Source organism: Dyadobacter sp. CY326 (genome assembly GCF_021390515.1).
GTDB lineage: Bacteria > Bacteroidota > Bacteroidia > Cytophagales > Spirosomataceae > Dyadobacter.
In genome coordinates this window covers 1-57,671 of record NZ_JAJUXI010000002.1, presented here as the reverse complement: position 1 = coordinate 57,671, position 57,671 = coordinate 1, and the positions used below count along the sequence as shown (strand labels likewise).

Below are 57,671 nucleotides of genomic sequence, written 5' to 3'. Positions count from 1 at the left end.
CTCGCGGCCGGAGGCCTTGGAATAGTGATCACGAAGCTGGGGCTTCGCGCTAACGTCGCGCTAACGTCGGCTAACGTCGGCTAACTTCGTGCTGACGTTTCGAAGAATCGCGTATTTTTGTGGCATGGTAAAAATGATCCCGGATAATCTAAAAGAAATTATGATTCACAATGCGCAGGAAGTGCAGAACGACCTCGCGAAAGACCATGCGCCTGTGGTGAAACTGCATTCCAAATATGGCAAGGCGATCTGGCTACTTTCGGAGCTGGACGCTGCGAACAACATTGCATTCGGCTTGTGTGATCTGGGGCAGGGCAAACCGGAACTGAGTTACGTTTCCATCACTGACCTCGAAAGCATCAAACACGCCAGACTTAAAGTGCCGATGGTTGAAATGGACCCGACATTTGATGGCAAATACGCAATGAGCGTTTACCTGGCTGCGGCGAAGGCCAACAAACGGATAACCGAGGACGAAGCGCTGCTGAATCAGGCGCTGGGATCTTCCGGCAAAGCCTAAGCAATCCCGCAAATATTTTCCTGCTCCGCTGTTTTCTTGTCCTAGTTCAATGCTTTGGCCTTTGGGGCCATGGTATCTTTGTATCAACAAAAAACAAAGAGAACTAAACATTTAGAAATCATGGAAAATACAATCAACGGAATCCACCACATCACAGCCATTGCAAGCGATCCAAAAAGAAATTATGATTTCTACACCCGCATTCTTGGTCTGAGAATGGTGAAAAAAACCGTCAATTTCGATGATCCTAACACATATCATTTTTATTATGGTGACAAAGAAGGAACGCCAGGCACGATCCTGACATTCTTTCCTTGGGGCAACCAAATTCCTGCAGGGAGAAGAGGAACACGTCAGGTTACCGAGATTGGTTATTCAGTGCCCGAAGGAAGCCTTGATTTTTGGTTAAAAAGATTGGACGACAATCATGTAACATATAATAAGGTTGCTGAAAAATTCGGGGAACAATATCTGACCTTTCTGGATCCGGACGGTTTGAAATTTGAGCTTACTGTTCCAAAAACTGCTGACAACAGAACGCCTTTTGAAACGAATGAAGTCACTGCCCAAAATGCGACGCGTGGTTTCCACAGCATCACCATTACCAGCAATAAAATTGAGGAAACAGCAAAAATCCTAACCGAGATTTTTGGCTATCGTTTGCTGGAACAGCATGTTAACCGGTTCAGATTTGTTACGGATGCAGTTGAAAATGCTGCAATCGTGGACTTGGTTGAAGCTCCTGGCGAAAGAGCGGGACATGTTGCGGGAGGTTCGGTTCACCACGTTGCATTCCGGGTTGCTAATGATGACATTTTAATGCAATTCCGTAAAAAAGTCGTAGAAGCCGGACATCAGATTACAGATAAAATCGACCGGAATTATTTCTATTCGCTTTATTTCCGTGAACCAGGTGGCGTTCTATTTGAAATTGCAAGCGACAACCCTGGATTTGCAACTGATGAAACGGTTGAGGAATTGGGAAGCGGCTTAATGCTTCCTCCTCAATATGAGCCACGCAGAGCACAAATCGAATCCGTGCTGCCGAAATTAAGTTAATAATCGACTAAGGCTGGCTGAAAGGTAAAATCGTTTAAACCAATAAACCTTTCAGCCGCTTTTATTCAAAAATCTACTGTCATGTATACGCATAATAAGCAAGTTATAACAAGCGGAAAGCCGGTTTCGGAAGCGAAAAAGGCCATAATTATGTTGCACGGTCGCGGTGGGTCTGCGGACGACATTGCTTCTCTGAGCCGCGTTCTTAACATCAATGAAATGGCAATTTTCGCGCCGCAGGCGACCAACAGCAGTTGGTATCCTTACAGCTTCATGGCGCCGACTGTCCAGAATCAGCCGGCGTTGGATTCAGCGTTAAATATTGTCGATCAGGTTGTTAAGGACATTGAAGCTGCTGGCATCAGTGCAGAAAACATTTATTTTGCAGGGTTTTCACAGGGCGCCTGCCTTACATTGGAATATACAACCCGAAATGCCAAAAGATATGGCGGCATCATTGCTTTTACAGGCGGGCTGATCGGGCAGGAGCTTGATGAGGCGAACTATGATGGCGACTTTGCAGGCACTCCGGTTTTTATTTCGACCGGCGATCCCGATCCACACGTTCCCGTTTCCCGTGTGAAGGAAAGCATTGCCATTCTAGAAAGATTGAATGCATTTGTAACATTTGCGATTTATCCGGGAAGACAGCACACAATTTCATCTCCGGAAATTCAATTGGCCAATAAAAATATCCTGGGTGCTTAGGCCCAGGTTTTGTTACAATAAAAAATCATGAAAAATAACATCCTACATACGGCAGAGTCGCGTTTCTTGGCAGATCACGGTTGGCTCAAAAGTGCACAAACATTCAGTTTTCACGATCATTATGATCCGCAGCGGCTTCAATTTGGGGCTTTGCGGGTTTTGAATGATGATATTGTGAACGGTGGCAAAGGCTTTGGCCGACATCCGCACGACAATATGGAGATCATTTCGATTCCGCTAGAAGGCACACTTGAACACCAGGACAGCATGGGAAATGTGGCGGTCATCCGTCCGGGCGAAATCCAGGCAATGAGTGCCGGAACTGGGATTTACCACACTGAATTCAACAAAAATGCAGATGAACCGGTCACGTTTTTGCAAATATGGCTTTATCCAAATAAGCTTAATGTAACGCCCCGCTACGACCAACGCGACTACGGAAAGGGCGATATGCACAACAAATTCCTGCAAATCCTTTCTCCAAATGCTGACGATGAAGGCGTCTGGATCAACCAGCAGGCTTGGTTCCACATTGGCAACCTTGACGCGGGTTTTGAAACGGCTTATCAATTAAAAGACGCATCCAACGGATTATATGTTTTTGTAATCAAAGGTGACATTGCTGTTGACGGTCAGCCATTAAGCACCCGGGACGGTTATGGTCTATGGCCCGATAGTGAGGTGAAAATTACAGCAAGCAGTTACGCAGAAGTGTTATTAATGGAAATTCCCGAAAAATGGTAAATGTAAATATTCTGGTTCTGGCAGACCATCAGGAAATTCTGGAAACGATCATTCGGCTCATCAATAAAAATGAGGAATGGAATGGGGTGGGCGTGAGCGACTATCAGGAAGCGGCGCAAGCGTTCGAGAAAAGTAAATTTGATTTAGTACTTTTAGGCGTGGGCGTTGACGATGAAACTGAGTCACGGATTCTGCAATTATGCCATTCCAATGATCCAGGGATTGTTTGCATGCGGCATTTCGGAGGCGGGAGCGGCTTGCTTTACTCGGAAATCAAGCACGCGCTCGCACAGCATTAACTGAACTTAAATTGAAGCATGTTTGAAAAAATCAACAATTATGCATTGCGGTGCATGGCGTTCTCACCCGTAGATCTGGAATTTTTCGATTCATTGCTTCAATTCAAAAAAGTCCCTAAAAAGACCTTCCTGTTGCAGGAAGGAGAAATTTGCCAGTTTGAAGCCTACATTTTAAAAGGCTGCATCCGAACCTATCACATTGACAGTGCGGGCGCAGAGGTCACGCTTCAATTCGCAGTAGAAGATTGGTGGGTCAGCGACATTACAAGTTTTCAGAACCAGACGCCCGGCTTGGTTTATATTGAGACGCTCGAAGATTGCGAGTTGCTCATCCTCACACCAGAAACCAAGGAAGCATTACTGGAAAAAGTGCCTGGCTTTGAACGCATGTTCAGACTGATGGTGCAGCGAAATCTGGCTCAATTGCAGGAAAGGCTGTTTCGAACCATTTCCACCACAGCTGTCGAGAAATATCTGGATTTCCTTAACCGTTACCCAGCCATTCCACAACGCGTCGCGCAGCATTACATCGCCTCTTATCTGGGTTTTTCACCTGAATTTTTGAGTAAAGTAAGAAAGAAACTGAGCGAAAAATAGGGATTCAAAATGGATAGCAATTATCTGGAAAGCGCCCGCAAGCAATTTGAATATTATAAAATGCTGGGCGACAAAACGTTTGATCAGCTCTCGGACGAGCAGCTATTCTGGCAATTTAATGAGGAAAGCAATAGCATTGCCGTCATTGTGAAGCACTTATGGGGCAATATGCTTTCTCGCTGGACTGATTTCCTTAACTCCGATGGCGAAAAAGAATGGCGCGACAGGGATGGAGAATTCGAAAATGACATGAACGATCGCGCAGCACTTTTGACCAAATGGAATGAAGGCTGGAATTGTCTGTTTGAAGCATTGCATGCGCTTGACGAACAGGATCTTGATAAAGTCATTTACATCAGAAACCAGGGACATTCGGTGATGGAGGCCATTAACAGGCAACTTGCGCATTATCCCTATCACGTGGGGCAAATTGTTTTTATTGGAAAAATGGCGCTTAATGTTCAGTGGAAATCATTGTCCATTCCAAGAGGAAATTCAGAGCAATATAATGCTGAAAAGTTTTCAAAACCCAAATCAAATCAGCACTTTACAGATGAATATATCCCGAAAAAAGACTCATGAAAACGCTGATCTACATTTGCATGGCCGTTAATGTGGGTGCGGCTCTCTTTTTGTTCTTTTCACTATTTAGCAGCGGGCAGGACCAGGGAGGAAAAGGAATGATATTTCTTCCAATTCTGCTGCTTTTAGCATGCGTGGCCGCTTCGTACTTTCTGATGGGAAGCGGCCACACGGGCTGGGCATTGGGGATCAGCGGATTTCCAGTGATCATTCTTGCCTATTTATTATTCATATCAGTAACCTGAGCATTACTAGCGCTGTGTTTTTCCAGATAATGAGTCATCATGCTTGCGGCTTGTGGAGTCTGCATTCAGGTTCGACTGATTCGAAGGATAGCCCAGGCTGTCGTCCTGATTATCTTCTCCAATGCCATCGGCCCTGGTGCTTTCTGCGCCGCTGCTGTCGTTAGGCGTTGCCTCCGTTGCGCTTCCCGATCCTTCACTTCCTTTTTCAGTATCATTAGTCTTGCCGCAGGAGGTTATTCCAATGCAAAGTGCCAATCCGGAAGTTGCTAATATTGATTTTAATGCTTTCATGATTGTTTTTGATTTGTTGATTGTTTTTTTGGACTAAAAAATAATACCAGGTTTGTTTAAAGTCGGCTTAACGCAGGCAGCACTTTTTCTCCGAAGACATTGATAAACTGCTCCTGTTCCCGGTTCACATTGTGTAAATAAACGTGCGTTGCACCTGCGTCAAAGTCACGGCTCAACCATTCAATGTGCCTGTCAGTGCTATCAGAAACGCGGACAAAGGGCAAAATTTCGTTGGGTTGGATCATGGCGCCCGCTGCGTCAAACGCCTCAGGCAGTTTGACATCTGATAAAAGTGCGGAGGCAAAAACATTGTTTCGCCATTGCTCATGCGCGCCTTGCAGCGCTTTTTCATAAGTCGTGTCATAAGACAATTGCACTTTGACATAAACAGGTTTTCCCTCGCCACCGCCTTCACGAAATGCATCAATGGTCGCTTTTAATTCGTCGTAAGGTTTGGAAATGGTGATCATTCCATCGGCCCAGCCGCCAATCCAGCGCGCAGTTTTCGGCGTTATGGCAGCACCGATGACAGTCGGAATGTAGTCAGGGCGTGTATAAAGCTTCGCTTCTTCGACTACTACGTGGCCTTTGTGCGAGACCATTTCGCCGCGCCAAAGTGCGCGCATGATGTCCACACATTCTTTTAAGCGCTCGTTGCGGATTTCTTTCGAAGGCCATTTTTCACCGTTAATGTGCTCATTCAGAAACTGCCCGCTTCCCGTTGCGATCCAGAATTTGCCTGGGAACATTTCGCAGAGCGTCGCCACAGCTTGTGCAATAATGGCTGGACTGTAACGCTGAACGGGCGCATTAACAATGCCGAAGTTCATGCTGGTGGCGTGCATAGCCGCACCCAACCAGCTCCACGCAAAGCCACTTTCACCCTGCGACTCGCTCCATGGATAATAATGGTCGGAGCAAAGCGAATGTGTAAAGCCCGCTGCCTCCGCCATTTGCACCCAGGCAAGGAGTTCACTTGGCTTAAATTGTTCGTGCGAGGCGTGAAAACCTGCTGTAAGGTTGGGACTAGTCATGAATTGATTCAGTTTCAGTGATTGTAGAATTGTTGATTACTTCATTGAGAATGAGCTTCGCAATGCGGTCAATGGATTGCAAAACAATGCCTTCCGGTTCACCTTGGAAGGTTTCCCGGACAGCAACAGACTCACCATTAATCAATGCATGGATGAATATCGTCCCCACAGGTTTTTCGGGCGATTCACTGCCGCCCGGTGTTGTAAGTCCGGTTATGCCAACGTGAACATTGGCAGGAATAAAGGTTTGCAGCTTGCTGGCCAATTCCTTCGTGACCTCAGCGCTCTCGGGCGTGAACTCATCAATTATCGCCTTTGAAACCCCCAGAATGTCAATTTTGAGATTGGCGTCGTAGCAAACGAGCCCCCCTTTTAAAACTTGTCCCGAATCAGGACAAAGTGAAAATTCAGCAGCAAGTCGGCCAGAAGTGGCACTTTCTGCAAAAGCAACGGTCATTTTTCGATCTGCAAGCGCTTTGCTGCAATCCAGTACAATTTGTGAAGGCATGGTGTTAAAGTTTAACTTTGAAGGCGGATGAGCAACCCCTCATCACCGCCAAGTGTGATAATATTTTCAATTTGCATCCCGCCTCTTTCAAATTCCGTTCCCAACACAACTGTGCCTTTGTAAGTGGTCGATTTTGGTTTGAAATAGGCGGTTCTGTGGCTGAGGTTGAGAATGATCAGGAAACGGTCGTTTCCCCATTCGCGGATGTAAGCGATCAATTGCTGATCGGCGTAGACTGGCGCGTAACTTCCTATATGCAGCGCCGCGTTTTCTTTTCTGATTTCCAAAAGCGCGCGATAGAATGTGAGTTGTGAATATGCATCGTCCTTTTGCATTTCAACATTGACACGCCCAAAATTCATAGGCAGTCGCAACCAGGGTTTGTTATAGGAGAATCCGCTGTTCGGCTGATTGTTCCATTGCATCGGTGTGCGAGCCGGATCACGGCTTATGTCCAGGTCGGGCATGTTAAGGCCTTGCGGATCAACGATCTCGTCCAAGGGAATGGGGACGTCCCGCATGCCGATTTCGTCACCATAATACATTGTCGGCGTGCCGCGCAAAGTCAGGAGCATTAACGCAGCGACTTTTGCCTGGGCAATGCCCACCCGGCTCGAAATTCTTGGTTTGTCGTGATTGCCAAGCACCCAGTTTGGCCAGCCATCGGGTGGCAGCGCACCCTCATATTCCTCGATGGCCGCTGCAATTTGCAACGCGTCCCACGGAAGCGTAAGCAGTTGAAAATTGAATGGCAAGTGCGATTCATCATTGTCCTTACCATAATAAGTTACAAGTTTGTCGATTGGTAAATAAATTTCCCCAATCAGAACGCGCTCGTCATATTCATTCGTGAGCGCCCGCATCATGCGCACAATGTCATGCACCTCGGGCTGGTCGGTGGAATAAACGGGCATTAAATGATCATACGAAAGTTGCTCTGCTTCACTGGGCGATCCGGGCGCTGGCGGATTATCACGCAACTGCTCATCCTTGATCATGTGCCACATGACATCCACCCGAAAACCGTCCACACCCTTTTCCAGCCAGAAACGCATCATGTCGAGCATGGCTTCCTGCACTTCGGGATGGCGCCAGTTCAGGTCAGGCTGTTGTTTTAAAAATGCGTGGTAATAATATTGTTGCCTTAATTCATCCCATTCCCAAGCATTCCCACCGAACACGCTCAACCAATTATTTGGCAGCGAGCCGCCTTCTTTTCCATCATGCCAGATATACCAATCGCTTTTCGGATTATCTCTCGACGAGCGACTTTCCAAAAACCAGGGATGCTGATCGCTGGTGTGGTTAGGCACAAGGTCAAGCAGGAGTTTCATGTCCCGGTGATGCACTTCGCTCAGCAATTTGTCAAGATCATTCATTGTCCCAAAAAGCGGGTGAATGCATCGGTAATCTGAAATGTCATAACCAAAATCAGCCATGGGAGAGGAGAAGATCGGGGAAAGCCATATGCAGTCAACACCAAGCCATTCCAGGTAATCCAGTTTGCTGATAATGCCTTGAATGTCACCCACTCCATCTCCGTCCGAGTCTTTGAAAGACCTTGGGTAAATTTGATAAATCACCCCCGATTGCCACCAAAGATGCTTTGAAGAAGCGGAGGTTTGCGCCGAAGTCTGCTCCATGATTGTGGTGTATTCCATTTTTTTTTCGCAGTAAAAAATCGCGCCCGAATGTTGCTGGCAAGAAAAAAAGCATGCGAGTATAAGCCTAAAAATCAAGGCCTTTGTATAAAAAATAACGCGAAAAATTATGGAAAAATCGCTTCGGCTGAGAAAGGAAGCATTTATGGCACAGTTTTTAAAAAGCTTCGCCCCAAACAAATGCATTAATCAAAATTGAATATGGAACAAACAGCGAAAGAAGAAGGAGGCCCGGTGGTTGCGCGCACATCGCATTTCCAGGTTGCGGAAGGCATTTGGGGGCTGACAGACATATTTACAAACGTTTATGTGGTCAAAAATAAAAATGACGATTCGTGGGTGCTTGTTGACGCGGGTCTGAAAACGGCTTATCCGAAGATCAAAAGAATGGTTAAGGAGCTGTTCGGAGCTGATTCCCGACCGGCAGCAATTGTGTTGACGCATGGCCACTTCGACCACGTTGGATCATTGAAGCGATTAGCTGAGGAATGGGATGTGCCTGTTTACGCACATTATCTTGAATTGCCATATTTAACCGGCCGGTCAGCATATCCACCACCGGATTCGAGCGTGGGCGGAGGCATGATGGCCTATCTTGCAGACCTTTATAGTGCTTCACCCATTGACATACACGAACGTGTGGAGGCATTCCCAGGCATCACGCCGGAGATTCCGTTCATGCCCGGCTGGACTTACATTCACACGCCTGGTCACGCGCCTGGACATGTCAGTTTTTGGAGAGAAGAAGACAAAGTTCTTATTGCAGGCGACGCTTTCGTGACCACCAAACAGGAATCGGCGCTGTGTGTTCTTTTGCAGACAAAAATCATCAGCGGTCCGCCTAAATATTTCACTTGCAATTGGTTAAAGGCTGAGGATTCGGTTGACCAGCTCGCTTCGCTTATGCCAGAAATTGTCGCAACGGGGCATGGACAGCCCATGTCGGGGCAGGAAATGCAGCAACAATTGTTAGAACTGGCCTATTATTTTGAGGAAAAGGCGGTGCCCAAGCGCGGGCGTTATGTAATGACGCCAGCGATTACGGACAGCGACGGGATCGTTTCGGTTCCGAAAGAAGTCGCTGAACCATACCAAATATTGTTCACGATCGGTGCTGTGGCAGCATTATCGGCTTTGGGCATTGCGCTTTTGTCAAAAAGCAAGACAAAGAAAAGTTTTCGATTAAGTAGGTGAAGATAATATTAAGACTTTCTTTGTTTAAAGGTTCCGTGCGAGCGATCGCATGGAACGGTTTTTTGACATTTGCACTGGTCCTGGCATAACCCGTCTAGAGATTTCAACGATTGAAATGTAACTAAAACACTGCACAAAATGGACTTAAAAGAGATTTACCTCGTAGATGACTCGGCAGATCACAGATTTCTGGTCCGAAGCATTTTCAACAAATTCCTTCCTAATTATCATGTAAGGTTTTTTCAGGGAGGAAGTGAATTATACCAATTCCTGATTCTTCAATCTTCGCCCGAATACACAGGCCGGCGACCCGCGCTGATCATTATGGATGTAAACATGCCTTCGATAAACGGGCTCGCGCTCCTGAAACTTATCAGAAATACGCCGGATAACGCCGTTACACAATGGAGAACGATTCCTGTTGTGCTGTTGAGCAGCAACGATTCCAATGATATCATCAGCAAATGTTACCTGGCAGGAGCGAATTCCTTCTTTGTAAAACCAACTGAATTTGAAGAGTTGCGTTACATGCTGGAAACGATTTGCCATTACTGGCTGGATTACAACAAGCTGCCCGCTGTTGCCTTTGAAAAAACCGAAAATAAGTCATCTACAACAGACGTGGGGCAAAGAACTGCGTAGTATTACGTGATGTGTAACCTAATAATAAGTAAAGAAGCCGTTTGATAACGCGAATGTCGTTTTTAATGGTTAATTGGCTTATTTTGGTTATAACTCAATCACAAATATACCGTGGAAAGCAACAGAGAATTAGGGGCAACCATTATACTAATCGGCATGATACTTTTCTGGGTTGTTAGCACTATCCGGAAAAATCGTCAAGCCAAGCAAAAGCAAAAAATCTTATTGGAAGGCATTGAAGCAAACGCAACGGTTTTGAATATTGAACCAACCGGCGAGTATCTCAATAATCTTCCTGAATATCAAATGAAAGTCAAAGTGCAGGACGATAAAGGTGCTGATTTCGTAGCGGAAGTGAGGGAAATTTTATCTTATTCCAAATATGACGCTATGAAACAAGGCAGTCAGGTGCTCGTGAAATATGACCCGGAATATTATAACAGGGTTATTTTCCTGCAAACCGCCTGATTAACTCAATTATTAAGATAGCTATTCAATCCAAAGCTATCTTTTTCTGTAAGCAGCAATTTTCGCATATAATTCATTCGGCGTAAATGGCTTGCTTACATAATCATTCATTCCAACCCGAAACGCGATATCTTTAATGTCCAGCATGGCCGACGCGGTAAGGGCAATGATTGGAAGATCGGCGTATTTCGAGTCTGGTAAGCATCTGATTCTGGCGGTCGCCTCATAACCGTCCATTTCGGGCATCTGCAAATCCATCAGGATCAGATCATAATCAGTCTCCTGAACCATTTGATAAGCAATAAGTCCGTTCTCCGCAACGTCGTATTCTATTTCCCATTGCTTCATAAAGTTTTTCATCAGAAAGACATTCACTCTATTATCTTCAACAATAAGCAGTTTGGTGCCTTTCAGGCTCTGCCTATTGTCAAAACCATCGCTTTCCTCGTCTTGAACCTGATTCAAGCTAACCTTGAAATCGAGGCTGAAATAAAATGTCGAGCCTTCCCCGGGCTTGCTTTTCAATTGAATGCGGCTGTTTTGCAATTCCAGCAAGCGTTTTGTGATCGTAAGCCCAAGGCCTGAACCGCCGTATTTGCGTGTCGTGTCCGAGGTTGCTTGCGTGAAACTGTCGAAGATATTTTCAAGCTTATCCTCCGGAATGCCAATTCCGGTGTCTTTTACTTCAAATCCAATGGTAACAGCATTTTTGTTGCGTTTTGTAATTGTTGCCGTCACGATTACTTCACCAACTTCTGTGAATTTGACTGCATTGCTGATCAGGTTTGTCAGAATCTGGCCCAAGCGAACGGGATCGCCAACAACGGTCAGATCAAGGTCTTTGTCTGCTTTTACTTTTAGTCCAATTGCCTTTTCGTGCGCGCGCTGAATGTTGCCCGACCGGATGTTTTCCAGCAATGATAAAATATTGAAATCAACTTCCTCAAACTCGATTTTACCCGCCTCGATCTTGCTGAAATCAAGAATGTCATTGATTAAAACCAACAGATTTTCCGCGGAAAATTTCAAAATATTGAGATATTCCATCTGCTCTGGCTTTGGGTCCTGCTGCAACAGCAAATGTGTGAAACCGATCACGGCATTCATCGGCGTGCGGATTTCATGACTCATTGTCGACAGAAACTGGGACTTGGCTACGGCTGCCATTTCTGCTTCTTCCTTCGCTTTGATCAATTCCTGCTCATTCTTTTTCTGCGCGTCAATGTCCATGATCGCGCCGTATAATTTGACAACGCGGCCTGTCTGATCGACAAACGGTTTTCCAATTGCGTGAATAAACTTGATCCTACCGTCGGGAAGCACAATCCGCAGATCGAAACTTGCGGGACTCAGACTGTTAATCGCATCTTTAATGTACGATATATACAAATGCATGTCTTCCGGATGGATCATTTTCGAAAACAGCTCCGTGTTTGGCCCGTCACTGTCCGGTTCAAGTCCAAAAATGCGAAACGCTTCATCCGACCAGAAATTTTGGCCCGTCACCAGGTTCGCTTCCCAGCTTCCGCTGTGTGTAAGTTGCTGTGATTCAGCAAGCATTGCCTCATTTCTGCGAATGACTTCTTCTGCGTGTTTCCTGTGGCTGATGTCATGCCACACTACGAGCAATACTTTTTTATTGTTGATATGGACCGGATTCAGTGTGACCTCAACCGGGAAGTCTTCACCATCAAGCCGTTTGTGTGTCCATTCAAAACGGTTGTAACCTGTTTCGTACGCTATGCGGTCCATTTCCAGGGATTTATCCCCTGATCGTTGCCCATCAGGCTGAAATTCGGGAGAGAAAGTTGCCGGATGAATGGATAGCAGCTCGTTTTTATCCTTGCAGCGCAGCATCTTTACAGCAGCTTTATTGCAATCTATAATCCCTTGATCGTCAATCAATAAATGCGCGTCTGTGGAATGTTGGAACACCACACTCAACTTTTCTTCGGTCAGTTTACTTTCTGTCAAATCCTGTAAAACGCCAAAAAGCTTAACGGGTTTTCCGTCTTGCAGCGTAACCTGTCCAATGGTCCGCACCCAAATGTTTTTCCCCGTCGCGGTTTCCATCCACAGTTCGACATCAAATTGTTTTCCAAAATGAATGGCATCCTCAAACGCCTCGCGAATCAAAGGTTGCGACCAGGGTTTGTAATAACCAAGCGCCGTTTTGAAATCCAGATCCGGCGAATTTTCAACTTCGATAATCTTGAAAATAGTGGGCGACCACGAAGGTTTCATGGTGGGAATATCGAGCTCCCAGGCGCCAATGCGTGCAAGACGGCTCGCAACCTGTAATAAATTTTCGTTTTTGGATAACTGTTCTTTGAGCGAATGACGTTCGTGAATGTCGGTTATAGAGCCAACCATTCTGGCTGGTTTGCCGTCGACGAACCTGGCGTTTCCCATGCACTCGAAAAATCGGTAACCGCTGAACTTCGTTTTGAGCCGGACCTGAACATTATAAGGAATGTTTTGCTCCAATTGCGCCTTAACCGCATCAACGACAATTTTCCGGTCATCCGGATGAACCAGATTTTCTATAAAAGAAGCATAGCCGGGATCAACCTCGCCCGGATCATATTCAAGCAGTTCAAAGAAACGATCCGACCAGATTTGCAGATCTGTGTCGAAGTCCCAATCCCAAATTCCGGCGTTGATTCCGGAAATCACCATCTCCAAAGACTCGTTCGTAAACCTTGAACTCATTTCATAATTTTTTGCAACATTCGACTAAATTAGGTGAATTTACACTCTTTAATAGACATTAAGGCCTCATCGCGTAAAACTACTTTGATACTTATTTTCTGAAACGCGTGCGGTCACGAAATGCGCGTTCAAAATCAGGCGTTTGAATTGTTATAGCGGGATGTCGGATGTAATTTTGGTTTTGGAAACCGATAGCATCATTATAACCGATAAACAATGTCCATTAAAGTAATTGCATTTGACGCTGACGACACACTTTGGGTGAACGAGCCCTATTTCCAGGAAACGGAGCATAAATTCTGCCAGCTGCTTGAAGATTATTTGCCGCAACATTCAGTTTCGCAGGAGTTATTTAAAATACAAATGGAAAACCTATCACTCTATGGTTACGGCGTTAAAGCCTTTGTGCTGAGCATGGTGGAAACTGCTTTGAAAGTGACCGAAAACACGCTCAATGTGACGGTTATTGAGAAAGTGCTAGAAAATGGCAAAGAGCTTTTAGCGAAACCGATTGAGTTATTGGACGGAGTCGAGGACGTGCTGAATGCTCTGAAAGGCAATTTCAGATTGGTGGTCGCCACCAAAGGCGATTTGCTGGATCAGGAGCGGAAGCTGAAAAAGTCAGGATTGGAACATTTCTTCCATCACATTGAAATTATGTCGGATAAAAAGGAAAAGGATTATCTCAAACTGATCCGGCATCTGGACATTCAGCCCGAAGAATTTCTAATGATCGGCAATTCGCTGAAATCCGACGTCTTGCCCGTGCTCGCGATCGGCGGACACGCTGTGCATGTGCCTTATCACATTACATGGGCTCACGAGAAAATTGAGCACAATGTGGAGCACGAGAATTTCCGGAGCATCACGACGATCAACGAAATATTGTCACACGTTGCATTGTAAAATTTGTAAATAAAAAAGCCGCCCAAATCAGATCAATGCTGGTTCGGGCGGCTTTATATTTGGTCAAAATGCAAACTCTGGGCTTTGCTAGAAGATAAACTTGGTGCTTAGAAAGTTGGAAGTGTCTTCATGCACGATCTCGTTGATCAGCTGCTTGTTGGCCTCATTCATTTTAAATGCAACCAACGAGCGGATCGAGAAGGCACGAATCGCGTCGGCAACGGATAATGTTCCTTCCGCGCTGTCCTTGCGACCTGTGAATGGAAAAACATCCGGTCCGCGCTGGCACTGGCTGTTAATGTTGACACGGCTAACCTGGTTAACGAGCGGATCAATCAGCGCTGCAACTTCGTCCGCATCGTTGCTGAAAATGCTAACCTGCTGACCATGTGTTGATTCGATCAGATATTCAATCGTTTCTTCCAGATCATCAAAAGCAACAACAGGCACAATCGGGCCGAATTGCTCTTCATAATAAAGCTTCATTTTGTCATTAACCGGATAAACAACAGCCGGATAAAAGAATGATCCTTCCGATTTTCCGCCATTTTCATTCACAACTTTCGCGCCGTGTTCCAGAGCGTCTGCAATGCAATCGTTAAGATATTCGATTTTATTGGTTTCGGGCAGCGGCGTTAATGAGACGCCTTTTTGCCACGGCATGCCGAATTTCAGTTCAGAAACGGCAGCACTCAATTGTTTCAAAAATTCATCAGCAATGCTCCTGTGCACCCAGACAATTTTCAATGCCGTGCACCGCTGGCCATTGAAGGAAAGGGAACCCATAATGATCTCTTTTACAGCAAGATTAATGTCTGCATGCGGCGTTACAATGGCTGCATTCTTGGCATCTAAACCTAAAACTGCGCGCAAACGGTTAACTTTCGGATGCGATTTTTTCAGCTCATTAGCCACTTTGCTGGAACCGATCAGCGTAAGCACATTGATTTTGCCCGATTGCATTAAACCAGGGACAATGGCATTGCCGCGACCGTAAATAACATTCACAACACCTTTCGGAAAACTGTTTTTAAATGCTTCCTGCAACGGATAATGCAGCAATGTTCCAAATTTTGGCGGCTTGAAAAGAATGGTGTTGCCCATGATCAGCGCAGGGATCAGGGTTGTGAAAGTTTCATTTAGTGGGTAATTAAATGGCCCCATGCAAAGCACAACGCCCAGCGGAGAACGCCTAACCTGAGCCGCAATGCCGTCGACAATGTCAAAACCGGATGAATCGCGGTCGAGGTTTTTGAGCGAATCAATGGTGGCGTAGATGTATTCGACCGTCCGGTGAAATTCTTTGGTGGAATCCGCAAACGACTTGCCGATTTCCCACATAATGAGCTTTACAATAATGTCTTTCTGCTCAATCATGGCGCCCGTAAACCGTTCAACGCAGTGAATTCTTTCGGCGACGCTCATGGTTGGCCATTCACCCCGGCCGTTGTTATACGCAGCAACTGCGGCATCGAGCGAAACTTCTGCTTCTTGCGCGGTGCAAATCGGGTAACTGCCTATCAATTTGCGTTCGAGGCCGTTTTCAGTGCGGATGCAGACCGGAGAATACACTTCGTGCGCAGGGCCGTCCCAAGGTTTCATTTCACCATCACTCAAAAATTCGCGCTGGTGGATCAATGATGGAAGCAGAAATTCAGCCGGAATGTCTTTTTCTTCGACAAAAATGTTTTTTAACGTGGAGTTGAAATCCATTGGATCATTTGTTATTGTGGAATCGTAACATTTTTAACACACTCGGATGAGGACGATGTTTGACACGTATGTCCCTGCTTTGAAACAAATATATCGCGGTTTAAAATTCTGAAAGCGCGTTTATTTAAACCGATAATTTGACAGGAAATGATCAAATATTGCTCCCTTTTGTCATTTTAAAGAATCTTGTGATCAAAAATAAGGAAGCCATCGTTAATCCGAGGATCAGCCCGATCCACATGCCGACAGCGCCCATGCCGAAGTAAAATGCCAGCATATAACCAACCGGAATCCCAATCACCCAATAAGCAACGCCGATAAGGACAGTCGGTGTTTTGACATCTTTGATGCCCCGTAACAAGCCTGCGCCGATGGCCTGCGTGCTGTCGGAGATCTGAAACACGGCGGCGAAAAGCAACAATAAAGCCGCAAGCGAAAGCACTTCTGAATTTTTGTTGAACAGCGAAGGAATTTGGTTTCTAAAAACGGCAAACAGAATCGCACAAATCGTTCCGTAAGCCAATGCGGTATATAATGTGCTTTTTCCGATTACAAAGATTTTAGTCCAATCCTTCCTGCCTAATGCATTGCTGACGCGAATGGAACCGGCCTGTGCCAAACCCATCGACACCATGAATGTAAGCGACGCGCTGCTCAATGCAATCTGGTGCGCAGCCTGCGCCACGGCTCCCAATGTCCCGATAATGATTCCGGAAACGGCAAATGCGCCTGCTTCCATGCCAATCTGCAAGGCGCTCGGGACGCCGATATGCAGCAATTCACGCCAGGTTTGCGCTTTCAATTTCCATTGGCTGCTGCTGACAGCAATGTATTTAGAGAATTTTTTGTGTTTTAAAACGACAATTGCGAGCGCCAGAAAAATAACGGTTCTGGTAATGAGCGTTGCCCAGCCTGCGCCTTCCAGTTCAAGCCTTGGGAATCCCCAATTGCCATAAATGAGCAGCCAGTTGAGCAAAATGTTGAGCGGCATGCCCGAAAGTGACAAAATCATGGCCGTCCGCGTCTGCTCCAATCCGTCCGCAAACTGTTTGAGCGTCATGAAAAGCAGCATTGGAATGATGGACAAGCCCATCAGTTTCATAAATGGAATGGCCAGTGTAACCACTTCGGGGTCCTGACCAAGGTGATGCAGCAAATCTTTTCCAAAAACGAGCGTTAGCGAAATGACAATTGCGGTCAACGCGCAAATGCAAAATCCATTGAAAAGATAATGGGAAACGAGTTTTGCGTCACTGCGGCCGTTGGCCAGAGAAACCATTTGTGAAACCGAAATCGTCATCCCGATGCCCAAAACGAAAGGAATGTTCATGGCATTGACCACCAATGCGGCTGCGGCAAGCTGCTTATAACTGATCGCACCAACCATCGCGCTGTCGATAAGGTGGAGGGCCATTTGGGCTAGCTCTCCGATGATAATGGGTAGTGCTAATTTTAGTGTTTGAGAAGCTTCGTTTTTCATGGCACGCTAATAGAATCCTAAAAAATCCTGCAAAGTTAGGTAACCCACCCGAATTAACGCTGATTCATTTAACCGTATGATCATTTGAGAATGTTCATAAGCGATAATTTAATACGGGAATTATCGGTCTGCCCAGTAACTTAGTAGAGTAAAATCGCGAGAAAAGAGGTTTCTATACTTGAACAAAAAAGAGATATTGAAAAAACGCTTACAAACTTTATAATGATTATTAAACGCAGGATTGCAGGAGGAGGCTTCAATGGGGCAGCGGTGAGATACACGTTAACCGGGTTGGGAGTTTTGTTGAATTTGATTTGCTGTCAGCCGTTGCTCGCGCAAACTGCCGGTAAATTATCGGTTACGGGAAAAATCGTTGATGCCCAAAACAGCAGTCCGCTTGGCTATGCCAGCGTCAGGCTGTTCCGGAGTGCTGACAGCACTTTTACTGCCGGCGCCATCACGGATGAAACGGGCGGATTTGTGGTCGACATTGTTGCGGGGTCATACTATGCATTATCTGAGTTTATCGGTTACAAACCACAGGTGACGCCGAACATCAAACTGACCGACGCGAATTCACCACTGAACATTGGAACAATAAAAATTTCGGGCTCCGCAAGAACATTGGATGAAGTCACGGTGCAGGCTGAAAAAAGTTCGATGGAATTGTCTTTGGATAAAAAAATCTTCAATGTTGGAAAGGATCTTGCGAATGCGGGTGGAACTGCTGTTGACATCCTTACCAATGTGCCTTCTGTGGCCGTGGATGTGGAGGGCAATGTCAGTCTGCGTGGCAGCGGCAATGTGCGTATATTAATCGACGGTAAGCCATCGGGCCTTGTGAGCATTAAGGGTGCGAGCGGCTTGCAACAGTTGCAGGGCAGCATGATTGAGCGCGTTGAGATTATCACCAATCCGTCTGCACGTTACGAAGCTGAGGGGATGGGCGGAGTCATAAATATTGTTTTGAAAAAAGAAAGAAAAGAGGGAATTAATGGGTCTTTCGACATTATCACAGGCTATCCGACCAATTATGGCGCCGCTGCGAATGTAAATTACCGCCGCAAAAACCTGAACTTCTTTATCAATTACACCATGTCTTATCGCAACACGCCGGGTAAGAATTATTTGTATCAGGAGCTTTACCGCAATGATTCGACATTCATTATGGAGCGCGATATGACCTCCAATCTGAAAGGAATGAACAACAGCGCGCGCGGTGGAATTGACTATTATTTTAACCCAAAAAATATCCTGACCGGGTCTTACACCTGGCGGACGAGCAAGGGAAAACGCTTTTCAACGCTCAAATACAGGGATTATCTCGGCAGCACCGACAATTTGACCAGCTTCACCAACCGGACTCAGGACGAAACGGAAACGGAACCAAATTCGGAATATGCGCTGACTTACAGAAAGACATTCGACAGAAAAGGGCAGGAGTTGACGGCGGATGTTCGTTACCTGGACAACTGGGAAGATTCCGATCAATATTATCGTGAAAATATTTTCAATCCCAATGGCAGCCCATCGAGCATTCCGCCTCTGCTGCAACGCGCTGTGAATTATGAAACGGAAAAACAGCTCTTGTTCCAAGTCGATTACGTGCATCCCTTTGGTAAAGACGGAAAGTTCGAAGCTGGCGCAAGAAGCAGCTCTCGGGATATGACGAATGACTACACGGTGACGCAGGAAACGAGCGAAGGATGGATCGTTTTGCCAAATCTGACCAATGATTTCTTGTATGAAGAGAACATCAATGCGGCTTATGGGATTGTTGGGAATAAAACGGGGAAAATTTCCTATCAGGCAGGGTTAAGGGCTGAATGGACGGGCGTTACGACGGAGCTGAAACAAACAAATGAAGTGAACAAACGCACATATGCCAACCTTTTTCCGAGCGTTCACGTGACCTATGATTTTGCCAAACAGAATGCATTTCAGCTGAGTTTTAGCCGTCGTGTGCGCAGGCCGCAATACAATGACCTGACGCCATTTGCGACTTATAGCGATAACCGCAATTATTGGAGCGGGAATCCCGACCTTAATCCGGAATTTACCAATGTCTTTGAAGTTGGTCACATTAAATACATGAGCAAAGGTTCGCTGACTTCCTCGATTTATTACCGGCATACAAATGGCAAAATCACGAGCATCAGAAGGGTTCAGGAAGACGGAAGTTCCTACACGCGTCCGGAAAACCTGGGAACCGAAGATGCTTACGGAGCGGAATTTACCAGCTCATTTACGCCATATCAATGGTGGAAACTGGACGGCAGTTTAAACTTTTTCAGGGCTATTACGGACGGCACAGGCCTGGATGAGGATTTCCAGAGTGACACTTACAGCTGGTTCGTAAGGGCAATGTCGCGGTTCACTTTGTGGAAAACGACGGACTTGCAGTTGCGCGGGAATTATGAAGCGCCGCAGCAAACGCCGCAAGGAAGAAGAAAAGCGCTGGCAACACTGGATCTGGCGGCAAGTCGCGACGTTTTGAACAACAATGGAACGCTCACACTCAGCGTGATAGACGTTTTTAATTCCCGGAAATACAGATCTATAATTGAAGGAGATAACTTTTACACAATTAACAATTCGCAGGGCCGCAGAAGGCAGATTAACCTCACATTAAATTACCGTTTGCACCAGGCAAAGAAGAAACCGAAAGAGGGTGCAGAAGGGGAGTTTTAGTTTTAGAAAATTTTATTAAACGGTAGATAGTGCCTGTCTTGTATCTTATCTTTGTTAAAAATGTTTGAGAGATAATTACGTTGGTCTTACAAAATTTTATTGACAAGGCTAAGTGTGAATGGAATCTAAAACCCGGATATGAGCGCAAAACCAACTATTTCGATCTTTCTTGCTGACGACGATGCAGACGATTGCATGCTGTTCGAAGATGCATTGAGAGAGGTGAGCACTTCAACGGAACTTGTGACGGCATATGACGGAGTTGAATTGATTAACTTAATGAAAACCAATGTTCCGCCGCCACCTGATGTCATTTTCCTGGACCTGAATATGCCGAGGAAAAATGGATTTGAATGTTTGGAACTGATTAGAAAAACGAAGGCATGGGAAAGCATTCCGGTGGTGATTTTTTCGACGACAGGGCAAGAGGAAATGGTTAGGAAAGTGTACGAGCAAGGCGCCAATTTTTTTATCAGGAAGCCTGGTTCGTTCCCTAAATTGAAACAAGCAATAAAACAGATTCTTGACATCGACTGGTCAAAGCATAGCTGGAAGCCGGCCGCTGAAAACTTTTATTACCAGTATTAATATCGAATGTTCGTCTTCCGAAGGCGAAACAGAAAATCCTCCGCAAATCTAGTGGGCAAGTTAAAGCAAAACATCGGTCCAGGTGAACGTGTTGTTGAACAAATAAATAAGGCAAACCAAACGAAAATCGGCACAAACGATAGCGAAGGCAAGTTTAGGAATACAATGCGGCAAGCGCCCGTAGGAATTACAATTCTGCGGGGTCCTGATTTTTTTGTGGAAATGGCCAACGACACTTATCTCAGCGTCGTCAACAGGACAGAAGAAGAGTTTGTCAACAAACCGCTTTTCGAGTCGCTTCCGGAAGTAAGGCCCTCCATTGAGCAAATTCTACAAGATGTGTTGCGCACCGGCGTTGCGTTTAATGGCAACGAGTTTGGCGTGCGCATCAAGCGCTTCGGCAAGACCGAACAATGTTATTTCAATTTTGTATATCAACCATTATTTGAGGAGTCGGGCGACATTTCTGGCATCATTGTCGTTGCCACAGAAGTAACGCAGCAGGTTTTGGCAAAACACCGGCTCGAACGAAGTGAAAACCAGTTTCGGACGCTCGTTGCAGAGTCGCCATTTGCAAAGGCCGTTTTGAAAGGTCCTGATTTTGTGATCAGCATTGCCAATGAAACCATGCTGAAAAATATCTGGCGACGTGAATTGTCAGACGTGGTCGGGAAGCGCTTATTTGATGTTTTTCCTGAAATTGAGCAACAAAGTTTTGCCGGGACATTGAATGATGTGTTCCAAAGCGGCTTGTTATATCGTGCTAATGAAGCGCCTCTGCTCCTTGGCGGACCGGACGGTGTGCGGGAATATTATCTGGATTTTCAGTTCGCTCCGATTTTCGAAACGGATGATGTTATTTCCGGCATTATGGTTTCTGCCAATGATGTGACGGACAAGGTCAGGCTGCGCAAGGAAATTTCAGAAGCTGCCGAGCGCTTGTCGCTGGCAACAGACGGAACGCAGCTGGCGACCTGGGACCTCAATCTGCAAACCAGAGAAATCATTTATTCAGCAAGGTTAGCCGCGATATTTGGGTTTGATGATGCTGCTGTCCTAACCCATCAGGATATGCGTGATTTGATTCACCCGGAGGACAGGGTCAGTGTGGTGGAAAAGGCCTTTCAGATAGCACTGGAAACGGGGAATTACTATTATGAGGCACGCATTATCCACCGCGATGAGTCCATTCACTGGATCAGGACGCACGGGAAAATTCTTTACGACGAACACCGTAAGCCGCTGCGGATGCTGGGCACAATGATGGATATCACCGACCGCAAGGAAGATGAGCTTGCATTGAAAACGAGTGAGGACAAATACAGAACGCTCGCCGACCAGCTTGAATCACAGGTTCAGCTCCGAACCAAAGAGCTTACGGCTGCAAACAGTGAGCTGGTCAAAACGAACATGGAGCTGGCCCAGTTTGCCTATGTGGCTAGCCATGATTTGCAGGAGCCACTGCGTAAAATCCAGACATTCGCAACCCGGATCCTCGAAACAGAAGTCAATAACATTTCGGAGCGCGGACAGGATTATTTCAGAAGAATGCAAGCGGCATCGACGCGCATGCAGCAACTTATCGTCGATCTGCTGGCATTTTCGCGCGCCAATGCGGTTGAAAAGCATTTTGAAGAAACGGACCTGAATGTTGTTTTGGAAAATGTAAAAGAACAACTCGGCGATATGATCCAGCAAAACAATGCAACCATTACCAGTGAGCCGCTGCCCGTTTGTAATGTGATTGTTTACCAGTTTGAGCAGCTGTTTACAAACCTGATCGCCAATGCCATCAAGTTCACGAAACGGGACGTTAATCCTTTCATTCACATTCGGACTGGTCGAATTTTGGGTGCGGAAATTGCTGTGAATGAGTCAGATCCGCAAGAAAGCTATCAATATATTTCTTTTACTGATAACGGAATCGGTTTTGAACCGCAGTTTAAAGACCGGATTTTTCAGGTTTTTCAGCGCCTGCACAACAGGAGCGCCTATGAAGGAACGGGCATCGGATTGGCCATTTGCAAGAAAATTATTGACAATCACAAAGGCATGATCGATGCCGTTGGCAACCCTGACGTTGGCTCCACATTCACCATTTATCTGCCGATCTCAAACGTGATGGAATAGTTCATAGCGCTAACCGCAATAAAAGTCTATGTATTTTTCGCGGGGCGAATTTGATTTTTCTGAAAAGTAATGGCAATGCCTGCGAGGACAATGATCCCGCCAACGACCATCCGGAGTGTAATTGCCTCATTAATAAAAAGCCAGGCGAGCAATCCGGTGACAACGGCCTGGCTTAAAAGACTGAGCGAAACGCGCTTTGCGTCCATCTTTTTTACAGCATAACTGATTGTAAGCCAGCCAACCAATTGGCAAATCAATCCTTCAATGACAAACACACCCCAAACCGTGCCATCAAAATTCCAGAGCGGCTCTTGAAAAAATAAACAGACTAAGAGCAAAAACAAGCTCGAAACGGCCATGCTGATAGTCATGAAGCTGATAATGTCGATTTTATTCAAAACCGATTTGCTGACCAGCATGTAGGATGCATACAAAATGCCCGAAATCACTGCTAGTGCAAATCCTCTGTCCAGCCGCATTTCCTTGAACGCGTCAGGTCCGATGAGCACGACCATGCCCGCAACAGCAACGAAAGTCCCGATCCAAAAGCTTGCCTTCGGCCTGTCGTTCAGGAACAGGAATGCGCCGATGCCAACCCAAACCGGCGAAAGATTTGTCAGAATCGTGGCTTGCGTTGCATTGGAATAATGGATAGCTAAATTCCATACAGCAATGTCTGTAGCAAAAATGACGCCGCATAATGCAATGGGCAACAACAGCGTTTTATCCGGCCAAACGAATTTCTTCTTGATTAATATCCACGGAATCAGGAAAATGAGCCCGAAGAACATGCGATAGAATGCCGATGTAATTCCCGAAACCGGAGCCCATTTGACCAAAACAGGAAAAATGCTGATGCACAATAATCCGATAAAAAGGCTGAGGCGTGGATTCAACATGTCTTACTTAATTTGCCGGCTTCGCCCGGTCATATTGAATGGGCCAGGAAATGTCTTCACCCAATTGATGCGCGGCATGCAATGGAAAATACGGATCACGAAGCAACTCACGGGCCATAATGATCAGGTCTGCTTCGCCATTTTGCAAAATCTGTTCTGCCTGCTCGGCCTCTGTAATCAATCCCACTGCTCCTGTTAGCGAACCGGTTTCATTTTTTATCTTGGCCGAAAAAGGCACTTGATAGGAGGGGCCGACGGTAATTTTCTGGTGCGAAACCAAGCCGCCTGTGGAAACATCTATCAGGTCAACGCCCTTCGTTTGCAAGATTTTAACCAATTCAACCGACTGGGTTTCGTCCCAACCATGTTCCGCCCAATCCGTGGCTGAAATGCGAACGAAAATAGGCAAGTCAGCAGGCCAAATTTGCTGAATAGCGTCAATGATCTCAACTAAAATACGGCTTCTGTTTTCAAGGCTGCCGCCATAATGATCCGTGCGCTGATTGCTTAATGGCGAAAGAAACTGGTGAATGAGATATCCATGTGCCGCATGAAGCTCAATCAGTTGATAACCAGCCTCCAACGCGCGCTTCGCAGCATTGGCAAAATCCGTAACAACCTTTGCGATTCCGTCCGCATCCAATGCCAATGGCGCTGCTTCCTTCTCATGGAAAGGAATCGCAGATGCGCTCAATGTCTGCCAGCCGCCCTGATCCAGCGGCACTTGTCCACGGCCTTTCCAGGCTGGGTAAGTGCTCGATTTTCGACCCGCGTGAGACAATTGAATGCCAGGAACAGCTCCTTGCGCTTTGATAAAGTCAGTTATTTGTTTCAGTTTTTCAATGTGTTCATCCTTCCATATGCCAAGATCCTCGGGCGAAATGCGCGCCTCCGGCGACACGGCCGTGGCTTCTGCAATGAGCAGCCCGGCCCCGCCAACCGCCCTGCTTCCCAGATGGACCAGGTGCCAATCATTTGCAAAGCCGTCCTGAGAAGAATATTGGCACATGGGTGAAACCACGATCCTGTTTTTAAGCGTGATACTTTTTATGCTGAGCGGAGTGAACAGTTTGGAAGACATAATTTCTATTGAGTTTTTAATGCTTTTATTTTTTGCAGGATTTTAATTTCGTCAATTGTAATGGTGCTGATCAGCTCAAAAAGGCCATTTACCGTTTTCAAATCAGACAACATTCGACGTGCTGGCGATTGGTCGGCAACTTCGATGCCGAGCTCTTTGATTTCTTTCTTCCGTTTGGTCAGCAATGCTAGCAGCTTCTGGTTTTGAGGCAATGATTCTCGCGCTATTTCAAAACTATTCTCCGCTTTGCCTTCAATAATATCCGTTGCAGCCTTTAACTGTCTGTCAATTTGCCGAATCATCACCTCAAACTCCACGGAGAAATCCAGATATTCAAGTGTTTGAGCATAAGTTGACAATGATGCAATGTATGAGGTTAACATATGGCTCGTCGCAACAAACTGATGATATTCTTCCATATTAAGCTGCTGACGCTTAGGCTCGGACAACATTTTTTGGAAATTGTCAGACAAGTTGGCCATGGCAATTATCGCATCTTTACGCAGCAGTTTCAGTTCATTGATATCCAATGCTTTGCCGGTAAATTTTGCTGCGACAAGGTCAAAATATTTCCGGTTTGCATTCAGCGCGTCGCTGATATATTGGTTGATTTGCGTGTGTTCCCACACGGGCAGCACGTACGATGAAATCAGATAAGCAATGATCGAACCAATGATCGTGTCAGTCACCCTGTCCTGCAAAACAGCCGTGATATGCTGCGGATTCAGGAAGTTGAAAGAAAGGATAACATAGAGCGTGATGGTCGTGGAGGCAATGAAATAATTGATTTTAAGGAAGCTATAAGCCAATATCATGGCCAGCAGCATGATGATGAAAAGCGCCGTGCCGTCGTGAATGACATACAAGAGGACAAAGCTCGAAATGACGCCTACAATCGTCCCGCCGATGCGGTGTAAATTGCGTTGTTTGGTAATGCTGAAAGCAGGCTTCAAAATGACCACAATGGTCAGCAAAATCCAGTAACCATGCCCGACTTCAAGAAAAAGGGACGTGATATAACCCAGCAGTAGTCCGATCGTAACGCGCACCGCATGTCGGAAATGGCTCGATTTCAGCGAAAGATTGTCTAACAAAATCCGCGGATGATATTCCTGTTTCGGGATAAAATTTTCAGCTTCCACATTCAGCTTATGGCCTACGCTTACTTCCGCGTCATAAGTTGTGGCCCTATGCAGCTTTTTAACGCGTTCGGTTACGTCCTGCAAACTGTTCAGAATCTGTCTCAGCATGATGAAATCCTCCATATTATCATGCGTCATATTCGTTTCCCGCATTCTTTCGAAGGCCTTTTGACACTTGTTGAAAGCCTCGTCCAGGTCGCGTTTCCGCTGAGAAGGAAAACCAGTCTGCACGGCAATTCCTATTTGTTGAATTTCCGCCGAAAGCCAGGTGATGTAAGTTCCGAAGAGCCGAAGCACTTTCGTATGGTCAAAAGCGCGGTGGAGATTTGCGTAGTTTTGCTGGGAGTTCAAAATCCGCTCGAAAAGGTCAATGCTGTCAAGAAACATCAACATCAAAATCCGACTCTTATTGGTTGATTCCGAGACAATTTCTCTCGTCTTAAAAAGTATCTCCCTTAGATTTTCATGATTTTCACGAAGGATAACCTGCTGGTGGATCATCTTGTTGAAAAGCGCATCATAGTCAGGATTGGCAAAATAATAACCCGCTTTGACGGACAAGAGCTCGCCTAGTTCCACGAAATTTTCCCCCAAAAGTTGCTGTATGAGCTTGTAGGGCAATAATTTGTTTAAAATCAGAAAGAGAACAAAATACCAAAGCCCACCTGCTGAGAATATCAACGCAGTGCGAAAAACCAGATCGCCGCTCAGGTGATCATCAATATTAAATACGAAAACGAGTAACGAAATGAGTCCGATGCTGTTGACACGGTTACCATAAACGCCCACCAGCGAAAAGAGCATTCCAAAAACAATGATCTCAACAAAAACAATGAAGTGAATATGGCGTAGGAAACCTGTGACAAATGCGACCGTAAAACAGGTAAATATGGCAATGATCAGTGAATTTCGTCTTCTTTTGTAAGGGCCTGGATTATCAGTGCCGCCGATAAGTAAGGTCCCAAGCGGAAATGCGATCATTTCCTCAAGAATGCCGTAATGCTGAAAAATAAGACTGGGAACGACCGCACCAAGGGTTAATCTAACGCCCGTAGAGAGATAATGACTTGAAATGAATTTTTTAAATTCGTCGAGATAATTCATGTAAAGGCCAAAACGTAGCTTTTGCAATACTAGCATTTAAAATCCACAAGCAACAAAAGGCATACCAAAAATCTCCATTATTTGCAATGTGCGTTGCATGACACATAATTGCTTCGTTTTCGTACTTTTGGAAAATCGAGTCTAAAATTTCAGCAGGAAGACCTCCTTTACCCATGCTCTTTATCAATTTTGACCCTTTTCCTGTGCTCGAAACTGAGCGCTTGATGTTGCATGAAATGTCGGAAAAGCACTCGCCCAGCATGTTTTCGCTGCGCGGGAATGCCCAGGCGATGCATTACATCGGAAAGCCGGCCTTGAAATCAGAGGACGAAGCCGTCGAGCTGATTAATGCTTACAAGAAGAATTTACGAGAAAAAGTAGGAATTACCTGGGGGATTTCGACAATGGACACATTCGGCATCATCGGCACCATTGGGTTCCATAAGATGGACTTGTTTAATCACCGCGCCGAGATCGGCTACATGCTGCATCCCGATCATTGGTCCAAAGGCATTATGAGCGAAGCATTGAAAGCAGTGTTGAAATTCGGTTTTCAAGACATCCATTTTCACAGCATTGAAGCGAAGATCAGTCCGGAGAATGATGCATCGCGGCAAATTCTTTTGAAACATGGTTTTGTGAAAGAGGCTTATTTTAAAGAAAGCTTTTATGAAAATGGCGTGTTCCTTGACACAGAGATTTACTCCCTTTTGGCTGACAATCATGCATAAAAAAGAGCCGCTTCTTTCGAAACGGCTCCCAATTTATAACTTGAAACTAATATTAGTTTTCAGATCCAATCTTTAAGATGGCTTTGTCAATGAAATATTGACCTGTGCCTTCTTCTCCGATCACGTCAAACAGTTCAATTGCACGACGCGCATTATCTTCTTCTTCGATTTGCTCATTAACAAACCATTGCAAGAAGCTTTCAGTCGCGTAATCTTCTTCACGACGGCTTTGCGTTACAATGCGGTTGATCGATTGTGTTACTGCGATTTCACTTTGTAATGCCGCCTCGAAAACACTTCTGAAAGTTGCAAATTCTTGCTTAACAGCCGCAACTTCCGGGGAAACTGCCGTTCCGCCCACAGTCATAATATAATTGAAAATTTTAAGCATGTGTCCGCGTTCTTCGTCAGACTGCTTAAGAAAATATTTTGCACTGTTTTTAAATCCGTTACGGTCACACCATGAAGCCATGGCCAAATATTTAGCAGACGCTTCCGCCTCCATTTTCACCTGATTGTTCAAAAGTATTTCTATTTCCTCTTTCAGGGATGTCCGTTGTCTTAATAAATCTCTCATGGTTTACATTCTTTTATTTGTATTAACAAGTACAAATATCATGCGAAAGTTCATCATTCCAAATAGGAATACAAATTTGGAATTGGTCTAATATGATCGAAATGAGCTATTTAGACTAGTTCTGATTCCGTATAAAGCAATTTATGGAGAAGGGAGTTGAGTTCAATTGCGAAGTGGGTGCCGTTAACAAGCTCGCGCAATTGGATCAGTTCACAAAGCGTCAACTTGTGGTTGATGTTCAATTGAGGCGCTTCAACAAACTCATAGTCAGACTCGTCCGACAGATCAAAAATTCTGCTTTGAATGTCAATGTTATTAATGAACCGGCGGAAATTCAGGAAATCCTGAATTCTGAAAGAAGCCTGCATTTCACCAAAATGAAGAATGATCCGGGAAGTCAAATCGCACTGCAGGCTGAAACCTTTTGCGGTGCTGAACAATTCATTTGGGGTAGTCACTGACGGCAATGTGTTTGGATCGTGGATTTTGTTACACAAAGATAGCCGCAAACTTATTTCCAAGCAAGTTTATTTGTAAGCAATCTAATTACAGGGACGTGGCGTTAGGAAGCAGTTTGTAAAATTTGATTCTTCCAAAAATGTTTGATGGCTTTGCGATCAATCTTCTTCTCCGCATGCCATATATCGTAGTTTTTTTGAAGATTTAGCCAAAATTGTGCAGTATTTCCGAATGCTTCCGAAAGCTTTACAGCTAATTCTGGTGTAATTCCGGCCTTTTCATTGACAATGGCGGACAGGCTCTGGCGAGTCACACCAATTCCATTCGCGACTTCGGTGATAGTCAGGCCGCGCTCCGCAATATATTCTTCTTTCAAAATTTCCCCCGGATGTACGGGAGCAAGATCTCTTTTTATCATGATTTTTAATGATAGTCTAGATAGTCGACATCAAAAACGTCTCCATTCTCGAAACGAAAAATGATCCTAAAATTAGGTGATATTTTAATGGACCAGAAATCTCCTAAGTCGCCCGAAAGCCTGTGAATCCCGGACCCCAATTGCAAAATGTCGTCGCGCGACGCGACAGCATCCAACTGATCAAGGACCCGGTTAATTTTTCTCAAATAAATTGCCGGTAATTTTGAAGAATCACCCTTTTCATAGTAAGCCAGCAATCCTTTATGCGTAAAGGAAACGATCATTTTTTATAGTGCGTGTAATAAACTTTTAGTCTAATTCCCTGCCTTCGCCCAGTTATCTCTTAACGTCACAGTCCTGTTGAAGACAAGCTTTTCTGCGCTGTCGGGGTCTTTTGCAAAATAACCTTTGCGCAGGAATTGAAATGATTCTCCTTCTTTTGCTTCATTTAATGCCGGCTCCGCATAACCGGTTATCACATGCAAGGAGTCGGGATTAATGTAGTCTTTGAAATCACCTTCTTGTGAAGAAGCGTCTTCAACAGAGAACAAACGGTCATAAAGCCTAACCTCGATTTCCTGCGCATGCGGGACAGAAACCCAGTGCAATGTTCCTTTAACATTGATGCCTGTCGTATCCTGACCGCTTTTGCTACTTTCAATGTATGAGCAACGCACTTCGGTTATTTCTCCGTTTTCATCTTTTACAAAATCATCACATTGAATGATATATGCGCCTTTCAAACGGACCATTTTGCCCGGAGCCAAACGGAAGTATTTTTTAGAAGGCACTTCCATAAAATCCTCTTTTTCAATGTAAACTTCTCTTGAAAATGGAATCTCACGGACGCCCGTTGAAACATCTTCCGGATTGTTTTCGCTGTGGCACATTTCAGTGACGCCTTCGGGAAAATTGGTGATAACCACTTTCAAAGGGTCCAGAACAACCATTCGGCGAAGCGCTTTTTTGTTAAGGTCTTCCCTTACACAAAATTCTAGCAAGCCAACATCAACCATGTTTTCACGGCGCGCAACCCCAATGCGTTCGCAGAAATCGCGAATGCTTTCTGGTGTGTAACCGCGTCTGCGCATGCCGCTGATGGTTGGCATCCGTGGGTCGTCCCAGCCTTTAACGTGCTTTTCCTGAACGAGTTGCAATAATTTTCTTTTGCTCGTGACCGTATAATTTAAGTTACGGCGGGCAAATTCATATTGGTGTGACGGATAAATGCCAAGTTTTTCAATGATCCAATCATACAGCTCGCGGTGCGGCACAAATTCGAGTGTGCAAATTGAATGCGTGACCGTCTCGATTGAATCGCTTTGTCCGTGCGCAAAATCATACATCGGATAAATGCACCATTTATTGCCCGTGCGGTGATGATGCGCGTGCTTGATCCTGTAAAGGATGGGATCGCGCATCAGCATATTGATATGCGCCATGTCAATTTTGGCACGGAGCGTGCGACTTCCGTCCGGGAAATCGCCATTTTTCATTTGTTCAAATAACGCAAGGTTTTCCTCGACGGAGCGGCTTCTGTATGGGCTATCTTTTCCGGGCTCGGTCGGTGTGCCTTTCAGCAAAGCAATTTCCTCTGATGTGGAATCATCAACATAAGCCAAACCTTTGGATATCAGTTCTATTGCATATTGATAAAGCGTATCGAAATAGTCAGATGCGTAGAGCTCATTTTCCCATTCAAAACCCATCCAGCGAATGTCATTTTTAATGCTTTCTACATATTCGGTGTCCTCCGTCACCGGATTGGTGTCATCGAAACGCAGATTAGTATAACCCGGGAATTTTTTAGTTAATCCAAAATTAAGACAAATGCTGGACGCGTGGCCAATGTGCAAATAGCCGTTTGGTTCTGGTGGAAATCTGGTGATGATTTGGGAATATTTTCCAGCCTGTAAGTCCGCTTCAATAATTTCCTCAATAAAATTCAGGCTTTTCTCTTCTCTTTTCTCGTCCGTAAGCATACTAAACTGTAAATATTTTTCGATTTTCAAAGTTAACCTTCTTCACAACAAATCAAGCAATCACACCTTGCAAATCGCAAATCCGCACGGTTTCCTTATTTTTGCAAATGCGCTATTTTATTGAATTCAGCTACAAAGGGACCGCTTACAACGGTTGGCAAAAACAAAACAATGCCTTAGGCGTTCAGCAAGTCCTTGAAGAAGCATTGGCAAAAGTCATGAGGTTTCCCGTTGAACTCACAGGCAGCAGCAGAACTGACACCGGCGTGCATGCAGAACAACAATTCGCGCATTTTGATTTGCAGGAAGCATTGGCCAATTCTAAATTGCTGATTTACAAGCTTAACGGTTTGATTCCCAAGGACATTGCAGTACGGCGCGTTTTTCCTGTAGCGGACGACATTAACTCCCGCTTCGCAGCCACGCACAGAAAGTACGAATATCGCATTACGCGTTGGAAAAATCCTTTTCTGACCGATCTCGCTTATCTGTTAAAAACAGACCTGGACGTTGCATTGATGAACGAAGCGGCCGCTTTGCTTTTACAATACAATGATTTTGAGAGTTTTAGCAAGATTCATACCCAGGTTAACAATTTTAGGTGCACAATAACCGAAGCCAAATGGGTCGAAACGCCGGAAATGTTGATTTTCCATATTCAGGCAAATCGCTTCCTCCGCGGGATGGTTCGGGCATTGGTTGGAACAATGCTGGATGTGGGAAAAGGCAAACGAACCGTTGCTGAATTCGAGCAGATTATTTTGTCAAAAAACAGAAAAATGGCTGGTGCTCAGGCTCCTGCCGAGGGTCTGTTTCTTGTGGAAGTCGGTTATGACTTTATTTGATCGCGTCTTTTGTAAATTCATTGTTGACAAGACGATAAATGCCGAGCGGATTGGCATTCTTCAACTCGTCGGGCAAAAGCGCCTCGGGCCAGCCCTGATAGGACTGGGGACGCAAGAAACGCAGGATTGAATGTCGTCCAACGGATGTAAACTTCGCGTCCGCTGTTGCCGGAAATGGCCCCCCGTGGTGCATGGAAGGGCAAACTTCAACGCCCGTAGGAACACCATTCAGAATAAACCGCCCAGAAATTTGTGCGAGTCTCGCGACAATTTCCGGATATGCATTCACTTCACTTTCTTGGGCCATCAGTGAGCAGGTAAGCTGCCCCGTCAGGTGCGAAACGGCGTCCAGCAATTCATCCGTATTTTCACAAATCACAAGCAATGAAAAAGGTCCGAAAACTTCTTCATGCAATTTCGGATTGGCGATAAAGCTTTTGCCTGAGACCGTCGCTATGGAAGCCTGCGCTTGATTTTCACCCTCAGACATTTGCTCGGAAACGGCAAGTTTGTTCACATCTTCCTGCTCAAACGCGTGATCCCGGAGCTTATAATAATTTTTATAAATGCCGGCCGTAAGCATTGTCGCCGATGTAGTTTTCAGGATCTCATTTTTATAAGAATCCGTAAATGCAATCAAACCCTGCGTTTTGGTCACAAATACAAGTCCCGGATTGGTGCAAAACTGTCCTGCGCCCAGGCTTACCGAACCGGCAAGCGTCTTTCCCAGTTCCAATGCATTGTGTTCCAGATATTCGGGTAAAACTACGATTGGGTTGACGCTTCCCATTTCAGCAAAAACAGCGATGGGTTCATCCCGTTCCTGCGCCATTTTGTAAAGCGCCATTCCGCCTTTCATCGATCCTGTAAAACCGACGGCTTTACTTGCAGGATGTTTTACCAGTGCAGCTCCCACTTCAAAACGATCATCATACAACATGGAAAATACGCCTTCTGGCATTCCCGTTCTTTGGGCGGCCTTCACAATGGCTTGCGCAGTGAGATCACTTACGCCTGGATGCGCGGCATGCGCCTTTACGATTACTGGATTTCCGGCAGCCAATGCAGGGCCGGTGTCCACACCCGCAACGGAATACGCGAAAGGAAAATTACTTGAACCAAACACAATCACAGGACCAATGGGCACCAGCATTTTCCGGATATCCGGCTTTGGCAGAGGCGTGCGGTCGGGGAGGGCAGTGTCGATGGACGCGTCCACCCACGAACCTTCCCGAAGCAGCTCGGCGAATTGTGTTAACTGATTGATCGTCCTTGCGCGCTCGCCTTGGAGTCTGGTAATGGGCAAGCCAGTCTCGAGATTAGCCCGTTCGAGCAATGCATCGCCAAGGGCAAGAATTTCCTCGGTGATTGCGATCAGAAAATCAGCTCTTTGCATTGCGGGAATCCGTGCATAAGCTGGAAAAGCCTTTGCTGCGAGCTCCATGGCAGCATTAACCTCATCAGCCGTTGCACAAATGAAATTTTCAGGCAGATAAGAATCCTTTACCGGAACGTAGGACTGAAATGCATGATCACCCTGGCTTGAAAGATTATAGCCAATGAAGTTTTTACCGTTAATTTCCATAATTGAATGAGTCTCAGACGAGGCGGGCGATCAAATCGTCAACAGAAATGCCTTCCGCTTCTGCCTTGAAGTTTCTGATAATTCGGTGGCGAAGCACGGGGAGCGCAACTGCTTTCACGTCTTCAATGTCCGGGGAATATTTTCCTGAAAGCAATGCATTGCATTTGGCAGCCAAAATAAGCGCCTGCGAAGCACGCGGGCCGGCGCCCCAATCCAGATAATCGTTTGTGTCTTTTACAGCAAGTCCGGCCGCCGGTCTTGTCTTGTGAACCAGCTTAACCGCATATTCAATCACATGATCGGTTACTGGAACGCGGCGCACCAGATGTTGGAAATCCATGATCTCCTCTGATGAAACCACCTTTTGCACCTGATAACGAATGTCGTTTGTCGTGTTTTTTACAATGCTAACTTCCTCAGCGTAAGATGGATAATCCAGCTGAATCATGAACATAAAACGGTCAAGCTGTGCCTCGGGCAGTGGATAAGTTCCTTCCTGCTCAATCGGATTTTGCGTTGCTAGAACAAAGAAAGGACGCTCTAATGAGTGCTTTGCACCTGCAATCGTAACGGAATATTCCTGCATGGCTTCCAAAAGCGCTGACTGTGTTTTTGGAGGCGTCCGGTTAATCTCATCCGCAAGAATGATATTTGCGAAAACCGGTCCTTTGATGAATTTGAAATTGCGGTTTTGATCCAATGTTTCCGATCCAAGAATGTCGGACGGCATCAGGTCGGGCGTAAACTGAATGCGGTTAAAATTCAAATCGAGCGATGAAGCAATGGTCTGGATCAGAAGCGTTTTGGCTAACCCCGGAACGCCAACGAGCAGACAATGACCCTGACAAAAAATGGCGGTTAAAAGTCCTTTTACAACTTCATCCTGTCCAATGATAACCCTTCCAATTTCACTCCGGATCTTATCATAAGCTACTTTCATAGCTTCGGCAGCTTCAACGTCCGATGAATACTTCACAATTTGTCAGATTAAAATTTCAAATTCCTTTAACCGCAACCGAGTCCAAAAAAGCTAAATGTCATTTTCAGAAGCCGCGAGTCCGAGAACTTTGCAATTCTTATACTCGGGTTCAATGCTGATGAAAACGTCACCTTGCGCCTTTTTAAACCATTCTTCCAATGCATTGTTTCGTTTATTGCTCAACACAATCTGCGCAAGCTTTTCGTAGTCATCGCGCAAGTTAGCCGTATGCGGTTCCGATTTGCTTTTATACCAAAGGATCCGCATGGCACTTCTACCGTCTTCCGTCCGGTAAGTTACTGGCTTGCTCAACTCGCCCACTTTCATGGTGTCAATTGCAAAATACAATGCTGGGTCCATAGAAGCATCCAATGTAAGGCGCGCAATTCCAGTATTTCTGTCAGAAATCAAACCTCCCGACTCAGCCGTTTCTTTGTCTTCTGAATTGTCCAAAGCGGCCTTTGCAAATTTCAATGTGTCAATTTGGATCAAATTCCTCAGACTATCCAATGCGCGGATAGCCTGTGTCATATCGGTGCCTTTATTATAATCAGGCCGCAAAAGAATGTGTCTTGCGTGATATTCAGCGCCCCGTGTCTCGATCAGCTTTATTAAGTGGAAACCAAATTGCGATTCAACAATGTCAGACATTTCGCCAGGCTTCAATGATAATGCTGCGCCTTCAAATTCCGGCACCATTGCACCGCGTTTCGCGAAGTTCAGGTCACCGCCATTCTTAGCAGAGCCAACATCTTCTGAGTAAATTTGCGCCAGCGTGGCAAAGTCTTCGCCTTTCTCAGCTCGTTGTTTCAACTCCAAAAGCTGCTGACGTAATTTGTCCTTTTGCTCACGCGTAACCGTTCCCAGTTTTACAATATGCCCGATTTCAACCTCGGAAGGAATGTATGGAAGACTGTCCTTTGGAATGGAATTGAAGAACTTACGCACTTCATTCGGTGTGATTTTCACATTTCCGGAAATGGTCCGCTGCATTTTTTCAACGACCTTCTGCTCCTTAACCTGCGTGCGCAGCTCACTTTTCAGGTTTTCAATGCTTTTGCCATATGCTTCCACGATGTTTTTCTCAGAGCCGAAGCGCTGCACCATGTAACCCATTTTGGCGTCCAATTCTCCATCCACTTCCTTGTCTTCCACTAACACGGAGTCAATTTCCGCTTTGGCAAGCAGCATTTTGTTGATAATGAGCGACTCTAAAAGCTGGCATTTTTCGGGAGCGGCACGTCCTTCGGCTTTGTATTGGTTATACATTTCCTCCAATTCGGAGTTCAAAATGTAGTGGTTATCAACCCGGGCAATGATTTTATCAATGCTAACCCCTTGCTGACCTTGTCCGAAACTGATCAGGCTTACAAACAGCGAAAGTGCTGCGATCAGAACGGGTGCAATAACTTTGTTGATTTTCATATGAATGTTTATTCCTCTTGATGCTATTTGGATCACGCTTGTCATAAGCCGGTTTACGAAATGCTAAATTACGGCTAACGCTTAATTTTTTCTAATTCTTGGGCATTCACTTTCACGGGGAATTTTTCTTGTAACCGGTTTACCAATTGTTTTTCCAATTCCTTTTGATAATCATTGATTACACTTCCGCGCGCTTCCGCGAAAGTTTTCCCACGTGCAGGCTCTATTTTTTGAACAAAGGTCCAGTAAATCTGGCCATTGTCTATAACAGTTTGTTCGCCGGTCTGGAATTTAAACCGTGCAAACAACGGGTTGTCTTTGGCAAAATATCCATCCCGAATCATAACGGCATCGGGAGTCTCGGAATTATAAACTTTCTCAACATCGCTCCGCGACTGACTGTAAAACTGAAAACTTACCCGGCGATTCCGTTCTGCTTCCGCTGCCTGACGGAATGAGCCATAGTCTTTTTCAATGATGCGTAGAATCGGAATGTTGCGTCCGTTCAAATAATTAACAACATTTCTGATCCTATTTGCCGATGTAATGTCCGATTCGTCCGCTGATCTGTAACCGGCAATTTCTACAATGTAATCAGGATTCTTTTCCATTACAATATAAACATCCGCCAATGCGTCAAGCTGCTCATAATCAATGTCTGCAACATCAGCTGGAAACAAAACTTCCTTCGATCTTCGTTCCAGCTTGTAAGGACTTTGCACCAATGACTTCTTAATGGCATTGACCGTCTGCGTGTCTTTCGCCGAAACAATGGTGGCTAATGCGCGTTCCGGGAATTGATAGCGGTCTTTATTGCGTTCGTAAAAGCTGAGCTGGCCGGTTGAATCTGTCAATGATCGACCCCAAACATTCTCTTCCATTACTTGCGACAGCAAAACGCCTTCTTTTATTTCATCGATAAGGCCTTTGAATTCCGGACTCGTTTCTTCCAAATGCTCTTTTTCATAATCGGTAAGGCTTTCAGTCACGAATTCGTTAAAATAGCGGCGGAAAACGATCGCAGGCGATGCGTCCTTCGGTTTGACTTGTTGCTTTCTTTTGACATAGTCCAAAAAGGACAATGCATTGTAGGACTGATCCTCAATCTTGAATAACGCAACCGAAGCCCAATCTGTTGAGACCGCTTTCAGATAATCCCAATTTCCTGTCTTAATCGTGCTGTCGCCCAATGCTGCGACCGCGTTCCATTGATCCTGAAATTCTTCAATTTTATATTTTTCCCTGAGCCTTTTCGCATTTGCCTGTTCTAAAACCTTTCCCCGTGAATCGGTAACCACTTTTTTGCGAAGCGACGGCGCCATGACGCTGTAAGATTCGAGCCCTTTTTTCTCAATCAGTTTGATAATGTGCCATCCATACATGGTCAGCACGGGCTTTGAATACGAATTGAGTTTGCTAAGACCGAATGCGGCTTCCTCGATTTCAGGCACCATTTGACCAATGCCAAACATTGGCAAAAGCCCTTTATTCTTGCGCGATTGTTTATCGTCCGAAAAGTTTTCAACGACTGCGTCCCAGTTTTCACCGCTTTCCAGCAGCGCGTAAGCCTCGTCAATTCTCGCCTTCGCAGATTCCTTTTGTGCCGCGGTTCCTGCCGTATCGAGCTGCACCATGATGTGCGCCACGCGGACCATCCCGCGATTCGTCCGACGGTCTGTCACTTTAATCAAATGATAACCAGCCTTGGTCCGCACGGGTTGCGAAACGCGGCCAACCGACTGCGAGTATGCCGCAGATTCAATGGGATAGAGTGTCTGAAAAGCAGTGAAATAGCCTAAATCGCCTTTTGTTTTTGCGGCAACCGGATCTTTGGAAAAACGCGCAGCGATGTCTCCAAAATCCGAACCTTCTTCCAATCTTCCGCGCAGCGCAATGGCGGCCCGATAAGCTTCCAAGGTGTCCGCCGGCGAAGCGTCTTCCGAAACCCCGATCAGAATGTGTGATGCACGCACTTCTTGTTTTAGCCGATTATAAGCTTCATTAGACAACTTTTCCACCAGGTTTTTGTCTACGAGCTGATTCTTAGCAAGCTGTTCCCGATAGGATTGAATTTCTTCCTTGTAATCCTGCGTAGTGTCTTTGCCCTCCTGCTTGGCATGCAAGACCTTAATTTTCAAATCTTTGTACAAATTAAGATATTCTTCAGGGCTCAACTCGCCCGTTGAATCGGAGGCGTTCTTGTTTCGGTTGTAAGATTCCTGGTAATCTTCTATTGAGAATTTTTCATTCCCGATTTCTAATAACGGCTGTGTTTGAATTACAACTTGTAGTTGAGGAGGAGCGGTGGTTTTGCATGAGCCTGCTGCCAGTAAAGCCAGCAGGTAAACGTTATATTTTTTGTTAATCATGTTACTCGAAATGGTATTTTAAGGAACTGTGGCCATAATTCTGGCCGTGCGTCAAGTCGGTTAAAGCCGGCAAAGTTAGACGCTTTCTGAATAGTTCAAAAATATAACGTTCCGGCGGGCATTTTGTTCTGTTTTACCGCACTGTCATTGGGATTTGTTATGGACAAAACACCCCAATTCTTTTCCGACGTCCGCTTTTTTCGTTCTGAAACATTGTTTCGTCATCGACACTTTTGCATTCGCAAAAGGAGAAGTTGTAATAATAGTTCTAAATCACTGAATGTGCCCGTTCAGGCACAATTTTTGTATAATTTTTAGTTAAACAGCGGCATATTAAGATGAGGAGCAATATGGAAGAGAGCAGGAAAAATGATTTCGTTAAAACAATCAGGGCATTGTGGAACGAGCAGAAAAACCGCGAAATTCTTTACATGGAAGCACTAAAGAAAGATAGCATGAGACCTAGCCGAAGATTTCTAAGCCAAGGTCATGTGAGTGCATTGTTATTTCAAAAGGAAATCAAGTGGATTTACGAATATTTTAAATGTTTCCTGACAGATAAAGATTTGGGGGACACCAATCACATCACTTCTTTCGTGGCTTTGAAAATGCTCGAAGACGTTGAAGAAAAAGAACAGATCGCGAGCTGTCTGAAACGCATTGAAGCTGCCACATTGCAGCTTTACAAGTCGCTAAGGACGTTTGTTGACAAAGATTCAGAGGCTAGAATCGTACTTGACGAGCATTTGGTAAGGGTTTCAGAATTTTATGATGCGCTGACCAAACTGGAAGTTGGGGCACGCAAAAGCATTAGTTACACGGCGGCCGCCTAGCAATTCTTAGGCATTTACATTCGCTACACTTCATATAATTCAATAGGCAGGTCGTCAGGATCAGCGAAGAAAGTAAACTTTTTTCCTGTGAATTCATCGGTTCTCACCGGTTCTGTGACGACCTGTTTTTTATTTAATTCCGCAATCGCGAGCTCGATATTCTCAACCTGAAATGCAATGTGCCGCAATCCAACCGACTCGGGTCTGGAAGGCCTCTTGGGTGGATTTGGAAATGAAAAGAGCTCGATGATGTAATGGCCGCCAAGCGAAAGATCAAGCTTGTAAGAATCCCTTTCTGCGCGGAAAACTTCTCTTACAATTTCAAATCCCAGGACTTCCGTATAAAAGTATTTCGATCGGTTGTAGTCCGAACAGATGATTGCAATGTGATGAACTGCTTTGAGTAATTGCATTATGATATTTTAGGATGATTTTCAAATATAGGCTGCGAATTTTAAATCCGGATAAATATCTTTCTTATGTAAAGCCAATAAAGTATGGCCCATTCAACAAGCAAAATCACCGCACCACGGACGAGCGGCTGATAATTTGGTCCAAAAATCAAGTCATAACTCTGACTGACATTGATGCGGAATGAGCTGTCGATAAAGCCTACGATCGTTTCAGCCATCACGTAAGCGACAATTGAGTTTGTGCCGATTACAATGAGCGGAAAAAACAAATGCTTGTGTTGTCGAACGTCAGCAATGAAATAAAAGCTTGCTAGCAAAACGAAACACCAGCCACCGCTGAAAAGCGTCCAGGATGGCGTCCAGATCCTTTTTACAATCGGGTTGAGTCCTGTAAAATTCAGAACGAGCGCAAGCGCAAACAGGATTGCTGCGGTGATGGCCATTCGTTTCAAAAACCAATTGCCCGATGGCGCGTTTTTAAGCCATTTGCCTGTAACCAAGCCCAAAATCATGGTTCCCAATGTTGGAATGAAGCTCAGAGTGCTGTATCCGCCGCCGTTGAAATGGAATGTCTCAGCGCGTGGAAAAAGGTTCAAAAACCAGCGGTCAAATGCCCACGCGACATTTGTGTTTTTATTCCAATGGGCCGCAAATCCTTTTAAATTATATTCCCAATCCGCAGTGCTGCCCGTTTCAGACCAGTCGAAATATGGGCCGGGGAGCGGATAAAATGCGAATGCAAGCCAATAAGCAACCAGGATAATTCCCAAAGCGCTCCATTGAATTTTTTCTTGTGTAAAGCCAAGCGCAAACAGGATCGGATAACCCAGCCCGATTTGTGTTAATGTGTCTTCAAATGTAAAATTGGTTTGTTCGCTATGCATTGACCGCAGAAAAATCCCAAGAAGAATGAGCGTAAGCGACCGCCGGATGGTGTGCAGCCACATAATTGTCGTGTTTTGCTGCTTGCTCGCGCGGCTTGCAATGGAGTAGGGAAGGGCAACGCCGACAAGGAACGAGAATGACGGCTGGATCATATCGTGCAGCGAGCAGCCAACCCATGGAACATGACTTTGATGGAAATCCAAAAATGCCCAAACCGCGCTATTAGGAAACGATTCGGCAACTTTGCTTAGCCTGAGCACTTCGGCCATCATCAGAAACATCACAAATCCCCGATAGGCGTCAATGGACGAAACGCGCTGTGGTTGCAGTATATGGTCTTTCAAAATGTAATGGGTTTAGTCAAGGGATAAAGAAAAAGCCCCGCCGGATTTACCCAGCGAGGCTTTTTTGAAATAAAACTTTGTTTGAAACGCTCAGAATGCTAACTACACATTCATCTTTTTCAGCTCTTTTACTGCATGGTCGGCAGCGCGTGCTGTCATCGCCATATAAGTCAGCGACGGGTTCACGCAAGACGCAGAGGTCATGAATGCGCCATCTGTAACATACACATTTTCAGCGCCCCAAACCTGGTTATTTTTGTTCAAAACAGATGTTTTAGGATCATTCCCCATCCTGGCAGTTCCCATTTCGTGAATGCCTATGCCTGGGTGTTTTGAGTCGTCAATGTAAGGAACAACGTTTTTCAGGCCTGCCGCTTCCAGCATTTCCGCCGCATCGTTCATCATATCAACACGCATTTTTTTCTCGTTTTCGCCGTAAGCTGCATCAAAAACGACGATTGGAAGTCCCCATTTGTCTTTTTTTGTTGGGTGCAATGTGAACCTGTTCTTCTCGTCAGCGATCATTTCACCAAAGCCTTGAATGTTCATGTTCCAAGCGCCTGGCTCAGTGAGCGATTTTTTGAAATCAGCCCCAAAACCTTCGGTGCCGACGCCACGTCCCCAGCTTTCACGGCTTGCGCCTCCCTGGTAACCAAATCCGCGGATGTAATCGCGTTTGTCGTCTCCCCAGTTGCGGTAACGCGGAATGTAAATCCCGTTTGCGCGTCTTCCGAAATAATATTTATCCTCAAAACCTTCCACATCAGCTCTTGCACCAACAGCCAAATGGTGGTCCATGATGTTACGGCCAAGCTGGTCGCTGTCATTGCCTAGCCCATTCGGGAAACGTTTTGATTTCGAATTCATTAAAATTGACGCGGATGCGATAGCCGAAGCATTCATGAAAATGACTTTTGCATAGTATTCTTTCGTTTCAAGCGTGTTTTGATTGATCACCCGCACGCCAGTCACCTTGCCTAATTTGTCGTCGTAAATAACTTCCGAAACAATCGAATCGGGAACGAGCGTGAGGTTGCCCGTTTTTTGTGCAGCCGGAAGCGTTGCGGATTGCGTGCTGAAATAAGCGCCGTATGGGCAGCCGCGCATACACATGTTACGGAACTGACAAGCTGCACGTCCAAGCTCGGTGTGCAACGCCTGTGGCTGGGTAAGGTGTGCAGCGCGTCCCATAATGATGTGACGACCAGCAAATTTCTTCTCAACTTCGCCTTTTACATGTTTTTCTACACAGTTCATCTGCATTGGAGGCAGGTAATTTCCGTCTGGCAAAACATCCAGACCATCCTTTGCGCCGCTGATGCCTGCAAACTTTTCAACGTAATCATACCAAGGAGCAATGTCGGCATAGCGGATAGGCCAGTCGACAGCGATTCCATCTTTTGCATTTGCTTCAAAATCGGCGGGGTTTAAGCGATAACTCTGGCGGCCCCACAACAATGAGCGACCTCCTACGTGATATGCGCGAATCCAGTCAAACTTTCTGGTTTCCTCGTATTGATTTTCTTTGTCGTTTTCGAACAGATAAGCCCATTCTTCGTTTGCCGTGTAACCCGTGCGCATTCCTGCCCAATATTGTTCCTTAGCAATTGTGGTAACCCTGCCTCTGTGTTCAAATTCCCACGGAGCAAGCGTTGCCGTTTTATAATCAGTAATGTGCTTGATGTCACGCCCTCTTTCGAGCATGACGACTTTCAATCCTTTTTCCGTCAACTCTTTGGCTGCCCAGCCACCGCTGATGCCCGAACCAACCACGATTGCGTCATATGTGGTTTGTTTCGCTGCTTTTATGTTTAAATTCATGATGAATGTTTTTCGATTTTTAAGACTTGGCCATCACAGCCTTTTGAAAGGAATCTCAATGCAACTGGCTTACAGTGCGTATGCTTTTTGTCCCGGTTTCAGGTCAATGCAGCCGTCATATCGCCCGGGCACTGCCACGTAATCCAATGCTTGCGTTGCGCCCTGTTCTGATGTGAAATAACCCAGAAGCGTCAATTCTTTCAGCAAACGGAAGAAAGGAGTGCTTGCATCTGTATATTCTTTCCCAGCCTCTGTGTATTTCTTCTTCTCCTTGTCGGCGTTGGCTATTTCTGTTTTCGAAGCTTTTTCCATTTCAGTAAGAATCGCCGTTTGTTCTTGAGGCGTTGCTTTTAGGAAATCCTTTTTCTCCAGTTCTTCTAATCCCTTATTGAAGCTTTCCTGATCGGCTGCTGTGTAGCAGTCTTTCAGCATTTTTTCGATAAACTCACCCACCTTCGCATCCTTCGCTCCCGGCGTGTCCGTTTTGGGGATAATGAGTTCAGCAACCTCCGAAACCAGCGCTTGTCTGTCCGCAGGGAACGGAAAGGTCATTCCGGTTGCGGTGTCGGTTGCTTTTTTGCAGCCTTCCAGAAAAGCCAGCATGGTGGGAGCCGAAAGCGCACCACCCATTAACAGTGCCACACGACCTAGGGCATCACGTCTTTTCATTTGATATACTTTATATGATAGGTTAACAATGCAATAATGTAATAATACATTTGATAAATGCAATTTCCAAATGTCCGCTAATTTAGGAAATAATCTCTGTTTACGGATTGTTAGAATAATTCTATATAATGCTAATCCAGCTTACAGAGCTCACTTTCAACGAAATGCAAATAATTAAAAAAGCATTAATGCGCGTGGCTGAACTTGCCTCGAACATCGACGCCGAAGTTAAAAACGGTTTATATTACCATTAAATTGCAACCGCGAATGTCTGAATTATCAAAGCGCCCCATTACGTAAAACGAACCCTCATTTTCGCCAAACCGGCCCAGGTCCTGCGTTTCAATGAAAGAGCAGCTGTCGAGATTGGCGAGGTCGATGACATTGATGCCGCCGGTTTTGGAACTGCTGATATTGTGGTCAAATTTTGCAAACGGATCATTAATGTCGCGCAGTAAAATCCGCATTGTGTTGCCCGGAACAAAAAGCCCGAACCCGTGGGCATAACCTTGTGAAAGCATTTCGGTCATGCCATATTCGGAATGTATTTTATCGACAAAAAGATTGCTGGTCAAAATGTCGTGGACTTCTTCCCGAAGCAGCTCTTGCCGCCTGCCTTTCATGCCGCCTGTGTCCATCACTTTGAGGTTTGCTATTTTGCCCAAAACAGATAAGTCGCGGTCGCTTTCAGCTAGGTCGAGCAAGGCAAAGGTTACGCCCAGTAAAAGCACATGCTTTCCATCCGGATTCGCAGCCAGAAATGCCAGTCTTTCGAGCATTTCATCAGCATTATTGAGATAAAAACCCGAATATTCGGACCTACTTTCATCAATAAAATGTTGCATCATATACACCAGTGAAGCGTTGTTTCGTTCAAGGTAAGAAGGCAGCAGGGCAAGGATATGGAACTGAGTGAGATCGCCAAAATTTTGCTTAAAAATACGTGCTGAAACCGTCTTGTAAAGTTCGGGATCGAAGAGATGATGGCGGCTGGTTTGTTGCCCCGTTGTTCCGCTGCTTTGAAAAATTGCAGCAGCCGCAGGCAGCTCGCCGGTTTGAATGATATGATTCTTAAAAAACTGAACAGGCAGAAACGGAATCTCAACCAATGTGGAAACTTGTTCCGAATTGATGTTCAAATGGCTGATATATCGCTTGTAGACCGGATTATAAGCAGCTTGAAAACGAAATATTTTCAGTGCTAAGCGCTCAAAATCAGCAGGCTGCAATTGCAGGATTTCCCTGCGGAGCGCGAGCCTGATTTCGGTTTCAGATTTGTTGTTTTGAAGTTCCAATACTGTTACTTTCGTAGAAATATAAAAGACAAAGTTAATATGCAATTGAAAGTTTCCCTATTCATTCTTTTGGCGCTTGGCACAGTTGGCTGCGTCGATATCCCGGACTTTAGTGATACGCCAAAGATATATTACAACGGAATAGACCAGCAAACCGAAACAAACGATTCTACTCAAAAGCCCATTCGTGAAAATGTGATCATTACCATTGATTTTGAAGATGGTGATGGTGACCTAGGCGCAACTGATGTGGAACGTTCGGATTCTACATTCTTAAGGCCTTACGGAAACTGGGGAAATTACGAGCTCATTACTGCCCGATTGGGCGCCAACGGAAAGTGGACGGAGTCAATTCTTGCTGAGGATCAATACAAATGGATGCCGATTTTGAAACCCGATGGCAAGCCGGGCCCGATCAAAGGCAAGCTGGATCTTAACACGAGCTTCCTGTATGGCAACAGCACAGTTCCGGTGTTTGTCAAGTTCAAAGTTCGCATTCGCGACCGCGCATTGCACATCAGCGATCAAATCGAAACGGACAGCATTCAAGTTCCGGGTTATCGTTAACATATCATTTTGTCATTCCAATTGACTGCTCATGACGACTGCTCCAAAATTAGTAATCGCTTCATTGGTCACGCTCGCTGGCTGCTATCCTACACCGGAATTTGATTCGGTGCCGAGGATTGAATATGCCGCAATCGATCAGTCAACAGAGAAAGACGCAGCGGGCAATAAGTTGGTGGAGCTCGTGACGATCACAGTAACTTTCGAAGACAAAGAAGGTGATTTGGGTGCGACGGCGGCAGAACGGTCGGATGATGATTTTAAAGCGCAGTATGGCGGAACCGGCAATTACGAGCTTGTTACCATGACGCAAAAGTCCGATGGCTCCTGGGACGAGCGAATTCTTCAAGGTGATTCAGTGAAATGGATGCCCGTTTTGAAGCCGGATGGTAAAAGCGGTCCGATCAATGGAAAGCTTGATCTGAATGTCAGAAGGCCTTATGCGAGAAGCATGGTTGATCTGCAACAAAAATACAAAGTCAGAATTCGGGATCGCGCGTTGCATTACAGCAACCAAGTGGAGACGGACGTGATCACCGTTCCGGGATACGAATAAGCATTAACCTACTCTTTACTCGATAATGTTGGCATTCAGGGAAATCCTGAATGTCGTTCCTTTGCCAATTTCGGAGCTTTTGACAAAGAGTTTTCCGGAGTGGTAATTTTCAATAATTCTTTTGGCCAAAGTGAGTCCCAATCCCCAGCCACGTTTCTTCGTGCTGAATCCCGGATTGAAAATTTTGTTCATATTGGCCTTACTCATGCCTTTTCCGGTGTCCGCAATGTCGATCCAGATTTCCTTTGTATTGGGCGGCGCTTGAAGCGTTACATTGATTTCGCCAATTCCGCCCATAGCGTCAACGGCATTTTTACACACGTTTTCAATCACCCATTCAAAAAGATTTTTGTTAATCAGCGCGGTCTGCTCATTGGCAAGCTCGTTAAAAACAGAGAATTTCACTTTTGAAGAAACCCGCTTTTCGAGATAACTGATAAAATTGGTCACAATTTCAGTTACGGGCTCATCCTTCAATGTCGGCACAGAGCCAATGTTGGAAAAACGCGTGGTGATCATTTCCAATCGGATCACGTCTTTTTCAATTTCCTCTGCTATGGAAGGGTCAATGGTCGGGTCACTCCTGAAATATTCCACCCAAGCCATTAATGACGAAAGCGGCGTTCCCAGCTGATGCGCAGTTTCCTTCGCCAAACCCACCCAAACGCGGTTTTGTTCGGCTTTACGCGCCGAGCTGAATGCGAGATAAGCGAGATAGCCAATCAACAGCATCACCGAAAGTTGCAGGAACGGATAGTAACGCAACTGGGTGAGCAAAAACGAGTTGCTGTAATAAATATAACCTAATCTCCCGCGACCCAGATCAACCGAAATCGGCGGATGTTCGAGTTTCATATCCGCAAGCTTTTCCTGAATAATGCGTTCGCGCTCGGCAGGACCAGCTTTACTTGGGAATTCAATGTTCTTGTTGGGATTGGGAATGTTATTTTCGTTTACATAAATAACCGGGATCTGGTAAAAATTCACCGCATCCTGAATCACCTGGAAAACAACATTGAAATTCTCATCAAACGGGCTGTTAAAAACATAGCGCATTCCTTCGGCATAAAGCTGCACTTCGCGTTCCTCGCGCTGTTCCAGCTCTTCCACCAACTTATCCGTATAAAACAGCGAGCCGATGCTGAGCATCAACAGAATGATGCCGATAATGTATTTATAGAAGCTTTTCTGATCATATGTGTCCATCAGAGACCGGCGCAGACGCTGGCTATTCAGGATGGCAACCGGATGCAGCCGAAATCGGGGCTTTTGCTTTGGAGTTTCGCTAATCATTCAATGGTCGGGCACGCATTTCCCGGCGTTAATGTTGTATGCTGTAAATAACGTAAAATATTTGGGCTTAGTGGGTTTTAAGTGGGTTTATTGTCTCCGTTGACAGATTGCTATTTATACGATTTCTAAATAAACTGCTGCCGCTTTGTACACGTTCTTAATGTAAATTTTGTGCCGTACTTTTGTCTGTAGAATAAGAACCAGTGATGTACAATCAGTTCAAATCAATAAGTTTATCACATCGGAATGCTCCTCTGGCCATCAGAGAACAGCTTGCATTGAATGAGGCGGAGGCAAAGAGCATTATGCTGCGCCTCAAGGATTTTTTCGATGTGTCTGATATCCTTGCTGTCTCCACTTGCAACCGCACAGAAATATATTATTCGTCGGCCTCTGACTTTAATGAGGAGATCATAAAAATTCTTTTAATTCAAAAAGGCGTCTCTGATATTGAGTCGTTTAAAGGATATTTTGAGCGTTTTGCTGATGGTGATGGTGCAGTTCAGCATTTGTTTCAAGTTGCCACAGGCTTGCAATCGCAGGTTGTAGGCGACATGCAGATTCCTAATCAGATTAAGCATGCATATCAATGGTCGGCTGATCTTAACATGGCCGGGCCTTTCTTACACAGACTTTTACACACCATATTCTTCGCCAATAAGCGTGTAGCGCAAGAGACTTTCTTCCGGGATGGCGCGGCTTCTATTTCATATGCGGCCGTCGAATTGCTGGAAGGTTTGATGCCAAATCCCAAAGTTTTAATCGTGGGATTGGGTGAAATTGGCGCTGATGTCTGTCGTAATTTGGCTCAGAAACAAGGTGCAGAAGTAACGATCATTAACCGTTCAAGGGATAAGTCGGATAAGCTGGCTGAGGAACTTGGATTTCGCGTTGCTGATTTTTCTGACATTGAATCCGAGATTTCACGGGCTGATATTATTGTTTCTTCCATTGTCCGCGACGAGCCTTTCTTTACAAAAGAAATGATGGTTCGCCTGCGCGGCATGTCATTCAAATATTTTATTGACCTTTCGGTTCCCCGCAGCGTTTCTGCTGAGGTTGAGGAGATTCCAGGCGTAATGCTTTACACGATCGATTCAATCCGTTCTAAGGCAGACGCAGCATTGCATCGCCGTTTAGAAGCAGTGCCGCATGTGAGAGAGATCATTGATGAAGCCGTTCTGGAATTCAATGACTGGTCAAAGGAAATGATCGTTTCGCCAACCATTCAAAAATTGAAAGGCGCATTGGAACAGATCAGAAAAGAAGAACTGACCCGTTTTACCAAAAACCTGTCTGATTCTGAATTGGAAAAAGTGGAGCGCATCACTTCCAGCATGATGCAAAAAATATTGAAACTGCCCGTATTGCAACTCAAAGCAGCGTGTAAGCGAGGCGAGGCCGAAACACTGATCGACGTGTTGAACGACCTTTTCAATCTGGAAAAACAACCAGAGAAGCACTAAGCATTTTTTATTTATTCGATATCAAAAAGAAAGGATGGCATTTGCCATCCTTTCTTATGTATTACCTTACCCTCCACAATAATTAATTGTTTCTTATTACATTCCCATTTTCTTAATAAATGGTCCTGCTATTGCCAAAACCTCTTCCATAGTCAAAGGTTCGTCAAATGCTTCTGTTACGTTGTCTCTTGAAATAGAGCCGATTCCGGAAAGTGTTGCTGCATCCAGACCACCATGAACAGTGTTTGACTCAGGCGTTGCGCCTTTGTAAACTGCCGGCGGGAAGCCTTTATCTTGCGTAATCCAGCCTTTCATCATTGGATCGTTTTTCAACTTACCGATGATTCTTCTCACAAGCGATGCGTGACGAGCTTCCACAGAGTGAACTTGCAATGCATATTCCAAGATCTGAGGAGAACCGATCAGGTTACCAGCTTGTCCTTTGTAAGCACGAACTCCTGTGTCTTCCAAAGCAGCTGAAATCGTGATGAATGTCATGAAATTAGTCCATGCATCAGGAAATGCGCCGCCATATGTGAAGTCAAATTGAGGACGGTCAACAGCAGCCGCACCCAAAGCAGATTTCAGGAATGTTACGTGTTGTGTCTCGTGTCTTTCGATCTGGTGGAAAACCAATGTATATTCCGCAGGAATAAAGTTGGTCATTCTGTTCGCCTGGAAGTAGAATGTCTCTTCAAGATATTCCAGCGTCAAAGCGAAATTAAGTATATCTGTTACAGATGGCGTAGCGGCGTAAGCCTTGTTTACAATTGAAGCAAATACAGTTGGGACAGCTGCCGAAGCGAGTGTGCTGCCTACACGGTTCATAAACATACGACGAGTCGAGTGCGCCAGGCGTCCTGCTGCGTCACCGTCTACTTGTTGAATGCTATCTAATATTCTAAAAATATTCATGTCAGTAAGTTTTTTAAGAGTTAGCGTGGCAGATCTTTTCCACTAATTTTATCCATTACAAATGGCTGCACGCCGCTCAGAATAACTGATGGAGAATATGCATGTTCCAAGCCCATTTCATCGATCTGGCCACTTGCAAATTCCAATGCGTTAGGGTTAATCAAATCTGCGATTGCCGATGCGTGTCTTGCTTCAACTGAAACGATTTTACCTGCAATCAGCAAATAATCAACGCTTTTGATCAATTTTCCAGCACCATTGTAAGCTGCAACACCTGTGTCTTCAAACAATTTTGCCGCTCCCAAAACGCTTCTGCGATCTGCGAAATCAATGGCTGAAAAGTTAGGAGTAAGGCCTTTGATCGCCGCGCTTCCCAATGCTGTTTTGAAAAACTCTCTGTGAACGATTTCGTGATCCCGAATATCCGTCAAGATCCATTTTTCCATATCCGTCATGTTCAGGTAAGGAGTCGCCATCACCTGTGTGTAGAAGGCAGCTTCCAGTTGCTCCAATGCATAAGCATAATTCAAAATGCCGATGTCGCCTGAACCCAGGTTCACTGTGTCGTCTGTCACCAAGTCCTGCTCCGTGCAGGCACCTAGGATAAATGCTCCCGTCGCAGCAGCAACGCCTGCGGATCTTAGGAAGTAACGTCTGCCCACTTTTGAAAGCATTGCGCCGTCAGAAGGTTCAGAGATTTGAGTTAATGTTTTGTTCATACCAAAAAGTTTTTGAAGTTTATTGTGATCCGCTTTCCCACCGGATTCTGCCAGACTTACGGAAATATTTTCCCGATGGATTTAACGACTTCGCAACTATCTTGCAACTTTTGGGAATACGAAATTATTATTTTGTATTTATCCTATATTAACGAATGTTATACGGCCTGAACATTGCATTATTCGGGTTAAAAGTTTTTTGAAAAAGTATATTTTGGTCAAAAAAAATGTGGAGACACGTTAAATGTCACCACATTTTTTCTGTTAGATGCTATGTTAAGCGCTAACAGCCGGGGAATTTCAACTTAATCTTGCTGTTAGTAAATTCTTCAAACGATCAATCCTTGCTGAGCAATCCGATCATTTTTTCCAGGTTAAGGCTCCGGGCGGACGCATCAAAAATTTCACGATAAACGCCTTCACTGTCATACAAACTCGCATGCGTGCCGAACTCCGCAATGCGCCCTTTTTTCATGACGTAAATTTGATCCGAATCCAGGATTTGGGATAGACTGTGGGAGATGATGACAACCGTTCTGCCTTGCTTGATGGCATCCAGACTATTTTTGATTTGTTCCGTTGCAATGGCGTCGAGGCTGGCGGTTGGCTCGTCGAGGAAAATGACGGGCGGGTTTTTGAGAAAAAGTCGGGCAATCGCAATGCGTTGCTGTTGTCCGCCTGACAGCATTTGCGCATCGGTTTCGTATTGCGCCGGAAGTTCTAAAATCTGATCATGCAGATAAGCCTTTCGTGCAGCCTCAATCAATTCTTCGTCAGAAGCGCTCATTTTTCCATAACGGATATTTTCAGCAATAGACCCTTTGAAGATGTGATTTTTTTGCAGCACCATCCCAATCGAATTGCGCAAAGCAGGCAAATCATAATCATTCAGCGGACGGCCATCCAGCGTCAATGTTCCTGAATCGGGTGGGTAAAAGCCTACCAGCAAGTTAATTAACGTACTTTTTCCAGCGCCTGATAATCCGACAAGCGCAGTCGTCTGACCCGATTTAATGTTCACATCGACGTTAAACAATGCTTTGGTGCCATTCGGATAAGCAAAAGACACGTTTTTGAGGACATAATCCCCTTTAATTGCTTCGGGAATAAGTTTGCCGCTTGTTTCAACAGCATTATCTGCGTCCAGAATGTCAAAAAATCCTTCGGAATAAGTGAGTGCGTCGTTCATCTCGTCATAAATCCGATGCAGCTGGCGGATGGGAGCGGAAACGTTGTTAAAAAGAAGAATGTGAAACATTATCGCCCCGATGGACATTTGCTGGTCCAAAACGAGATAAACCGTCAAAATAATGATGAAAACGACGCCGATTTGTTCAATAAAACTTTTGATTCCGTCATAGGCAAAGTTGGTGCGGCGCGTTTTAAGCTGCGTTTCCATCAGCTCCATCTGGGTCTGATATTGCTTTTGCCCTTCGAATTTTTCCCGGACAAATGATTTGATAACAATGATGGATTCGATCAGATTAATGAGACCGCTGCTTTTGTTCTCGCGCTGCCTTTTCAACTTGCGGCGCACGCCCTGCAATTCACCCGCCTGCCTGTAACTAATCCAGAAATAAATGGGAAGGATGGCCAGCGCAATGCCTCCGACGTAAAAATTAGCGCTGAACATGACTGCTAACGCGACAATGGAATTGGCAAAAAGCGGCAGGATGTCAATGAAGAAATTTTGGATCAGCTTGGTCAAACTCTCGACGCCGCGGTCAATGCGGGTTTGCAGCTTGCCCTTTTGGTTGTCATTATCGCTGTAAAAGGCCAGGTTATATTTGAGAATGCGACTAACCGCCTCCTGAGCCAAATCGCTTGAAACCTTGATCCGGATCTTTTCACCAAAATAGCGCTGCCCGAACACAATCAGCGAGTTGACAATCTCCTTAACGAAAAGAATAATTGAAATCTGGATAAGCAGATCTTTGCCTTGAATGATGCCCCACTTTTTGTCAAGCATTGCCTGCACCGAATCCACGGTGTAGCGCAAAACCCAAGGGTTAACCTGCGCAGTGACAGCGCCTAGTAATGTGAGGAAAAGCGCAAAAAATATTTGCTTGCGGTAAGGCTTAACGTAGGGTTGCAGGCGCTGGAATATTTGCCAGATGCTCATATGAATGTGTAGCAGAAGCTTGAATGTGCGTTTCCTAAAATTATCCCAATTTCTGTGCCTCTACTTTTTGCCAGAGCGTTTAATGGGGCGGCCGTATTTCTGCATTTTCTCCTGCGCATGATTACGCCGCACATTCACTTTTTTATTTTTGTCAATCTTTTCATGGAAAGCGCCGCCGCCAGCTTCGCGCTTTGGCAGCTTCACGTCAATGCTTTTCATAAAAATATGAGGCTCTTCATCTGGCGTCAGAATTTCTGAAATTTTCAAATTTTCCGGCAAAGGCTCGATCGGAATCTGATAATTCATGAGCGCCTCAATCTGTTCTTGATATTCTTTTTCACCTTCGGTTATGAAAGAAATCGCCACGCCGCGTTTATCCGCACGACCGGTTCGTCCAATGCGGTGAATGTAGTTTTCCGGAATTTCAGGAATGTCAAAGTTGAAAACATGCGAGACTTCCGCAACGTCCAATCCACGTGCAATGATGTCTGTGGCGATCAGAATGCGATAATTGCCTTCGTGAAATTGTTTAACACTGTTAAACCGATGATTCTGTTCCTTATTAGAATGTATGACGCCGATCTTGTTCAGATAACCCATTTCCAGTTGTCCAAAGAGCTGGTCCGCTAATTTTTTGGTTGCGACGAAGACCAGCACTTTGCTCATGTCTTCATTTTCTTCCAGTAACAGATCCAGCAGGTTGACTTTTGTATAAAAATTGGGAACGTAAAAAGCTTTCTGTTCAATGTTGTCCAGCGGCGTGCCTATGGGAGCCGCCTCAATCCGCACCGGGTTGTTAAAGTAAGTTTGCATAAGCACCTCAACTTCCTGAGTAAGAGTCGCTGAGAAGAGCAGGTTCTGGCGTTTTTGAGGCAATAGATCGAGGATTTTTTTGAGCTGTGTCCGAAATCCAAGATTAAGCATTTCATCCACTTCATCGATCACCAGCTTTTTGATCGCTTTGGTTTTCAATGAGCCGTTTGATGCGAGATCGAATAATCGCCCTGGCGTCGCTACGACCACGTCCGCGCCATTTTTCAACTCGGCCATTTGCACTTTAATGTTGCCGCCGCCATAAGCGCCTACCACTTCCAGCGTAAGATAAGCGCTCAATTTGCGCACTTCCTCAACCACCTGCACCACGAGCTCGCGCGTGGGAACCAGAATGAGCAATTGTGGCAGCCTGTCCTTGGAAAACTCTATCTGGCGAAGTGTAGGAAGCAAATAAGCAAATGTTTTACCAGTTCCGGTCTGGGCAATCCCACAAACATCTTTACCCGACATCGTTACCGAAAAAACCTTCTCCTGAATCGCTGTTGGCGTTACATAGTTAAGATCGGCGAGGGCGTTGCGTAAGGGCTTGGTGAGATTTAGATCTTCGAAAGTCATCATATCAATTAAAAATAATGTGCAAAGTTACGCCTTATCCGCGTAAACGGCGCATCATTTCCCTGTATAGCGCCACGCCCACCAAATGAGAGCGAACTGCAAGGGCAGGCGAAGCAAAGCGAGCCACAAATATGGATTGTGCTTTTGATAAAAATCAATGGCCATTTGAATGTTGGCCGGAAATACTGCGATGAGCAAGAGAATGATGAGCCACGCACCGGTTGAACGCGTTGCGGGGAATAACAACAGCAACGCAAACCCAACTTCACACAAGCCGCTCAGAAACACAAGCTGCGAATGCCAGGGCAGATAAGGCGGCATGATTTGCAGAAATGCCTTCGGGCGCAGGAAGTGCAGTGTGCCTGTAAAGACATATAAAATTGCCATAATATACAGGCCTATATCTTTCATTCTTTTGAATTGAGTGTGAATGCGCAAATTGTCCCTGCTTTAAATATTGCTGATTGTGAGCATGTTACAATCATAAAAGTGCTATTTAACAGTGTAAGATAATTTATGCTTGAATGTCAGCTGCTTTTAAAAACAAATAAAGCAAAAACCAGGCGAGCCAAATGGCGCCTGGTTTTTGCTTAAAAAAGAGTGATTTCCGGTTTTATCTGGTTCTCAAACGGCCGGTGTTGCTGTTGTAAGTTCCAAGTGGGAAGCTTAATCCCGCATTGATTCCGAAATTCTGGTTTTTAATATTTGTGTTGCCATCTTTCGTCACGTCGATCAAGCCAAGGCCGTAACGTGCATCCAGATTAAGCCAGATTTTTTCTTGCAAACGAATGTTGATCCCAGCTCCGAAAGTCAAGCCAAGATCGAACGGACTGTAAACACGATTGTCAGAATTGCCATTCAGGTTGTTTCCATCCTTATCTCTTGCGCTCACAAGGAAGTTAAGGTTAGGTCCCAAAAATATCTTTGGACGAACCTTATCTCCATATTGGCCAAAGAAAAATGTTGCTAATAATGGAGCCTGAATGTAGTTCAAATTGATCTCATTGGTTTTTTCAAAAACCTTTGCACCAAGTTGTGTAAAGAGCAGCTGTCCGCTGAACCCAAATCCGCTTTCTGAGCTGTAATTGTAGAAACCACCAACGGTTAATCCCGGTTTCCAGTCTGTGCCGTTAACGTCTCCACGGAAGTTGGCGATGGAAACTCCGACAAGCGGCCCAATAGAAACATTTTCCTGAGCCTGCGCCTGCGTTACAAACATTGTAACTGCAAGTAAAAGAATAATACAATTTTTCATTCGAGTAGGTTATATATAAATTTGCGACTAAATAGCAATTTATATACCAGTCCTGCCCCGAAAGCGCTAAAATCGTAATGCGTTCATTGCAAGCAGAAATACTCTAATATTTATATTTAATCTAAATGAATAAAGGGGAATTAGTTCTACACCCTGTATACGTAGTCCGCGAATTATCATGCCTAATCGTCAATCTTCGTCATCCAAATCTTCGATGAACGATTGCCCCGGAATCTGGTAAGGTTTGAGATATGCCTTTAATTGCGAAGGGATTTTCCATTGCTTCACGGTGTTTTTAATGTTCTTAATCTCCGCTTTCATTTCGTTGACATTCGTATTGAATTTCACAATCACCGTTGTCATGGAATTTGCGTGCTGATAGGGGAGACCGCAAACGGCCGAGATCCTCTTTTGAATGCTTTCCTTCACAAGTTCGAGTTCTTCGACCTGCTGTTTCAGGACTTTGTTATAATAGTTGAGTTGATTTTTGCTTAGATTTTCCAACTGATCCTGATCAATGCGGTCAAGCTCAATCTGCAATTTCAGCAATTTGAGCAGGTTATTTTCCTGATAAGCCTGCGTAACCTGTTGCATAATTTCGGTTTTTCGCAACTTTTCAGCCTCATCCTTTTCTAGATCCGGGTGAAACGTCTTTACCAAATCCATATAAACCGTGCGCACCGACTTAGTTGATTTCTGCTGCTCTGCCGCCTGCTTTGCTTCCTGAATGCGCTTATGAAGTCGCTCTTCTCGTTGCTCAGCCTTGATCCTTTGCTGTTCTTCCTCGGGTAAGTCATGAAAATTCTCAACCGGGGTGGGTTCGATAACATTTTCACTTTCCAACAAAAATGCCGGGTCCGTGATTTTGGCGTCCTTTGCTCTTTCCTGGTCCAGCAATGTTTCAATGTTGACAGGACTATATTTGTTGAAAACCGGCTTTAAGCTGTCATAACCATGATGGGCGATGAGGTCATAAGCACTCTCGGTAATCAGGTAAGCAAGCTTGTCCTGATAGATTTTCCGGAACAGATCGGCTTCATAGGTCCTGTCCATAATGTGGACGATCTCGACACGATAGTCCTGATATTCCCGGATTAGAGGGTTTAAGTCCGTTGGAATGCGCTGGATCATTTGATCATAAGCACTTTCCAACTCGGGGATCAAGCGGTCCAGCTCTTCAATTTTCTGCGACAATTGATTAAATTCCTTTTGTCGTTTGTTCAGGACGTTTTTACGCTCATTAATATGTAAAATAGCAGTTTCCGGCATAAGGGAGTTTTTGAGGAATATTTTGTTACAAGCCCAATTCCTGGTAAGAAATCATAACAATCGCAATGACTGCCATTAAAAGCCCAAATTTATTAAGATGGTTCAGTTGCTCGCGGTAAATCAGCCAAGCCGCCAACGCCGACACCAGCATGGTAAGAATGTTGTAAATCGGGAAAACAAATGCTGCGCTGTTTCCAAAGGAAGCCAATGCTAAAAGCAGGAAATAGAGGGATAAAAAATTTGGAACGCCAAGTATAAAACCGCCGACTACACTCCTCAATCTCAAGCGTTCGTTGCCGGTTATGATTCTGTAAATCAGAATCCCGGTCCCGATCAGAATTGCGCCTGTGCACGCAATGATCATGAAAAGCGTCGTTTCGCCCGGACCGTAATATCTGGCAGACAAATAATTGATCAATGTGTTGTTCGTCCCGGCTGCAAGAAATGTGAGCAGCGGCAGCACAAGCAGTGGATTGAATGTTGAAACATTGCTTGATGCACCTTTGCTGACGTCCTTCTTGCTGTTTTGGATCACGCCCAGTGCCAGCGCAACAAGCGCGACGACGAGTCCTGCGTAATTGATGGCTGTAAAATCCTTGTTATTATTCTTGAAAACGAACAGGCCAAAAAGCACGGGGATCACCAGCGACATGTTTCCAGCCAGCGAAGTGGCGGTCACACTCACTTTTTGAGCCGTAAGCCCGATCAGCATGAATGTAAGCACGAACATTGCGCCCAACGCAAGCGTGATAAGCGTTCCGTTGGCGGTCCAATCGACATTTTGAAACGATCGCAGATCCGGTGTTAGCACCAGCCCGGTAAGCACGCAAGCATAATAATTGAAAACGACGGCGTGAAAAGAGTCCACTTTGTAACGTGGAAATGCACGCATAATCAGGTAAAGCGCGACGGTGAAAAGCACCGATAACAGAAAATAAAGCATATGCCGCTATTGCTTTGGAAAAAGGATCTCCTCGATCACCCGCGGATAATTGGCGTGTTCCAGCGCGTGAATTTTTGTTGCCACGTCATCCGCAGTGTCGGTCGGTTCGATGGCGCAGGTGGCCTGGAAAATCACATTGCCTTCGTCGTAGTTTTCATTCACATAATGAATTGTGATGCCCGATTCCTTTTCTTTCGCATTCACAACGGCCTCGTGAACAAAATGACCATACATTCCTTTCCCGCCGTATTTTGGGAGTAAAGCGGGATGGATGTTGATAATTCTGTTCGGAAAGGCCTCAACCAGAAATGGCGGAACCAATAGCATAAATCCGGCGAGCACAACAATGGTGATGCGCTCGTTTTGCAGGATTTGAAGCACTTTATTGGTTTGGTAAAATGTTTTTTTATCAAAAAATACAACAGGAATCTGCAACTCGCAAGCGCGCTTGATGACGCCAGCCTGGGGATTATTCGTGAAAATCAACGACACCTCCACATCTTCCCGGTCAGCAAAATATTCACAAATTTTTTCTGCATTTGATCCTGA

55 protein-coding genes are annotated in these 57,671 nt (G+C 45.2%); 21 read left to right on the top strand and 34 right to left on the bottom strand.

What is annotated here, in order from left to right; all coding sequences use genetic code 11:
- The first annotated feature begins 133 nt into the window (after nt 1-133).
- The 8 genes from LZG73_RS00740 (at nt 134) to LZG73_RS00705 (ending at nt 4,754) form a co-directional block, all read left to right on the top strand.
- Nucleotides 134-520: a DUF2958 domain-containing protein gene (locus LZG73_RS00740; protein ID WP_233845580.1), complete on the top strand. Its 387-nt coding sequence runs from the start codon at nt 134-136 to the stop codon at nt 518-520.
- A 120-nt stretch (nt 521-640) separates the two neighbouring features.
- Nucleotides 641-1,579, top strand: coding sequence for a ring-cleaving dioxygenase (locus tag LZG73_RS00735; protein ID WP_233845579.1), 939 nt, complete (start codon nt 641-643; stop codon nt 1,577-1,579).
- Nucleotides 1,580-1,660: 81 nt separating this feature from the next.
- On the top strand, nt 1,661-2,287 hold the full coding sequence (locus LZG73_RS00730) for an alpha/beta hydrolase (RefSeq protein ID WP_233845578.1): 627 nt from the start codon (nt 1,661-1,663) through the stop codon (nt 2,285-2,287).
- Nucleotides 2,288-2,314: 27 nt separating this feature from the next.
- Entirely contained in the window at nt 2,315-3,031 is a 717-nt protein-coding gene (locus LZG73_RS00725; RefSeq protein ID WP_233845577.1) for a pirin family protein, read from the top strand.
- Nucleotides 3,025-3,330: a response regulator receiver protein gene (locus LZG73_RS00720; RefSeq protein WP_233845575.1), complete on the top strand. Its 306-nt coding sequence runs from the start codon at nt 3,025-3,027 to the stop codon at nt 3,328-3,330. Before LZG73_RS00725 ends, LZG73_RS00720 begins: the two co-directional genes overlap by 7 nt.
- A gap of 18 nt (nt 3,331-3,348) precedes the next feature.
- A complete protein-coding gene (locus tag LZG73_RS00715; protein ID WP_233845574.1) occupies nt 3,349-3,927 on the top strand; it encodes a Crp/Fnr family transcriptional regulator in 579 nt (192 codons plus the stop codon).
- 9 nt (nt 3,928-3,936) lie between these two features.
- A complete protein-coding gene (locus LZG73_RS00710; RefSeq protein WP_233845573.1) occupies nt 3,937-4,509 on the top strand; it encodes a DUF1572 domain-containing protein in 573 nt (190 codons plus the stop codon).
- On the top strand, nt 4,506-4,754 hold the full coding sequence (locus LZG73_RS00705) for a hypothetical protein (protein ID WP_233845572.1): 249 nt from the start codon (nt 4,506-4,508) through the stop codon (nt 4,752-4,754). Before LZG73_RS00710 ends, LZG73_RS00705 begins: the two co-directional genes overlap by 4 nt.
- A 6-nt stretch (nt 4,755-4,760) precedes the next feature.
- On the opposite strand, the gene LZG73_RS00700 is transcribed toward LZG73_RS00705, so the two are convergent.
- From LZG73_RS00700 to LZG73_RS00685, 4 genes are read right to left on the bottom strand one after another with little or no spacing between them, the layout of a single operon-like run.
- The gene (locus LZG73_RS00700; RefSeq protein WP_233845571.1) at nt 4,761-5,045 is read right to left on the bottom strand and encodes a hypothetical protein; all 285 of its coding nucleotides are present in this window, start codon (nt 5,043-5,045) and stop codon (nt 4,761-4,763) included.
- Between the two features lie 56 nt (nt 5,046-5,101).
- A complete protein-coding gene (locus tag LZG73_RS00695; protein ID WP_233845570.1) occupies nt 5,102-6,079 on the bottom strand; it encodes a TIGR03885 family FMN-dependent LLM class oxidoreductase in 978 nt (325 codons plus the stop codon).
- Entirely contained in the window at nt 6,072-6,587 is a 516-nt protein-coding gene (locus tag LZG73_RS00690; protein WP_233845569.1) for a CinA family protein, read from the bottom strand. Before LZG73_RS00690 ends, LZG73_RS00695 begins: the two co-directional genes overlap by 8 nt.
- Before the next feature lie 11 nt (nt 6,588-6,598).
- The gene (locus LZG73_RS00685) at nt 6,599-8,248 is read right to left on the bottom strand and encodes an alpha-amylase family glycosyl hydrolase (RefSeq protein WP_233845568.1); all 1,650 of its coding nucleotides are present in this window, start codon (nt 8,246-8,248) and stop codon (nt 6,599-6,601) included.
- 201 nt (nt 8,249-8,449) lie between these two features.
- Here LZG73_RS00685 and LZG73_RS00680 point away from each other — a divergent pair, with 201 nt between their 5' ends.
- The 3 genes from LZG73_RS00680 to LZG73_RS00670 all read left to right on the top strand — a co-directional run bounded on the left by LZG73_RS00680 (nt 8,450) and on the right by LZG73_RS00670 (nt 10,552).
- Nucleotides 8,450-9,442: an MBL fold metallo-hydrolase gene (locus LZG73_RS00680; RefSeq protein WP_233845567.1), complete on the top strand. Its 993-nt coding sequence runs from the start codon at nt 8,450-8,452 to the stop codon at nt 9,440-9,442.
- A gap of 138 nt (nt 9,443-9,580) precedes the next feature.
- Nucleotides 9,581-10,084 (top strand): response regulator, encoded by a 504-nt coding sequence (locus tag LZG73_RS00675; RefSeq protein WP_233845566.1) that lies wholly within the window; start codon nt 9,581-9,583, stop codon nt 10,082-10,084.
- Nucleotides 10,085-10,195: 111 nt separating this feature from the next.
- A complete protein-coding gene (locus tag LZG73_RS00670; RefSeq protein ID WP_233845565.1) occupies nt 10,196-10,552 on the top strand; it encodes a hypothetical protein in 357 nt (118 codons plus the stop codon).
- A 36-nt stretch (nt 10,553-10,588) separates the two neighbouring features.
- Here the strand turns inward: LZG73_RS00670 and LZG73_RS00665 are convergent, their stop codons facing one another.
- Entirely contained in the window at nt 10,589-13,264 is a 2,676-nt protein-coding gene (locus LZG73_RS00665) for a PAS domain-containing protein (protein WP_233845564.1), read from the bottom strand.
- Nucleotides 13,265-13,480: 216 nt separating this feature from the next.
- Here LZG73_RS00665 and LZG73_RS00660 point away from each other — a divergent pair, with 216 nt between their 5' ends.
- Entirely contained in the window at nt 13,481-14,170 is a 690-nt protein-coding gene (locus tag LZG73_RS00660) for an HAD family hydrolase (protein ID WP_233845563.1), read from the top strand.
- An 87-nt stretch (nt 14,171-14,257) separates the two neighbouring features.
- On the opposite strand, the gene LZG73_RS00655 is transcribed toward LZG73_RS00660, so the two are convergent.
- Together LZG73_RS00655 and LZG73_RS00650 are read right to left on the bottom strand one after the other, a co-directional pair.
- Nucleotides 14,258-15,883, bottom strand: coding sequence for an NADP-dependent glyceraldehyde-3-phosphate dehydrogenase (locus tag LZG73_RS00655; protein WP_233845562.1), 1,626 nt, complete (start codon nt 15,881-15,883; stop codon nt 14,258-14,260).
- A gap of 151 nt (nt 15,884-16,034) precedes the next feature.
- Nucleotides 16,035-17,363 (bottom strand): MATE family efflux transporter, encoded by a 1,329-nt coding sequence (locus tag LZG73_RS00650; RefSeq protein ID WP_233845561.1) that lies wholly within the window; start codon nt 17,361-17,363, stop codon nt 16,035-16,037.
- Nucleotides 17,364-17,585: 222 nt separating this feature from the next.
- Here LZG73_RS00650 and LZG73_RS00645 point away from each other — a divergent pair, with 222 nt between their 5' ends.
- The 3 genes from LZG73_RS00645 (at nt 17,586) to LZG73_RS00635 (ending at nt 22,772) form a co-directional block, all read left to right on the top strand.
- Nucleotides 17,586-20,054: a TonB-dependent receptor gene (locus LZG73_RS00645; RefSeq protein ID WP_233845560.1), complete on the top strand. Its 2,469-nt coding sequence runs from the start codon at nt 17,586-17,588 to the stop codon at nt 20,052-20,054.
- A 138-nt stretch (nt 20,055-20,192) separates the two neighbouring features.
- Entirely contained in the window at nt 20,193-20,642 is a 450-nt protein-coding gene (locus tag LZG73_RS00640) for a response regulator (protein WP_233845559.1), read from the top strand.
- A 6-nt stretch (nt 20,643-20,648) separates the two neighbouring features.
- Nucleotides 20,649-22,772, top strand: a complete 2,124-nt coding sequence (locus tag LZG73_RS00635) for a PAS domain-containing protein (protein ID WP_233845558.1) — start codon at nt 20,649-20,651, stop codon at nt 22,770-22,772.
- 26 nt (nt 22,773-22,798) lie between these two features.
- Here LZG73_RS00635 and LZG73_RS00630 read toward each other — a convergent pair whose 3' ends face one another.
- From LZG73_RS00630 to LZG73_RS00620, 3 genes are read right to left on the bottom strand one after another with little or no spacing between them, the layout of a single operon-like run.
- Nucleotides 22,799-23,671, bottom strand: coding sequence for a DMT family transporter (locus LZG73_RS00630; RefSeq protein WP_233845557.1), 873 nt, complete (start codon nt 23,669-23,671; stop codon nt 22,799-22,801).
- Between the two features lie 7 nt (nt 23,672-23,678).
- On the bottom strand, nt 23,679-24,752 hold the full coding sequence (namA, locus tag LZG73_RS00625; RefSeq protein WP_233845556.1) for an NADPH dehydrogenase NamA: 1,074 nt from the start codon (nt 24,750-24,752) through the stop codon (nt 23,679-23,681).
- Nucleotides 24,753-24,757: 5 nt separating this feature from the next.
- Entirely contained in the window at nt 24,758-27,025 is a 2,268-nt protein-coding gene (locus LZG73_RS00620) for an FUSC family membrane protein (RefSeq protein WP_233845555.1), read from the bottom strand.
- Nucleotides 27,026-27,171: 146 nt separating this feature from the next.
- On the opposite strand from LZG73_RS00620, the gene LZG73_RS00615 reads away from it, so the two are divergent.
- Entirely contained in the window at nt 27,172-27,729 is a 558-nt protein-coding gene (locus LZG73_RS00615; protein ID WP_233845554.1) for a GNAT family N-acetyltransferase, read from the top strand.
- A 52-nt stretch (nt 27,730-27,781) separates the two neighbouring features.
- On the opposite strand, the gene LZG73_RS00610 is transcribed toward LZG73_RS00615, so the two are convergent.
- From LZG73_RS00610 to LZG73_RS00590, 5 genes are all read right to left on the bottom strand, one after another.
- Nucleotides 27,782-28,306 (bottom strand): ferritin, encoded by a 525-nt coding sequence (locus LZG73_RS00610; protein ID WP_233845553.1) that lies wholly within the window; start codon nt 28,304-28,306, stop codon nt 27,782-27,784.
- Nucleotides 28,307-28,416: 110 nt separating this feature from the next.
- Nucleotides 28,417-28,764 carry a hypothetical protein gene (locus LZG73_RS00605; protein ID WP_233845552.1) on the bottom strand — a complete coding sequence of 116 codons (348 nt, stop codon included), beginning with the start codon at nt 28,762-28,764 and terminating at the stop codon, nt 28,417-28,419.
- A 104-nt stretch (nt 28,765-28,868) separates the two neighbouring features.
- Nucleotides 28,869-29,183: a HigA family addiction module antitoxin gene (locus LZG73_RS00600; RefSeq protein WP_233845551.1), complete on the bottom strand. Its 315-nt coding sequence runs from the start codon at nt 29,181-29,183 to the stop codon at nt 28,869-28,871.
- Between the two features lie 5 nt (nt 29,184-29,188).
- Nucleotides 29,189-29,467, bottom strand: a complete 279-nt coding sequence (locus LZG73_RS00595; protein ID WP_233845550.1) for a type II toxin-antitoxin system RelE/ParE family toxin — start codon at nt 29,465-29,467, stop codon at nt 29,189-29,191.
- Between the two features lie 30 nt (nt 29,468-29,497).
- On the bottom strand, nt 29,498-31,165 hold the full coding sequence (locus LZG73_RS00590; protein WP_233845549.1) for a glutamine--tRNA ligase/YqeY domain fusion protein: 1,668 nt from the start codon (nt 31,163-31,165) through the stop codon (nt 29,498-29,500).
- Nucleotides 31,166-31,272: 107 nt separating this feature from the next.
- Here LZG73_RS00590 and truA point away from each other — a divergent pair, with 107 nt between their 5' ends.
- Complete coding sequence (truA, locus tag LZG73_RS00585) at nt 31,273-32,010, top strand: tRNA pseudouridine(38-40) synthase TruA (RefSeq protein ID WP_233845548.1); 738 nt, start codon at nt 31,273-31,275, stop codon at nt 32,008-32,010.
- Here truA and LZG73_RS00580 read toward each other — a convergent pair.
- The 4 genes from LZG73_RS00580 to LZG73_RS00565 all read right to left on the bottom strand — a co-directional run bounded on the left by LZG73_RS00580 (nt 32,003) and on the right by LZG73_RS00565 (nt 38,368).
- Nucleotides 32,003-33,595: an aldehyde dehydrogenase (NADP(+)) gene (locus LZG73_RS00580; protein ID WP_233845547.1), complete on the bottom strand. Its 1,593-nt coding sequence runs from the start codon at nt 33,593-33,595 to the stop codon at nt 32,003-32,005. The genes truA and LZG73_RS00580 overlap by 8 nt on opposite strands.
- A gap of 13 nt (nt 33,596-33,608) precedes the next feature.
- A complete protein-coding gene (locus LZG73_RS00575; protein WP_233845546.1) occupies nt 33,609-34,571 on the bottom strand; it encodes a MoxR family ATPase in 963 nt (320 codons plus the stop codon).
- 54 nt (nt 34,572-34,625) lie between these two features.
- On the bottom strand, nt 34,626-35,999 hold the full coding sequence (locus tag LZG73_RS00570) for a peptidylprolyl isomerase (protein WP_233845545.1): 1,374 nt from the start codon (nt 35,997-35,999) through the stop codon (nt 34,626-34,628).
- Between the two features lie 74 nt (nt 36,000-36,073).
- Nucleotides 36,074-38,368: a peptidylprolyl isomerase gene (locus LZG73_RS00565; RefSeq protein WP_233845544.1), complete on the bottom strand. Its 2,295-nt coding sequence runs from the start codon at nt 38,366-38,368 to the stop codon at nt 36,074-36,076.
- Between the two features lie 338 nt (nt 38,369-38,706).
- Between LZG73_RS00565 and LZG73_RS00560 the strand changes: the two genes are divergently transcribed.
- Nucleotides 38,707-39,201 (top strand): hypothetical protein, encoded by a 495-nt coding sequence (locus LZG73_RS00560; RefSeq protein ID WP_233845543.1) that lies wholly within the window; start codon nt 38,707-38,709, stop codon nt 39,199-39,201.
- Between the two features lie 23 nt (nt 39,202-39,224).
- On the opposite strand, the gene LZG73_RS00555 is transcribed toward LZG73_RS00560, so the two are convergent.
- The 5 genes from LZG73_RS00555 to LZG73_RS00535 all read right to left on the bottom strand — a co-directional run bounded on the left by LZG73_RS00555 (nt 39,225) and on the right by LZG73_RS00535 (nt 44,628).
- Nucleotides 39,225-39,614: a VOC family protein gene (locus tag LZG73_RS00555; RefSeq protein ID WP_233845542.1), complete on the bottom strand. Its 390-nt coding sequence runs from the start codon at nt 39,612-39,614 to the stop codon at nt 39,225-39,227.
- A gap of 41 nt (nt 39,615-39,655) precedes the next feature.
- A complete protein-coding gene (locus tag LZG73_RS00550; RefSeq protein WP_310588334.1) occupies nt 39,656-40,843 on the bottom strand; it encodes a DUF5009 domain-containing protein in 1,188 nt (395 codons plus the stop codon).
- A gap of 102 nt (nt 40,844-40,945) precedes the next feature.
- Nucleotides 40,946-42,664: an FAD-dependent oxidoreductase gene (locus LZG73_RS00545; RefSeq protein ID WP_233845541.1), complete on the bottom strand. Its 1,719-nt coding sequence runs from the start codon at nt 42,662-42,664 to the stop codon at nt 40,946-40,948.
- A gap of 69 nt (nt 42,665-42,733) precedes the next feature.
- Nucleotides 42,734-43,333, bottom strand: a complete 600-nt coding sequence (locus tag LZG73_RS00540; RefSeq protein ID WP_233845540.1) for a gluconate 2-dehydrogenase subunit 3 family protein — start codon at nt 43,331-43,333, stop codon at nt 42,734-42,736.
- 239 nt (nt 43,334-43,572) lie between these two features.
- Entirely contained in the window at nt 43,573-44,628 is a 1,056-nt protein-coding gene (locus LZG73_RS00535) for an acyl transferase (RefSeq protein ID WP_233845539.1), read from the bottom strand.
- A 39-nt stretch (nt 44,629-44,667) separates the two neighbouring features.
- Here LZG73_RS00535 and LZG73_RS00530 point away from each other — a divergent pair, with 39 nt between their 5' ends.
- Together LZG73_RS00530 and LZG73_RS00525 are read left to right on the top strand one after the other, a co-directional pair.
- Nucleotides 44,668-45,195 carry a hypothetical protein gene (locus LZG73_RS00530; RefSeq protein ID WP_233845538.1) on the top strand — a complete coding sequence of 176 codons (528 nt, stop codon included), beginning with the start codon at nt 44,668-44,670 and terminating at the stop codon, nt 45,193-45,195.
- 31 nt (nt 45,196-45,226) lie between these two features.
- Nucleotides 45,227-45,751 (top strand): hypothetical protein, encoded by a 525-nt coding sequence (locus LZG73_RS00525; protein WP_233845537.1) that lies wholly within the window; start codon nt 45,227-45,229, stop codon nt 45,749-45,751.
- 15 nt (nt 45,752-45,766) lie between these two features.
- On the opposite strand, the gene LZG73_RS00520 is transcribed toward LZG73_RS00525, so the two are convergent.
- Nucleotides 45,767-47,044: a PAS domain-containing sensor histidine kinase gene (locus tag LZG73_RS00520; protein ID WP_233845536.1), complete on the bottom strand. Its 1,278-nt coding sequence runs from the start codon at nt 47,042-47,044 to the stop codon at nt 45,767-45,769.
- Nucleotides 47,045-47,250: 206 nt separating this feature from the next.
- Between LZG73_RS00520 and hemA the strand changes: the two genes are divergently transcribed.
- A complete protein-coding gene (gene hemA, locus LZG73_RS00515) occupies nt 47,251-48,510 on the top strand; it encodes a glutamyl-tRNA reductase (RefSeq protein ID WP_233845535.1) in 1,260 nt (419 codons plus the stop codon).
- A gap of 96 nt (nt 48,511-48,606) precedes the next feature.
- Here the strand turns inward: hemA and LZG73_RS00510 are convergent, their stop codons facing one another.
- The 9 genes from LZG73_RS00510 to LZG73_RS00470 form a co-directional block, all read right to left on the bottom strand.
- Entirely contained in the window at nt 48,607-49,425 is an 819-nt protein-coding gene (locus LZG73_RS00510; RefSeq protein ID WP_233845534.1) for a ferritin-like domain-containing protein, read from the bottom strand.
- Between the two features lie 20 nt (nt 49,426-49,445).
- Complete coding sequence (locus LZG73_RS00505; RefSeq protein ID WP_233845533.1) at nt 49,446-50,144, bottom strand: ferritin-like domain-containing protein; 699 nt, start codon at nt 50,142-50,144, stop codon at nt 49,446-49,448.
- 337 nt (nt 50,145-50,481) lie between these two features.
- Complete coding sequence (locus LZG73_RS00500; RefSeq protein WP_233845532.1) at nt 50,482-52,266, bottom strand: ABC transporter ATP-binding protein; 1,785 nt, start codon at nt 52,264-52,266, stop codon at nt 50,482-50,484.
- Between the two features lie 60 nt (nt 52,267-52,326).
- Entirely contained in the window at nt 52,327-53,655 is a 1,329-nt protein-coding gene (locus LZG73_RS00495) for a DEAD/DEAH box helicase (RefSeq protein ID WP_233846455.1), read from the bottom strand.
- A gap of 54 nt (nt 53,656-53,709) precedes the next feature.
- The gene (locus LZG73_RS00490; RefSeq protein ID WP_233845531.1) at nt 53,710-54,066 is read right to left on the bottom strand and encodes a DoxX family protein; all 357 of its coding nucleotides are present in this window, start codon (nt 54,064-54,066) and stop codon (nt 53,710-53,712) included.
- A gap of 202 nt (nt 54,067-54,268) precedes the next feature.
- Nucleotides 54,269-54,910, bottom strand: a complete 642-nt coding sequence (locus LZG73_RS00485; RefSeq protein ID WP_233845530.1) for a porin family protein — start codon at nt 54,908-54,910, stop codon at nt 54,269-54,271.
- Nucleotides 54,911-55,099: 189 nt separating this feature from the next.
- The gene (locus LZG73_RS00480; RefSeq protein WP_233845529.1) at nt 55,100-56,179 is read right to left on the bottom strand and encodes a hypothetical protein; all 1,080 of its coding nucleotides are present in this window, start codon (nt 56,177-56,179) and stop codon (nt 55,100-55,102) included.
- A gap of 25 nt (nt 56,180-56,204) precedes the next feature.
- The gene (locus LZG73_RS00475) at nt 56,205-57,122 is read right to left on the bottom strand and encodes a hypothetical protein (RefSeq protein WP_233845528.1); all 918 of its coding nucleotides are present in this window, start codon (nt 57,120-57,122) and stop codon (nt 56,205-56,207) included.
- 6 nt (nt 57,123-57,128) lie between these two features.
- On the bottom strand, nt 57,129-57,671 hold a 543-nt coding region (locus LZG73_RS00470), incomplete at its 5' end, for a phosphoribosylglycinamide formyltransferase (RefSeq protein ID WP_233845527.1).

Excerpts from the sequence above, each read along its gene's own strand:
- LZG73_RS00740 (WP_233845580.1), top strand. The coding sequence starts at position 134 with ATGATCCCGGATAATCTAAAAGAAATTATGATTCACAATGCGCAGGAA.
- LZG73_RS00735 (WP_233845579.1), top strand. The coding sequence starts at position 641 with ATGGAAAATACAATCAACGGAATCCACCACATCACAGCCATTGCAAGC.
- LZG73_RS00730 (WP_233845578.1), top strand. The coding sequence starts at position 1,661 with ATGTATACGCATAATAAGCAAGTTATAACAAGCGGAAAGCCGGTTTCG.
- LZG73_RS00725 (WP_233845577.1), top strand. The coding sequence starts at position 2,315 with ATGAAAAATAACATCCTACATACGGCAGAGTCGCGTTTCTTGGCAGAT.
- LZG73_RS00720 (WP_233845575.1), top strand. The coding sequence starts at position 3,025 with ATGGTAAATGTAAATATTCTGGTTCTGGCAGACCATCAGGAAATTCTG.
- LZG73_RS00715 (WP_233845574.1), top strand. The coding sequence starts at position 3,349 with ATGTTTGAAAAAATCAACAATTATGCATTGCGGTGCATGGCGTTCTCA.
- LZG73_RS00710 (WP_233845573.1), top strand. The coding sequence starts at position 3,937 with ATGGATAGCAATTATCTGGAAAGCGCCCGCAAGCAATTTGAATATTAT.
- LZG73_RS00705 (WP_233845572.1), top strand. The coding sequence starts at position 4,506 with ATGAAAACGCTGATCTACATTTGCATGGCCGTTAATGTGGGTGCGGCT.
- LZG73_RS00700 (WP_233845571.1), bottom strand. The coding sequence starts at position 5,045 with ATGAAAGCATTAAAATCAATATTAGCAACTTCCGGATTGGCACTTTGC.
- LZG73_RS00695 (WP_233845570.1), bottom strand. The coding sequence starts at position 6,079 with ATGACTAGTCCCAACCTTACAGCAGGTTTTCACGCCTCGCACGAACAA.
- LZG73_RS00690 (WP_233845569.1), bottom strand. The coding sequence starts at position 6,587 with ATGCCTTCACAAATTGTACTGGATTGCAGCAAAGCGCTTGCAGATCGA.
- LZG73_RS00685 (WP_233845568.1), bottom strand. The coding sequence starts at position 8,248 with ATGGAATACACCACAATCATGGAGCAGACTTCGGCGCAAACCTCCGCT.
- LZG73_RS00680 (WP_233845567.1), top strand. The coding sequence starts at position 8,450 with ATGGAACAAACAGCGAAAGAAGAAGGAGGCCCGGTGGTTGCGCGCACA.
- LZG73_RS00675 (WP_233845566.1), top strand. The coding sequence starts at position 9,581 with ATGGACTTAAAAGAGATTTACCTCGTAGATGACTCGGCAGATCACAGA.
- LZG73_RS00665 (WP_233845564.1), bottom strand. The coding sequence starts at position 13,264 with ATGAGTTCAAGGTTTACGAACGAGTCTTTGGAGATGGTGATTTCCGGA.
- LZG73_RS00660 (WP_233845563.1), top strand. The coding sequence starts at position 13,481 with ATGTCCATTAAAGTAATTGCATTTGACGCTGACGACACACTTTGGGTG.
- LZG73_RS00655 (WP_233845562.1), bottom strand. The coding sequence starts at position 15,883 with ATGGATTTCAACTCCACGTTAAAAAACATTTTTGTCGAAGAAAAAGAC.
- LZG73_RS00650 (WP_233845561.1), bottom strand. The coding sequence starts at position 17,363 with ATGAAAAACGAAGCTTCTCAAACACTAAAATTAGCACTACCCATTATC.
- LZG73_RS00645 (WP_233845560.1), top strand. The coding sequence starts at position 17,586 with ATGATTATTAAACGCAGGATTGCAGGAGGAGGCTTCAATGGGGCAGCG.
- LZG73_RS00640 (WP_233845559.1), top strand. The coding sequence starts at position 20,193 with ATGAGCGCAAAACCAACTATTTCGATCTTTCTTGCTGACGACGATGCA.
- LZG73_RS00635 (WP_233845558.1), top strand. The coding sequence starts at position 20,649 with ATGTTCGTCTTCCGAAGGCGAAACAGAAAATCCTCCGCAAATCTAGTG.
- LZG73_RS00630 (WP_233845557.1), bottom strand. The coding sequence starts at position 23,671 with ATGTTGAATCCACGCCTCAGCCTTTTTATCGGATTATTGTGCATCAGC.
- namA (WP_233845556.1), bottom strand. The coding sequence starts at position 24,752 with ATGTCTTCCAAACTGTTCACTCCGCTCAGCATAAAAAGTATCACGCTT.
- LZG73_RS00615 (WP_233845554.1), top strand. The coding sequence starts at position 27,172 with ATGCTCTTTATCAATTTTGACCCTTTTCCTGTGCTCGAAACTGAGCGC.
- LZG73_RS00610 (WP_233845553.1), bottom strand. The coding sequence starts at position 28,306 with ATGAGAGATTTATTAAGACAACGGACATCCCTGAAAGAGGAAATAGAA.
- LZG73_RS00600 (WP_233845551.1), bottom strand. The coding sequence starts at position 29,183 with ATGATAAAAAGAGATCTTGCTCCCGTACATCCGGGGGAAATTTTGAAA.
- LZG73_RS00595 (WP_233845550.1), bottom strand. The coding sequence starts at position 29,467 with ATGATCGTTTCCTTTACGCATAAAGGATTGCTGGCTTACTATGAAAAG.
- LZG73_RS00590 (WP_233845549.1), bottom strand. The coding sequence starts at position 31,165 with ATGCTTACGGACGAGAAAAGAGAAGAGAAAAGCCTGAATTTTATTGAG.
- truA (WP_233845548.1), top strand. The coding sequence starts at position 31,273 with ATGCGCTATTTTATTGAATTCAGCTACAAAGGGACCGCTTACAACGGT.
- LZG73_RS00580 (WP_233845547.1), bottom strand. The coding sequence starts at position 33,595 with ATGGAAATTAACGGTAAAAACTTCATTGGCTATAATCTTTCAAGCCAG.
- LZG73_RS00570 (WP_233845545.1), bottom strand. The coding sequence starts at position 35,999 with ATGAAAATCAACAAAGTTATTGCACCCGTTCTGATCGCAGCACTTTCG.
- LZG73_RS00565 (WP_233845544.1), bottom strand. The coding sequence starts at position 38,368 with ATGATTAACAAAAAATATAACGTTTACCTGCTGGCTTTACTGGCAGCA.
- LZG73_RS00560 (WP_233845543.1), top strand. The coding sequence starts at position 38,707 with ATGAGGAGCAATATGGAAGAGAGCAGGAAAAATGATTTCGTTAAAACA.
- LZG73_RS00555 (WP_233845542.1), bottom strand. The coding sequence starts at position 39,614 with ATGCAATTACTCAAAGCAGTTCATCACATTGCAATCATCTGTTCGGAC.
- LZG73_RS00545 (WP_233845541.1), bottom strand. The coding sequence starts at position 42,664 with ATGAATTTAAACATAAAAGCAGCGAAACAAACCACATATGACGCAATC.
- LZG73_RS00540 (WP_233845540.1), bottom strand. The coding sequence starts at position 43,333 with ATGAAAAGACGTGATGCCCTAGGTCGTGTGGCACTGTTAATGGGTGGT.
- LZG73_RS00530 (WP_233845538.1), top strand. The coding sequence starts at position 44,668 with ATGCAATTGAAAGTTTCCCTATTCATTCTTTTGGCGCTTGGCACAGTT.
- LZG73_RS00525 (WP_233845537.1), top strand. The coding sequence starts at position 45,227 with ATGACGACTGCTCCAAAATTAGTAATCGCTTCATTGGTCACGCTCGCT.
- LZG73_RS00520 (WP_233845536.1), bottom strand. The coding sequence starts at position 47,044 with ATGATTAGCGAAACTCCAAAGCAAAAGCCCCGATTTCGGCTGCATCCG.
- hemA (WP_233845535.1), top strand. The coding sequence starts at position 47,251 with ATGTACAATCAGTTCAAATCAATAAGTTTATCACATCGGAATGCTCCT.
- LZG73_RS00510 (WP_233845534.1), bottom strand. The coding sequence starts at position 49,425 with ATGAATATTTTTAGAATATTAGATAGCATTCAACAAGTAGACGGTGAC.
- LZG73_RS00505 (WP_233845533.1), bottom strand. The coding sequence starts at position 50,144 with ATGAACAAAACATTAACTCAAATCTCTGAACCTTCTGACGGCGCAATG.
- LZG73_RS00500 (WP_233845532.1), bottom strand. The coding sequence starts at position 52,266 with ATGAGCATCTGGCAAATATTCCAGCGCCTGCAACCCTACGTTAAGCCT.
- LZG73_RS00495 (WP_233846455.1), bottom strand. The coding sequence starts at position 53,655 with ATGACTTTCGAAGATCTAAATCTCACCAAGCCCTTACGCAACGCCCTC.
- LZG73_RS00490 (WP_233845531.1), bottom strand. The coding sequence starts at position 54,066 with ATGAAAGATATAGGCCTGTATATTATGGCAATTTTATATGTCTTTACA.
- LZG73_RS00485 (WP_233845530.1), bottom strand. The coding sequence starts at position 54,910 with ATGAAAAATTGTATTATTCTTTTACTTGCAGTTACAATGTTTGTAACG.
- LZG73_RS00480 (WP_233845529.1), bottom strand. The coding sequence starts at position 56,179 with ATGCCGGAAACTGCTATTTTACATATTAATGAGCGTAAAAACGTCCTG.
- LZG73_RS00475 (WP_233845528.1), bottom strand. The coding sequence starts at position 57,122 with ATGCTTTATTTTCTGTTATCGGTGCTTTTCACCGTCGCGCTTTACCTG.